At 60.3% G+C, this 49,363-nt stretch carries 42 protein-coding genes; 15 read left to right on the top strand and 27 right to left on the bottom strand.

What is annotated here, in order from left to right:
- Nucleotides 1–65: 65 nt before the first annotated feature.
- From galE to GPL81_RS25975, 16 genes are all read right to left on the bottom strand, one after another.
- Nucleotides 66–1,121, bottom strand: a complete 1,056-nt coding sequence (galE, locus tag GPL81_RS26055; protein ID WP_160109050.1) for a UDP-glucose 4-epimerase GalE — start codon at nt 1,119–1,121, stop codon at nt 66–68.
- Nucleotides 1,122–1,164: 43 nt separating this feature from the next.
- Entirely contained in the window at nt 1,165–2,583 is a 1,419-nt protein-coding gene (locus GPL81_RS26050; protein WP_160109049.1) for an oligosaccharide flippase family protein, read from the bottom strand.
- A gap of 41 nt (nt 2,584–2,624) precedes the next feature.
- Nucleotides 2,625–3,560 carry a glycosyltransferase family 2 protein gene (locus GPL81_RS26045; RefSeq protein ID WP_160109048.1) on the bottom strand — a complete coding sequence of 312 codons (936 nt, stop codon included), beginning with the start codon at nt 3,558–3,560 and terminating at the stop codon, nt 2,625–2,627.
- A complete protein-coding gene (locus tag GPL81_RS26040) occupies nt 3,554–4,894 on the bottom strand; it encodes an O-antigen ligase family protein (protein WP_160109047.1) in 1,341 nt (446 codons plus the stop codon). Before GPL81_RS26040 ends, GPL81_RS26045 begins: the two co-directional genes overlap by 7 nt.
- Nucleotides 4,891–6,003, bottom strand: coding sequence for a glycosyltransferase (locus tag GPL81_RS26035; protein ID WP_160109046.1), 1,113 nt, complete (start codon nt 6,001–6,003; stop codon nt 4,891–4,893). Before GPL81_RS26035 ends, GPL81_RS26040 begins: the two co-directional genes overlap by 4 nt.
- Nucleotides 6,000–7,808 carry a WecB/TagA/CpsF family glycosyltransferase gene (locus GPL81_RS31580; RefSeq protein WP_246218989.1) on the bottom strand — a complete coding sequence of 603 codons (1,809 nt, stop codon included), beginning with the start codon at nt 7,806–7,808 and terminating at the stop codon, nt 6,000–6,002. Before GPL81_RS31580 ends, GPL81_RS26035 begins: the two co-directional genes overlap by 4 nt.
- A gap of 98 nt (nt 7,809–7,906) precedes the next feature.
- Complete coding sequence (locus tag GPL81_RS26020; protein WP_246218988.1) at nt 7,907–9,298, bottom strand: undecaprenyl-phosphate glucose phosphotransferase; 1,392 nt, start codon at nt 9,296–9,298, stop codon at nt 7,907–7,909.
- A 104-nt stretch (nt 9,299–9,402) separates the two neighbouring features.
- A complete protein-coding gene (locus GPL81_RS26015) occupies nt 9,403–11,721 on the bottom strand; it encodes a GumC family protein (RefSeq protein ID WP_160109045.1) in 2,319 nt (772 codons plus the stop codon).
- Between the two features lie 2 nt (nt 11,722–11,723).
- Nucleotides 11,724–12,257: a polysaccharide biosynthesis/export family protein gene (locus GPL81_RS26010; RefSeq protein ID WP_160109044.1), complete on the bottom strand. Its 534-nt coding sequence runs from the start codon at nt 12,255–12,257 to the stop codon at nt 11,724–11,726.
- An 11-nt stretch (nt 12,258–12,268) separates the two neighbouring features.
- Complete coding sequence (locus GPL81_RS26005; RefSeq protein ID WP_160109043.1) at nt 12,269–13,429, bottom strand: outer membrane beta-barrel protein; 1,161 nt, start codon at nt 13,427–13,429, stop codon at nt 12,269–12,271.
- Between the two features lie 148 nt (nt 13,430–13,577).
- Nucleotides 13,578–14,087 (bottom strand): transcription/translation regulatory transformer protein RfaH, encoded by a 510-nt coding sequence (gene rfaH, locus GPL81_RS26000; protein ID WP_160109042.1) that lies wholly within the window; start codon nt 14,085–14,087, stop codon nt 13,578–13,580.
- Nucleotides 14,088–14,862: 775 nt separating this feature from the next.
- Nucleotides 14,863–17,040, bottom strand: a complete 2,178-nt coding sequence (speF, locus tag GPL81_RS25995; protein WP_160109041.1) for an ornithine decarboxylase SpeF — start codon at nt 17,038–17,040, stop codon at nt 14,863–14,865.
- 137 nt (nt 17,041–17,177) lie between these two features.
- Complete coding sequence (locus GPL81_RS25990; RefSeq protein WP_160109040.1) at nt 17,178–18,527, bottom strand: ATP-binding protein; 1,350 nt, start codon at nt 18,525–18,527, stop codon at nt 17,178–17,180.
- Nucleotides 18,503–19,168 carry a response regulator gene (locus tag GPL81_RS25985; protein WP_160109039.1) on the bottom strand — a complete coding sequence of 222 codons (666 nt, stop codon included), beginning with the start codon at nt 19,166–19,168 and terminating at the stop codon, nt 18,503–18,505. The genes GPL81_RS25990 and GPL81_RS25985 overlap by 25 nt, the downstream gene beginning before the upstream one ends.
- 102 nt (nt 19,169–19,270) lie before the next feature.
- Nucleotides 19,271–19,705, bottom strand: coding sequence for a hypothetical protein (locus tag GPL81_RS25980; RefSeq protein WP_160109038.1), 435 nt, complete (start codon nt 19,703–19,705; stop codon nt 19,271–19,273).
- 32 nt (nt 19,706–19,737) lie between these two features.
- Nucleotides 19,738–20,502, bottom strand: a complete 765-nt coding sequence (locus GPL81_RS25975; protein WP_160109037.1) for a COG4705 family protein — start codon at nt 20,500–20,502, stop codon at nt 19,738–19,740.
- A gap of 359 nt (nt 20,503–20,861) precedes the next feature.
- On the opposite strand from GPL81_RS25975, the gene GPL81_RS25970 reads away from it, so the two are divergent.
- Complete coding sequence (locus GPL81_RS25970) at nt 20,862–21,647, top strand: DeoR/GlpR family DNA-binding transcription regulator (protein WP_160109036.1); 786 nt, start codon at nt 20,862–20,864, stop codon at nt 21,645–21,647.
- A 138-nt stretch (nt 21,648–21,785) separates the two neighbouring features.
- Here the strand turns inward: GPL81_RS25970 and GPL81_RS25965 are convergent, their stop codons facing one another.
- The 7 genes from GPL81_RS25965 to GPL81_RS25935 form a co-directional block, all read right to left on the bottom strand.
- Nucleotides 21,786–23,069: an NAD(P)/FAD-dependent oxidoreductase gene (locus GPL81_RS25965; protein WP_160109035.1), complete on the bottom strand. Its 1,284-nt coding sequence runs from the start codon at nt 23,067–23,069 to the stop codon at nt 21,786–21,788.
- Between the two features lie 154 nt (nt 23,070–23,223).
- Nucleotides 23,224–24,588: a glutamine synthetase family protein gene (locus GPL81_RS25960; RefSeq protein ID WP_160109034.1), complete on the bottom strand. Its 1,365-nt coding sequence runs from the start codon at nt 24,586–24,588 to the stop codon at nt 23,224–23,226.
- Nucleotides 24,589–25,002: 414 nt separating this feature from the next.
- On the bottom strand, nt 25,003–25,464 hold the full coding sequence (gene moaE, locus GPL81_RS25955; protein ID WP_160109033.1) for a molybdopterin synthase catalytic subunit MoaE: 462 nt from the start codon (nt 25,462–25,464) through the stop codon (nt 25,003–25,005).
- Nucleotides 25,465–25,466: 2 nt separating this feature from the next.
- Nucleotides 25,467–25,718 carry a MoaD/ThiS family protein gene (locus GPL81_RS25950; protein ID WP_160109032.1) on the bottom strand — a complete coding sequence of 84 codons (252 nt, stop codon included), beginning with the start codon at nt 25,716–25,718 and terminating at the stop codon, nt 25,467–25,469.
- Complete coding sequence (gene moaC, locus GPL81_RS25945; RefSeq protein ID WP_160109051.1) at nt 25,715–26,200, bottom strand: cyclic pyranopterin monophosphate synthase MoaC; 486 nt, start codon at nt 26,198–26,200, stop codon at nt 25,715–25,717. The genes GPL81_RS25950 and moaC overlap by 4 nt, the downstream gene beginning before the upstream one ends.
- Before the next feature lie 64 nt (nt 26,201–26,264).
- Nucleotides 26,265–27,092 carry a formate dehydrogenase accessory sulfurtransferase FdhD gene (gene fdhD, locus GPL81_RS25940; RefSeq protein ID WP_160109031.1) on the bottom strand — a complete coding sequence of 276 codons (828 nt, stop codon included), beginning with the start codon at nt 27,090–27,092 and terminating at the stop codon, nt 26,265–26,267.
- Between the two features lie 138 nt (nt 27,093–27,230).
- A complete protein-coding gene (locus GPL81_RS25935) occupies nt 27,231–28,121 on the bottom strand; it encodes a LysR family transcriptional regulator (RefSeq protein ID WP_096510785.1) in 891 nt (296 codons plus the stop codon).
- 401 nt (nt 28,122–28,522) lie between these two features.
- On the opposite strand from GPL81_RS25935, the gene moaB reads away from it, so the two are divergent.
- Both moaB and GPL81_RS25925 read left to right on the top strand, forming a co-directional pair.
- Nucleotides 28,523–29,062 (top strand): molybdenum cofactor biosynthesis protein B, encoded by a 540-nt coding sequence (moaB, locus tag GPL81_RS25930; protein ID WP_096510787.1) that lies wholly within the window; start codon nt 28,523–28,525, stop codon nt 29,060–29,062.
- Nucleotides 29,059–30,264 carry a molybdopterin molybdotransferase MoeA gene (locus GPL81_RS25925; protein ID WP_160109030.1) on the top strand — a complete coding sequence of 402 codons (1,206 nt, stop codon included), beginning with the start codon at nt 29,059–29,061 and terminating at the stop codon, nt 30,262–30,264. Before moaB ends, GPL81_RS25925 begins: the two co-directional genes overlap by 4 nt.
- Nucleotides 30,265–30,485: 221 nt before the next feature.
- Here GPL81_RS25925 and GPL81_RS25920 read toward each other — a convergent pair whose 3' ends face one another.
- Together GPL81_RS25920 and moaA are read right to left on the bottom strand one after the other, a co-directional pair.
- Nucleotides 30,486–31,385, bottom strand: coding sequence for a bestrophin family protein (locus GPL81_RS25920; RefSeq protein WP_160109029.1), 900 nt, complete (start codon nt 31,383–31,385; stop codon nt 30,486–30,488).
- Nucleotides 31,386–31,389: 4 nt separating this feature from the next.
- Nucleotides 31,390–32,388 (bottom strand): GTP 3',8-cyclase MoaA, encoded by a 999-nt coding sequence (moaA, locus tag GPL81_RS25915; protein ID WP_160109028.1) that lies wholly within the window; start codon nt 32,386–32,388, stop codon nt 31,390–31,392.
- 435 nt (nt 32,389–32,823) lie between these two features.
- Between moaA and GPL81_RS25910 the strand changes: the two genes are divergently transcribed.
- The 4 genes from GPL81_RS25910 (at nt 32,824) to GPL81_RS25895 (ending at nt 37,883) form a co-directional block, all read left to right on the top strand.
- Nucleotides 32,824–35,148: an FdhF/YdeP family oxidoreductase gene (locus GPL81_RS25910; RefSeq protein ID WP_160109027.1), complete on the top strand. Its 2,325-nt coding sequence runs from the start codon at nt 32,824–32,826 to the stop codon at nt 35,146–35,148.
- Nucleotides 35,149–35,285: 137 nt separating this feature from the next.
- Nucleotides 35,286–36,707 (top strand): cytochrome ubiquinol oxidase subunit I, encoded by a 1,422-nt coding sequence (locus tag GPL81_RS25905; protein WP_160109026.1) that lies wholly within the window; start codon nt 35,286–35,288, stop codon nt 36,705–36,707.
- A gap of 17 nt (nt 36,708–36,724) precedes the next feature.
- Nucleotides 36,725–37,741, top strand: a complete 1,017-nt coding sequence (gene cydB / locus GPL81_RS25900) for a cytochrome d ubiquinol oxidase subunit II (RefSeq protein ID WP_096510799.1) — start codon at nt 36,725–36,727, stop codon at nt 37,739–37,741.
- The gene (locus GPL81_RS25895) at nt 37,728–37,883 is read left to right on the top strand and encodes a DUF2474 domain-containing protein (protein ID WP_160109025.1); all 156 of its coding nucleotides are present in this window, start codon (nt 37,728–37,730) and stop codon (nt 37,881–37,883) included. The genes cydB and GPL81_RS25895 overlap by 14 nt, the downstream gene beginning before the upstream one ends.
- A 130-nt stretch (nt 37,884–38,013) precedes the next feature.
- Here GPL81_RS25895 and GPL81_RS25890 read toward each other — a convergent pair whose 3' ends face one another.
- Nucleotides 38,014–38,865: a CAP domain-containing protein gene (locus GPL81_RS25890; protein WP_160109024.1), complete on the bottom strand. Its 852-nt coding sequence runs from the start codon at nt 38,863–38,865 to the stop codon at nt 38,014–38,016.
- A gap of 141 nt (nt 38,866–39,006) precedes the next feature.
- On the opposite strand from GPL81_RS25890, the gene GPL81_RS25885 reads away from it, so the two are divergent.
- From GPL81_RS25885 to GPL81_RS25850, 8 genes are all read left to right on the top strand, one after another.
- Nucleotides 39,007–39,627, top strand: coding sequence for a cell wall hydrolase (locus GPL81_RS25885; protein WP_160109023.1), 621 nt, complete (start codon nt 39,007–39,009; stop codon nt 39,625–39,627).
- Between the two features lie 174 nt (nt 39,628–39,801).
- On the top strand, nt 39,802–40,737 hold the full coding sequence (locus GPL81_RS25880; protein ID WP_160109022.1) for a GlxA family transcriptional regulator: 936 nt from the start codon (nt 39,802–39,804) through the stop codon (nt 40,735–40,737).
- Nucleotides 40,738–40,905: 168 nt separating this feature from the next.
- On the top strand, nt 40,906–41,880 hold the full coding sequence (locus tag GPL81_RS25875; RefSeq protein WP_160109021.1) for a Nit6803 family nitrilase: 975 nt from the start codon (nt 40,906–40,908) through the stop codon (nt 41,878–41,880).
- Between the two features lie 260 nt (nt 41,881–42,140).
- Nucleotides 42,141–42,482 (top strand): hypothetical protein, encoded by a 342-nt coding sequence (locus GPL81_RS25870; RefSeq protein ID WP_096510811.1) that lies wholly within the window; start codon nt 42,141–42,143, stop codon nt 42,480–42,482.
- A 95-nt stretch (nt 42,483–42,577) separates the two neighbouring features.
- Nucleotides 42,578–43,834, top strand: coding sequence for a TolC family protein (locus GPL81_RS25865; RefSeq protein WP_160109020.1), 1,257 nt, complete (start codon nt 42,578–42,580; stop codon nt 43,832–43,834).
- The gene (locus GPL81_RS25860) at nt 43,831–45,054 is read left to right on the top strand and encodes an efflux RND transporter periplasmic adaptor subunit (RefSeq protein ID WP_160109019.1); all 1,224 of its coding nucleotides are present in this window, start codon (nt 43,831–43,833) and stop codon (nt 45,052–45,054) included. Before GPL81_RS25865 ends, GPL81_RS25860 begins: the two co-directional genes overlap by 4 nt.
- Nucleotides 45,051–48,194 (top strand): efflux RND transporter permease subunit, encoded by a 3,144-nt coding sequence (locus GPL81_RS25855; RefSeq protein WP_160109018.1) that lies wholly within the window; start codon nt 45,051–45,053, stop codon nt 48,192–48,194. The genes GPL81_RS25860 and GPL81_RS25855 overlap by 4 nt, the downstream gene beginning before the upstream one ends.
- 11 nt (nt 48,195–48,205) lie before the next feature.
- Nucleotides 48,206–48,565 carry a copper-binding protein gene (locus GPL81_RS25850; RefSeq protein WP_160109017.1) on the top strand — a complete coding sequence of 120 codons (360 nt, stop codon included), beginning with the start codon at nt 48,206–48,208 and terminating at the stop codon, nt 48,563–48,565.
- A gap of 59 nt (nt 48,566–48,624) precedes the next feature.
- Here the strand turns inward: GPL81_RS25850 and GPL81_RS25845 are convergent, their stop codons facing one another.
- A complete protein-coding gene (locus tag GPL81_RS25845) occupies nt 48,625–49,140 on the bottom strand; it encodes an HvfX family Cu-binding RiPP maturation protein (RefSeq protein WP_096510819.1) in 516 nt (171 codons plus the stop codon).
- Nucleotides 49,141–49,363 lie beyond the last annotated feature (223 nt).

The raw sequence follows: 49,363 nt of genomic DNA, 5'->3' as shown, positions 1-49,363 counted from the left end.
GCCTCGAACATCACGGTTGCCAGAATGACAATGAGTAGACACTCCCTGATCATATGCAGGCTCCCTTACTTCATGGCCACCGTTACCGGCAGCTCGAGCCGGGAATGGTACCCATAGGGGTTGCGTGACTGCCATCGCCAGGTGTCCATGATCATCTGTTCCAGGTTACGTCGTGCGCACCAGCCCAGGTCGCGTCCGGCCTTGCTGGGGTCGGCCCAGCATTGGGCAATGTCACCGGCACGGCGCGGGGCGAAATGGTAGGGGATGTTGATGCCGGTCACGTCTTCGAAACTGTGGATGATCTGCAAGACGCTGTAGCCGGTGCCGGTGCCCAGGTTCCAGATATGGATGCCGGGGCTGTGCTGCAGTATCTGCAATGCCTTCAGGTGACCTTCGGCCACATCGACCACATGGATGTAATCGCGCACGCAGGTGCCGTCGACGGTGGGGTAGTCGTTGCCGTACACGATGAGCTCGGGGAGCCGCCCGATGGCGACCTGGGTCAGACAGGGCAACAGGTTGTTGGGCCGGCCATGGGGGTCTTCGCCGATCAAGCCGCTTTCGTGCGCACCGATCGGGTTGAAATAGCGCAACAGCGCGATGCTCCAGCGCGGGTCGGACTGCGCCAGGTCTTCGAGCAGCTCTTCGATCATCAGCTTGCTTCGGCCATAGGGGTTGACCGGTTTGCCCGTGCCCAGGTCTTCGGCAATCGGTGTGTGCACGGGGTCGCCGTAAACCGTGGCCGAAGAGCTGAACACCAGTTTGAATACGTGCGCCCTGGCCATGGCCTGGCACAGGTTCAGCGTACCGACCACGTTGTTGGCGTAATACTCCAGCGGTTTTTGCAGGCTTTCGGCAACGGATTTCAGGCTGGAGAAATGCACCACGGCATCGATGTCGTAATGATCGAAAATGTCTTCGAGCAAGGCGCTGTCGCGCACATCGCCTTCGATGAAGTCGACATGTCGATGCGACAGTTGCTCAAGACGGGTGATCGACTCCCGACAACTGTTGCAGAGGTTATCGAGCAGCACCACCGGGTGGCCGGCATCAATGAGGGTCAGCGTAGTATGGGAGCCGATGTAACCGGCCCCGCCAGTAACCAGCGTGGTTTTACGCATGATGGGGCGTTCCTGTCACAGTGGGATTTCGGGGGGAATGGGTTCAGCGGGTGGTAAATACCGATTTGAATTCCTGGGGCCAGCGCGGGTGCAACAGGCTGTACACCAGCCCATAGGTCAGCGCACCGATGCCGATGCTGCAGACCAGGTGCACAACCCCCTGCACCTGCAGCCGTGGCGTCAACAACAGTACCGCTGCGGCCATGACTAGCGAGGCGCTGACACTGCGGTAGCTGGAGGCGAAAAACGTATCCCAGCCATAGCCGATGGCGGTATTCAGGCCACGGATCTGCAACGGCGTGACGATCACCATCCGCAGCAGTAGCGCCAGGGCCGCCGCCATGCCTTCGTACAGTGGCCCCAGGCCGTAAACCAGTGCCAACGCCAGCAAGGTGGTGCCCACCTCCGCCTTGAGGGTCAGGTGCGTGCGGTTGACGGCTACCAGCGCGGTGGTGGCATACATGGCGGTATTGCCGATGGCGGCAGTACAGGCCAGTACTTGCAGCAGGGGAATCGCGTCTGCCCATTTGGCACCGAAGATCAGCAGGATGATGTCCGCGGCGGTGACGGCGATACCGATGAAGACCGGGGTGAGCAGGAAGCTGCTGACGGCTGTCGAGTCGCTGATGAAGACGATCAATCGCGAGGGTTCGGCGCTGCGCCTGGCGAATGCCGGCAGTGCGTAGCTCATCAAGCCGTTGTAGAACGCCGAGCGCGGCAAATCGATGATGCGCAGTGCCAGGTTGAACATGCCGACGGCGTGGGTGCCGGCCGTGATGCCGAGCACCACATTGACCCCGCGCTGAAGGGTCTGCGAGCTCAGGGTGTTGATGGCCACCGGCAGGCCGGCCGCCAGCAGTTCACGCAGGAACGGACCGTCAATCACCCATGGGATGCGACGTCGGTCGCCGAGCATCAGCACCACGATGGAAACGAATTCCATGACCAGCGCCTGGGCAATCACCGCCCAGGCGCCCCCTCCCCAGAGCGCCACGGCAATGCCCGCTACGCCGCCGAGCACCTTGCCCAGCAGCGTACGCGAAGCCAGCATGCGGAAATTGCTGCTGCGGCGCATTTGCGCGACATACACCCGCGCCATCATGGTGAACAGGATTTTCACGGAAGCCACCGCCGTCATCCATTGCAGGGCAGCGGAATCGAGCCATAGCACCGCCACGCCTGTGATGATTGCGATGGATACGAGGCTGGTCAGCACCGCCACCCAGAACGCCGTGGCGATGCGTCGGTCATCCAGGCGCTCGAGCCGCACCAGCGGGTCTTCCAGCACGGAGGAATAGAGGATGCCGATCATTTCGACGCTGGCGATGATGACGGTGCCCACCCCCAGTTCTTCCGGCGACAAGAGCCTGGCATAAACGACAAAGGTGAACATCGACAAGAAAATAAGGCCGAATTTCTCGGTGAAGATCCAGCTCAGTGTGACGAGACGTTGATTGGCCATGGGGTAAACCCGGGCAGACGTTCGATAGAGGGGTAATCGCTTCAGGACACCTTGCGCAGCGTCTTGAGCCGCGCATAAAGGTAGCGCAGGGTCGGCTTGCCATTGAAGAAAATCAATGCCTGCCAGGAGTGCCCGAGCATCTGTCGGAACACCTGGATCACCTGCGCATGGTCGCCACGCCGGGAGAAGGCATTGAGGAAGTCGGCATGGTTGGCCAGCACGAAATGGATTCGCTGTTGCCGGGTCATTCTTGCGCCGTAGCGCGCCAGGAACAGCTCGATGAATTTGACTTTGTACGGGTAGTATTTTTGCGGCTGCGCGGTGATGTTGCCGCTGTCGACCCCGCGCCGGTGCAAGGTCTGCGGCACGGTGTGGATTTCCCAGTGCTCGGCAATCCGCGTCCACAGCAGACGGTCTTCGGCAAAGCGCAAGGAAGGATCGAAACCGCCCAGGGCGCAGACCACTTCACGCACCACCAGTACGCCGGAGGTCCCGTTGATGACATTCTCGCGCATGAAATCGGCAAAGTGATGACCGCTTTTGCGCCGTTCCTCCCGCTGCTGTTTGCCGTCGCTGAACACACTCAGCTGGTAGCAATCGATCAATCCGACCGAATGCCCCTGGGCCGTCAACCGCTCATATAGCGCCAGCTGCTTTTCCAGTTTCTGCGGATGCCACTGGTCATCGGCATCGAGGAAGGCAATGAAGGTTTGCCCGGCGGCGAAGATGCCTGCGTTGCGTGCGCAGGCGGGGCCCTGGTTGGTTTGCTGTAACAAGGTCAGGCGAAAAGGTGCGACAAAGTCCCTGACCCGTTGTGCGCCGTCATCGCTGGAGCCGTCGTCGACGACGATCACCTGCTCGGGTTGACGGGTTTGCCGGATCAGGGACGCGAGGGTCTTTTCAATGGTGCTGGCGGCGTTGTACATCGGAATGACCACGCACACCGAAGCCGGTGAGGAAGGCGCGTCTTTCAACATGGGTCTTTCTCCTTGGCGACGACCCTGGCACTGGCCCCGCTGTATACGCTGCGTTGTGCCTTCGGCTGCAACTCTGCGCTCCGTCTGGCAACGCTGCGTCCGGCGTGGTGATGCCGGAAGGACAACGCCAGGATGCAGAACACCAGAAACTCCGCGGAGCGGTAATTGGGGATCACATACGCCACGTAATTGGTGACGATGAACAGACCGATGATCACCAGGGCACTGGCGCGGTACTGGGCCGACTGGCCCGCTGTCACCGCGCGATATTGTTTGACCTGCGCTTCAGCCAGCATCAGGCCCAACGCGGTCAATTGCACCACGCCACCGTTGAGCAGGGTTTCCATGTAGCCGCTGTGGGCGTTGCCGATGTAACCCCAGCGAGTGATGAACGCGTCGGCGTCGGGACTGGACCAGAAGGCGCCGAAGCCGTAGCCCCTGACAAATTCGGCATCGATGAACGGGGCCAGCAGTTCCCAGATCTGCAGGCGGTCGGTCAGTGACGGATCGCGTCCGACCATCTCCAGCAATAGCGTGTAATTGCCGTAGAGAAACAGACAGATCAGCAAGTAAAGAACGGTGGTCGCGAAGAACGCCAGCAGCGAGCGGTTGATACGCAGGCGGATCATCGTCAGAAAGTACCAGTAGCTCGCCGAACCGGCGCAAATCAGCGCCAGCCCCGTCGCGGATTGAGCGAGTCCGATGGCGACGAGCGAGCACAGTGCACTGAATATGGCCCAGGGATTGTGCCGGCGGATCATGGGCAGCAGCAGCACAATGGCGATGGCATTGATTCGCGCCCCGGCATTTTTTTCCGGGAAGATCCCCTTGAACGCGCCGTCGCGAATGCCCCCGGAAATGAAAGCGATATCCGGCAGGACCAGGGCGCAGATCAACCCGATGAGCGCCGCAGCGCCGAGGGTGCAGCCGAGCATGAAGCTGATTTTTTCGAGGCTGTAGTTATAGGCGACGTACCCGCCGAAAAACACCACGCTCATCAAGGCTACAAAGCGTTTGAGGCTGAGCACCGGGTCGTGGGACCAACTGATCGACGCGGCAACGCAGAGCACGAACAGCAGCAAAAAGGCGTTCTGACGGTAAAAGCTTTTGCTGAGGAACACCTTGTGGCGGATGAAAAAAAACAGCGGCACCAGCAGGGTGATCAGGCCGCAGACCTGATTCACGACGTTACCCTCGAGGTCACGCTGGGCATCGTCCAGGCTTGAGGCGTTGCCCAGACTGGAAAAAAAACTGATCACCTGCATGTAAAACAGCACGCCGAACAACGTGAAAATGTCGCGCAGGGTGGTGAGCTGGACTTGCAATGTGTTCATGGCGGTGCACTCCCGAGCAAGGCGTTCAGGTAGGTCTTCACCGCCCGGGCATTCATGAAGCGGGCGGCGGCATCGATACGTGTCTGGCGCCGGGTGTCGCTCGTGGCGCTCAGTTGATCGCTGATCGCCTGCGCCAGGGCCGCGGGGTCATCGACTGCCACCAGCGGCGCGACTGCACCGTCGTCGAGAATGTCCTGCGGGCCATGCGGGCATCGAGTCGCTATCACAGGTGTTCCGGTGGCCAGGGCTTCGACCAGCGCATTCGGGCTGCCTTCGAAACGCGATGACAAGACAAAGCAATCGGCCGCCGCGACTTGCGCCATCGGATCAGGGGTGTAGCCCGGCAAGTCGACCCGATCGGCCACGCCCAGCGCGCGGGCCTGATCGAGCAATTGAGCCCGGAGCGTGCCGTCTCCGAAGATAATCAATCGCACCGTGCGCTGTGGCAGTCGGGCGAATGCATCGATCAGGGTGTCGAAACCTTTCTGGTGGGCCAGGCGCCCCACGGCGACGATCACCGGCATGGTTTTTACCCGCAGCCAGTGATGCTCGGGGGCGGGCAGCAGCCTGTCGCGAAAGTCATTGTCCAGCACCGGGTTGTCGGCAATGGTGACGTCGCGCCGGCGGGCCATGGTGGTCTGCACCAGATCCTCGGCAACCCCCCGTGACACACAGATCACCGGGTTGGGGATGAGCCGGTACAGCAGCGGCGCCACCCAATAGGCCAGCCGTACCCGCAGAGACGGGTTGACGTGTTTGTCGTGGGAGAACGCGTTGCGCTCGCTGACATGCAGGCGGGGAAGGGTCCCGGACAACGCCGCAGCGGCAATCGCCACCACGTTGACATGGGTGAGGGCGGCCAATTGCGCGTCGAAACGATTGCGCCGCAGAAATTGCGCCAGGGCCGGCACAGCTTTCGCGCTGCGACCGCTGTGCAATTCGACCTGCTTGACCCGCGGATCGAGGCCCGCGGCATTTATACCGCCGCCGGTGAGCATCAACAGGGTCACGTCATTGCCTGCATCGACCAGTGCACCGGCGAGGCGCGTCATCATCTTCTCGGCCCCCCCTGCGCCGAGGTCATGCAGAATGATCAGCAGTTTCTTCATTGATTCCATACCTGGTAGTACGCCTCGGCGGCCTGATGACTGCTGTACTGTCGAACCGCCTCCGCCGCGACGCGACCGGCCGGGGCGTCCTGGCCATCCGCCATCAGGCTGTGCAACATGCCTTCTGCCAGGGCCGCCACATCATTGACCTTCACCAGGCGCCCGAGCCGGCCGTGATCGAGCAGCTCCCGGGGACCGCTGCCGCTATCACAGGCCAAGGTCGGCGTACCCAGCGCCAGGGCTTCGATCAGCACCGTTGGCAACCCTTCATGAAAGGAACTCAGGATCAGGAGTCGGGCGTGGCGGATCAGTGGATAGGGATTGCTCAGAAAACCGGTGAAATGCACACGGTCGGCAATGCCCAGGTGTTGTGCCTGTGCGGTCAGGGCGGCACGTTCCGGGCCGTCCCCGGCGATCACCAGATCCGGCAACGGTTGTGCGCCGGACAACGCCAGGGCATAGGCATCGAGCAACAGATGAAAGCCCTTGGGTTGCACCAACCGTCCCATGCCCAGCCAATAGCTGGAGGGCAATCCGTCGGGCAAGGGGGCCTGTGCGGCATTGAGCATGTATTCGGTGATCACAGCATTGGGGCAGTAGCGAATGCGCTGGCGTCCCCAGGGCATCAGGTCGGCGAGGCCCTGGCGCAGGCCATCGGATACCGCGACGACCTTGCCATTGCCGCACAGGTACAAAGCGTAGAGCAGGCGCAGACTGATGGGGCCGGTCTTCTGTTCCGCGCAATCGAGTGCCGCGTGACGGGCATAAATGACGCGGCAAGGGCTATTGAATGTGGCGAACCAGGTGCAGAGGTTGGCTTGTTCCTTGGCGGCAATCAGGTGAGTGATGCCTTCACGGTCAATGATCCGGCGCAACTGGAGGATGGACTTGAGCAGGCCCTTGAAGCCCTTGCCGCCGCCCTGGAATAGCGTCGCGCCTTCCTGCTCCGGTGTATCGCCGTTCATGACAAAAAAACCGACTTGATGCCCCTCCTTGAGAAATTGTTCGGCCAGGCGCTGCTGGACACTCTCGACACCGCCGCCGGGGGTGAAATCCTTGAGGATGAACAGAATCTTCATGCGGGCTTCGCGGCAATCAGGGGGCAGCAGATCGATGGCCACCTTGTGCCGGGCGATCATTGCCCACAGGTGCAGGAAATTGCCCGGATAGTCGATGAGGTAGCGTTTGATGGTGTGCGGCTCGCGATACATGCGGTAGAACGCGCGCAGGTGCAGGCGGTTGATGATGTCGGGGTAGTAGTTATGGGTGGCCGTGGCTTCTTGCCGGATGAAGCCGCCACAGGTGAATGCCACCCCGCCAAAGCCCTGGCTCAGGGCGTCCTCGACGAATTGCTCCTGCAGGCCGGCGCCCAGGCCGGTGATCAGAATGTCCGCGGCGCTGTCACGAATGTCGGCATGAATTCGCTGTGCCTGCGCCGTATCGAAGTAACCGTCGTGAAAACCGGCGATTTGCAAGTGCGGATAACGGACCCTGATCTTGTGCAGGAACAGGTCCAGTTCCACTTGTCGGGCCCCGACAAAATACACGCGACGACCTTGTTGTTCGGCAAGGCGCAGCACCGGGTCGGCGATGGAGGTGAAGTCGAAACTGACCCGTTCCACAGGCCGGCCGGTGATCTTCGACATGAACGCCGACAACAGCATGCCGTCGCAAAAATAGGTGACGTTGCTGCCCTCTGTACGATGGAAGAGGCTGCCGATGGAGGCAAAGTTGATGAAGGAATAAGCCTTGTTGGTCTTGAGCAGACCGGGAGTGAACCGCTCGACTAATTTGAGCCTGATCATTGCCTGACGCCTTCATTATTATTGGGGAGTCTGCCGGGCTACTGAGTAGCAGGTGGAACCACGATGTTTCAGACGGATCGATCCACGTGGACACAACGTCAGTAGATGTCTTTGGAGAACAGGGTGAAGGGCGTCTTGACCAGAATCTTGATGTCCAGCCACAACGACCATTGGTTGATGTAGTTGAGGTCCTGGGCGACGCGCAGCTGCATTTTTTCAACGGTCTCGGTTTCACCCCGATGCCCGGTGATCTGCGCCAGCCCGGTAATGCCGGGTTTGAGCCGATGGCGGGCCATGTAGGCACGCACCTTGCCGGTGTAGTAGACATTGTGTGTGACGGCATGCGGGCGGGGGCCGACCAGGGCCATCTGGCCGAACAGCACGTTGAACAATTGCGGCAATTCGTCGATGGACGTGCGGCGCAGAAAGCGTCCGAGCGGGGTGACGCGGTCATCGTCGCGCGTGGCCTGGCGCACCTGTTGATCGTCGTGCACGCGCATCGAACGAAATTTCCAGACCGTGATGATCTCGGCGTCGTGACCGTGACGGTTTTGCTTGAACAGCACAGGGCCTGGCGAAGTGAGCTTGATGGCGATGGCCACGCCCAGTAGCAGCGGGCTGAGCACTACAATCGAGATAGCCGCCAGGCTGCGTTCGAACAGGTCCTTACAGAGCAGGCTGCCGGGATGCGAACTGATCAGGCTTTCATTGAGGTAGATCGCCGGCATGCGCTCGATTTCGGAGATCGATTGGTTGAGCAACACCATGCTGCCCAGGTCCGGGATCCACACCACGTCGACGTTCATGTCCAGCAGGTCGATGTACAAGGCTTCGATGATCGCGGCCTGCGCCATTGGCAGGACGATGTAGACCCGGCGTATCTCCATCTGCGCGAGGATGTCGCGGATCTCGCTGACGCGACCCAGTAGCGGCAACACGCTGGGTGCGGGACCGTCGACGTCATCGGTGGCGATAAACCCCAGTACCCGCGCGTGCTCCGGCTGAGTGAGTTTACGCGCCAGCTCGGCGGCGGTCGGGCAGGTACCGATGATCACCGATCGGCGTGCGTTGCAGACTTTGCGCATATACCGACGGGCCAACCAGTGCAATGGCAGGAAGCACACGGCCTGGGCCAGAAAACCCGCTATGGCCCAGACGATAATGACCTGGCGCGAGAACCTGACGCTGGTCTGGGTGACGAACGCAATCGCCATCAACACGGCCAGCAGGATCAGCCACGCGGCGAGCAAGTGACCGAGACCGGCCAACAGGCCAAACCGTTTGTGATAGACCTGCATCGTGCTGTAGATCGGTATGGAGCCGAGCACGGTGAGGATCATCAACACGCGGTAGTCGCTGGTCAGGCTGCCGACGCGCCAATGCACGAGCAGCATGAGCAACAGGTTGATCACAAGCATCGCGCACAGCCACTGACCCCAAAAAAGCAGGCCTCGGCGATGCGCCATTTGAGTGGTGATTTGCGGAGTCATGGCCTCAATCTCCAGACATGAGTGATGCACCATCGCCGCTACGGGTGTGGCTGATGCGATCTGACAGAGATGAACAGCAGGCAAACAGGCGTTGCGCCAGGTCGTTACCGGGGCGCGTAGTCGTAGTTGTAGAACGTTTTCGAGTGGCCGTAGCCGTACTTGCGCGCCTTGCGCAGATCGACCTGGTTGAGCACGGCGCCGAACATCGGCACGTGGCTTTGTTGCAGTATGGCGAGGTACTTCTGCACCTGGCCGACGGGGGTGCTGTCGGCCTTGACCACGTAAATCACAGCGTCCGAGTGTTGAGCCAGCAATAACGCATCACTGACCATTTCTGCCGGCGGTGAATCGATGATGATGTGCCGGTAACGTGTCTTGAGCACTTCGAGCATCCGTGCCAGGCGCGGCGAGCTCAGCAAGTCCTGGGGCGGCGGCTGGCGAGATGGATCGATATGCGTCAGTCGCGGTGGCAGGCGCTGTGAGCTGAACAGATCCAGCGAGGGTTGCGAAATATTGCCGGCGGGCAACATGTCGAGATTTCCCACCGTGCGAATGCAGTCTTCGAGGCGTGCCGTACCGGCAATCACGTTGGCCAGGCCGAGGCAGTCCGGTGGGAAATCGAAGTTCAGCGACAGGGTGGGTTGGCGCATGTCCGCATCGATCAGCAGTACGCGCTCCAGCGGCGTGAGCGAGCAGGCGAGGTTGTTGGCGATGGTGCTTTTGCCTTCTTCGGGGACGGTCGAGGTCACCAGTACGACCTGTATTGGGGTTTCGGTTTCACTGCTTTGCAACATCAGCCAGGTGCGTAGGTTACGAATGGTTTCGGAAAAACGCGGGTTGACGTTGTCGTCGAACAGGCGCGCCAGTTGCCGACGGCTTTTCTTCGCCACCAGCGGCACCACGCTGAGCAGCGGAATGTTGAGGGTGCTTTCGATGGTTTCATCGGTTTTGAAGGTGTTGCTCAGCGACTCGAACAAGAAAGCCAATACCACGCCGACCACCCCGGCCAGCAGGGCGACAATCGCCACAATCAGGGTCTTGCGCGGTTTGCTGGCTTCCAGCGGCACGATAGCGGGGTCGACGATGCGCGCCTTGGTCGAGTCCATATCTGCCGTGGCCGCGGTTTCTTTCAGGCGGGTGATAAAGGTTTCATACAGCGCCCGGCTGCTGTCGACTTCACGCTGAAATTCGCGCAACTGGAATTCCTTGCGCGAGATGTCCTGGATCTGCGACTTGTTGGTGTTAAAGGATTTACGCAGCGCATCTTCACTGGCCACCGCCAGTTGATATTGGTGCTCGATACCGGAAATCACTTGCTTGACCTGCAGGCGCAGGCTTTCTGTAGCCGTGCGTAGCTCCGAGCGGGCGGAGATCAGGGACGGGTGTTTCGGACCATAACGCACCGACAGCTCCTCAACCTTGGCTTGCGCCTTGGCCAGCTCGGCCTGGAACTGCTGGACCAGCGGGTTGGCAAGCACCGCGGGGACACTGGACAACTTGTTCAAGTCACCGTTACTCAGCCCCTGCACCTGACGGTACTGGCTTTCGGCTTCCGCCCGGTTACGGCGGGCGTCGATCATCCGGTTGCCGGTCATTTGCAGTTCGTTGGCACTGATGGTGGCAACCCCGTCGACATCCACCAGACCCTGTTGTTCACGGTAGGCCTGCAGTTTGTCCTCGGCCTTGCGCAGGTTGTCGCGCAGCTCTATCAGGCGAGTGTTCATCCAGCTGGTGGTGGTCTGCGAAGATTTCTGGCTGGTATCGGACTGACTGTCGAGAAAGCCCTGGGCCAGGGCGTTTGCGGCGGCTGCGGCCAATTGGGGGTCTGGCAGTTCCACGTCGATCTCGATCAACTGACTCTTGCCGACAAATTTGACGCTGGTATGGCGCATGAGGTCTTGCGTGACCTGATTGAAGATGTCTTCTTCAGTGGGCGTTGTCGTCGCCGGTATCAGGAAATCCAACCCTGGCAGCCACTGGTCGCGATTGAGATCGGCCAGCCACTGCCGAGGGTTGAACAAGGGTTGTGGCTGCTGGCGGGGGTCCGTCACCGGGTTGGTCGTCAGCTTGAGCGTCCTGACCGCCCGCTCGGCCAGGTCCCGCGATTGCAGGAGCGCCAGTTGCGTCTGCAGATAGTCGGGTGTCGGGCTGCCCTTTTCGGTCGTTTGCTGGAAGTTCAGCAAGGGCGGTGTGGGGTCCTTGATCAGCAGGGTGGTGCTGCCGACGTACTGCGGGGTGATGGTCATCACCACCGCGATGGCCAGTGCGACGCTCAGCAGTACCCATAATCCGATGCTCCATTTGGCACGCCAGATCACCCTCCAGAGTTTGAGCAGGTCAATGGTGTCCTTTTCTTCACCGTGTTGCACGGGTGCAGACGCTTGAAGCGGACGTTCGACGTAAGTGCTAGGGCTGTTGTCCATGATTAGAAAAAGCCTTGTGCAATGGAAATGGTGTCACCGGGAGCGATCGCGGTGTTGCGGGTTATGTTCTCGGTCAGCGTCTGGCCGCCGTCGCCGCGCACGATCGTTACACGCTTGATCGACGCTCGTTCGGTCAGGCCGCCTCCCAGGGCGATGGCCTTGTCCAGGGTCAGCCCCGGTACGAACGGATAGCTGCCGGGTTTCTGTACTTCGCCGTTGATGTAAAAGGCGCGGTATTCGATTTGGCTGAGGCTGACTTTGGGATCGACCAGATAACCTTGTTTAAGCCCGTCGACGATGACTTTTTCGACCTGGTTGGGGGTCAGGCCCTTGGCAGAAATTTCCCCCAGGAACGGGTAGGAAAAGGTCCCTGCGTCATTGAGGCGAATCCGTTTGAGACTCAATTCCGGCTCGCCGAAAACGGTAATGCGCAGAACGTCGCCAGCCGCCAGTTTGTATTCGGTGCCGGGTTCGCCGGCGTGGGACACAGGTGTCAGGCAAAACACGAGCAACAGGCCAAAGATGCGTGTGTTCATGGGGAATCTCCTCAGAGACTTACATCGAACCCGATCTGGAATATGTTGCGTTGGTAGCTTTTGTTGTCGGCATCCGAGTTGTCGTCCAGGTAGCGGTAGCCAACTTCAATGTCCAGCCAGCGACGCATTTTGTACGCCAGAGCCAGGTGGTAATCGCGCAGGTCATCAGTACGGCTTTGTCCCTCATAGACTTCGCGACCTGCACCGATTTCGGCGATAGAGGTGATGCGTTCAGTCCAACCGTGACGCCAGCCCACCTGGGTAAAGGTGGTCTTGACGGCGTCGGCACCATCGTCGCCCTCGGCCATGGCCTGACGAGCGAGAAAAGTGAAGGTCGAATAGGTACGCGGCTTCCATTGCAGATCCACTTGCCAGGTTGGGTTATTCAGATCCTTGGAATTGCTGTCATCGAAGTTCTTGTGTTCATAGCCGACACGGAGCTTGCCGGTCGTGCGGGCGGTGAAATCCCATTCGGCGCCGGCGAGCAGGGCATCTGATTTGCTGCTGCGGGGGCTGTTGGCTTGCAAGTAGTCGAAGATCGTATGGTCGTATTCCAGCAGGCCGCGGGTGTTGCTGCCGATGCGGTGGTACCAGGTGGTGGTCAGCGCGGTGGTATCGCGCTCCTTGTCGTCATTGATGCCACCGGAATTGTCATAGCGAAGTTGTGCGTAACCGGCCCCCAGATCTATTTGATTGTCGGCACTTCGAGCGCCGTAGGTATAGAGACTGTTGACCCGACTGTTCTGGATCTTGTCATTGACGCCTGGGACTGCCGTTGAAGTCGTACGCTCGTATTTGTGCCATTCCCCTTCGAGTTTCAGGCGATGGCGGTCGGTAAACTCCATGATGCTGTCCAATTGCACTCGTTGTGCGGTATTCGAGGCGTCCGGCTCATCGTGATAAATGTTTCGGGTTGGCTGCCAGGTCAGCCGGGTCGCACTGTTGCGGTCTTCAGCCTTAAGCTCGAAGGAGGGGGCGATGCGCGTGATCATGGACGACTGGACATTGTGCTCGAGCTCGCGAAAGTTATCGTCGTAGCTTTCTGAAAACAGCAACCTGGGGGTGAAGTCGAAGCCGTAGACATCGATACTTTGCGGGTTGGTGCACCAGACGTATCCAGGGTACAGGCTGGCCATAATAAGCACGAAGGGATGGTGGGGCTTTATGGCCATATCATTGCTCCTGGAAAGTGGGTGTTCAGGCGCAGTTTGCGCTGGGCTGAACACTGTCAGTGCAAGACTGGTATATCAATATAGGCGTGAGTTCTAACCCGTGCGATGTTCTTAGGTCATGTTGTTTCGGCAGTAGGCTTTTCTTGTTTTATTGTGTTTCGAGATCGCTCAGCGGAACGCAAATCGACTGCTCCCGATTCAGGAACTGAAGTAACAACATAACGCGCTCGGCACCCATCATCGACAAAAAGACACCCTCCAGGGGCGCGAGCGGCCCCCGGACTATTTGCAGTGTCTGGCCGGGTTGAAGGTCTGGAGTGTTGGGTGTCGCCGGTGTCAGGCATCGTTCACGCAGATGCTCTATCACATCGTCGGCCACGACAGCCGGGCCGTGATTGAACTCAACAATTCGGCTGACCCCGCGGGTGGAGCGGATCGGCGACCAGTTGTCCTCGTTGCTCAAGTGAACGAAGAGGTAGCCGGGAAAGAGTGATTCGGACACCCTTCGGGGTTTGCCGCGAATCAGGCGTTCGGTGGTGAGCTGCGGACGAAAGATGTCATAGCTTTGTCGCAACAGATTGATTTGTGCCCGGTCGTCCTGACGCGGTTTGCACTGTAGGAGGTACCAACTAGAGGCGTTGGTGCAAGTGGTCAGCATGTCGACAAACTCCGTACTTAGCGAAAATATGAGCGTCGTTGTTCGTTTTGGAATCAGGACGCCTTCATGCTTGCTAGTAGGCAGTGTTGGAGGCTTGGCGCCGGCGTAACTGTTTTTTGTTTTTGTTTTGACGAAAAGGGGTGTGTCAAAAATGAAGAACTTTAAGCTCGGGTCTTTTCGACTGACGAGAACGTCTGTTCAATGAAATTGAGTTGGCACTAAGATAGTTCTAAGAGTCAAAGCTACCGCACGACCCGTGTATCGGGCCTGCAAGTCGATAGTTACTCTAATGTTTCCATGTGATCGGCGAACGCCGACTAGTACTCCGATGTTTGCCTACTTTTGATAGGCCGACTTAGTTATCTGCCAGTCTTGCGAAACTGTCAAATGCTGTCAGGCAAAATGCACGCCTTTTATCCAAAAAAATCAGGGAGTTAACAGCAAGCGATTGTTTTGAGGGGTAATTTTTTTTTCGTCGATTGAATTAAACTTTTTCTGCGGCGTGAAGTCGTGCTGGGGAGATTGAAGAGGGGATGTAAAGTTACCGATACTGTAAATTTATACTCGTGTAAATGACAGGAGAACTCATTAACTACTTGGGCCTGGCATAAAACGAAGACTAATATGTAATTGTGTTGCTCTATTGTTTCAACGATGGAACAGGTCTTGAAGATGGATCCAATACTGGTCCTCTCTGAATATGCTTACGCATCAAGTACAACAGGCTTTCCCCCGGACAGCCCCAAGGCTGCCCGGGTGAAAGACCTGGCCGGGTTCAAGCCTTGATCACATACCCATAAGCGCGAATACGCCCACCGTCCTCCTTCAAGTACACACCTTGCAGTTCCGGGGTAAACCCGGGCAAGGCATTGATGCCTTCTTCCAGCGCCAGGAAGTATTTCAACACCGCGCCACCCCAGATTTCACCCGGCACCACGCAGAGCACGCCAGGCGGGTAGGGCAGTGCACCTTCGGCGGCGATGCGGCCATCTGCGTCGGCCAGTGCAATCAGTTCGACGTTGCCGCGGATGTACTCGATTTGTGCGGCCTGGGGGTCCATGGCTTTTTTCGGGAAATGCTCCTTGCGGAACATCGCCTTCTGCAATTGCTGCACATTGTGCTTGCGGTAGAGGTCGTGCATTTCCTGGCAAAGTCGGCGAATAGTGTAATTGCGATAGCGCTCTTGATGTTGCGCGTAGATGGCCGGCAACACCCGGCTCATCGGTGCGTCGTCACTGACGAAACGCTCGAAACGAGCGATCTGCGAAGCGAGGTGAGTCATCTTCGCCCAGTCTTCCGCCGGGGTGAGCAAGAACAGGATCGAGTTCAGGTCGCACTTTTCCGGCACGATGCCGTTTTCCCGCAGGAAGTTGGCAAGAATCCCGGCGTGAATGCCGAAGTCGGTGTAGCTGCCGTCCACAGGGTCGATACCTGGGGTGGTGAACAGCAACTTGCAGGGGTCGATGAAGTATTGTTTTTCGGCATAACCGCCGAAGGCGTGCCAGCGATCCTTGGGGTGAAACTCGAAGAAGCGCACATCGGCGGCAATTTCTTCGGTCGGGTAGTCCTCCCAGGCGCGGCCTTCGATGGTGCGGGGCACGAACGGACGGATCATGGTGCAGGCTTCAAGGATCAACTTGCGTGCGTCGATGCCGAACTTCACGCAGTCTTCCCACAGGCGCAGGCCACTGCGGCCGGAGTGAATGCGCGCATTGACGTCCAATGAGGCAAAAATCGCATAGAACGGGCTGGTCGAGGCCTGGGCCATGAACGCATTGTTCAAGCGGTGATGGTTGCAATAGCGCGCCTGGCCCTTGATGTGGCGGTCTTTCTTGTGGATCTGCGAGGCCTGGGAAAAGCCCGCCTGCTGTTTGTGCACCGACTGGGTGACAAAGATGCCCGGATCGTTCTCATCCAAATCGAGCAACATGGGCGAGCAATCCCGCATCATCGGGATGAACTGTTCGTAACCGACCCACGCCGAGTCGAACAGGATGTAGTCACACAGTTTGCCGATGCGATCGACCACTTGCCGGGCGTTGTAGACGGTGCCGTCGTAAGTGCCCAGTTGAATAATCGCCAGGCGGAACGGCCGTGGCAGGTTGGCTTTTTCCGGTGCGACTTCACTGACGAGTTCGCGCAGGTAGTCTTCTTCAAAGCAATGGGCGTCGATGCCGCCGATAAAGCCATAGGGATTGCGTGCGGTCTCCAGGTACACCGGCGTGGCGCCGGCCTGGATCAGCGCCCCCTGGTGGTTGGATTTGTGGTTGTTACGGTCGAACAGCACCAGGTCGCCGGGGGTCAGCAGGGCGTTGGTGACGACTTTGTTCGCAGCCGAGGTGCCGTTGAGGACGAAGTAGGTCTTGTCGGCGTTGAACACCTTGGCCGCGTGCATTTGCGCCCTCAGTGCCGGGCCTTCATGGATCAGCAGGTCGCCGAGCTTGACGTCGGCGTTGCACATGTCGGCGCGAAATACGTTTTCACCGAGGAAGTCGAAAAACTGCCGACCCGCCGGGTGCTTGCGGAAAAACTGGCCGCCCTGGTGACCGGGGCAGGCGAATGTGGCGTTGGCCGACTCGGTGTACCGCTTGAGGGTGTCGAAAAACGGCGGCAACAGACTGTCTTCATAGGCTTTGGCCGCTGTTTCCAGTTGATTGCCATGGTATTGGGCATTTTTGCTGGAGGGATCGAAAATTCCGGTCACCTGCAACAGTACGTCTTCCAGATGCTTGTACACGTCGCGGGCGCGGGTGCCGTGGGCGGCGACCAGGAAAATCGGAATATTGAAACCGGTGCGTTGCAGGTCTGCCAAGGCACCGCCCATGACATCATTGACGTCAAACACTGCGGCGGCGACGTCGGTGTAGTCGGTCCGTGTGATGGGGATGACTTCGCGGGTTGTCAGGAAACAGTCGAGTACGGTGTCGCTCGCGGCTATCTTCAATGCTTTCATGCTGGGAAATCTCCAGGCAGACATCCATTTGTCCACCGTTGTTTAAGAGATCATTGTGCTTTGGCGGCGCCTTCAAGCGCCTTGATCCAGAGCAAGCCAACACTGGGTATAGATCAAGTTCGGGAATCGCCAAGGTTTTACCGGCTAACGGTCAGCCACAGGGATACACACAAGCCGCGATGCTCCCGCTCGTCCGTAAACCCCAGGCGCACCCGTGCCCCGGTACGATCCGTGATGGCCTTGACGATCGAAAGCCCCAGCCCCGAGCCGGACACTTGGGTCCCCAGGCTGCGATAAAAGGGATCGAACACGCGCTCCTGTTCTTCACTGGCGATGCCTGGCCCGGAGTCCTTGATCTGCAACAGCGCTGCGCCGTTCTCAAGCGTCACCGACAGGTCCACCCGCCCTCCCTCCGGGGTGTAGCGGATGGCGTTGTCCACCAGGTTTTTGACCAAGGCCAACAAGTCCGCGTCATTGATCATGACCCACACGTCTTCGCCGGCCTCGACGCCGATGTCCAGGTGCTTGACCTCGGCCAGCGGCCACAGATCCTCCAGGACACGTCGATAGACGTCATGGACCGAGACCGCTGTCGGGAGCGCAAGCCCCGAGGCTGATTGCACCCTGGCCAGAGTCAAGAGCTGATCGATCAGGTTCCTGCCACGCTCGATTCCACGCCGCAACTGCAGCAGCCGCTCGCGCGCCGGGGCCGACATGTCGGCGGCGGCCAGGCGCTCGGCTTGCAAAGACAGGGCCGTCAGGGGCGAGCGCAGTTCATGGGCGGCGTCGGCGACGAAACGGCGCTGGGTTTCCATGGACTGTGCCACTCGCTTGAGCAATCGATTGATAGCCACCACAAAGGGGCGGATCTCGACGGGCAGGTGCTGTTCGTCAATCGGGTGCAGTTCCTGCTCGTCGCGCCGGTCGATTTCGGAGGACAGCGTGGCGATGGGGCGGAACAGCTTGCGCACCAGGTCGCCCACCACCAGCAGCAGGACAGGGAGCAAAATCAGGAACGGCAGCACGCTGCGCAGCGCACTGGCGCGGGCATCCGTGTCACGGGCGCCGGTTTCCTGCGCCACGGCGATGCGCTGCCCCTGGCGGGTGGTTTTGACCAATACGCGAAACGCCTCGCCGGCGATGGGCACAGTCGACAAGCCGTCCGCCAGCGTCGTCGGGAAGGGCAATGGCGTGCCGGCGTCGTCGTTGCCGGACGCTTTGCTGCCATCGGCCAGGTACTGAACAATGATCCGGGTTTCGTCATCTTCTTCGACGGGATTTTCCGGATACTTGAGCGTCATTTGTTGCCGATCGAACAATTCGGCCATTTGCCTCAGGGTGTCATCCTGCATTTCGTGGGCCTCATCGAAGGCTGAAACGTAGGCGAAAACCCCTGCCACGAACGCAATGAACAGGATGGCCAGCGACAGGGCCACGGACAGCCTGAGCTGCACCGACTCCCCTAAACGTTTTTTGAAACCATCCATCCCATACCCCTGACGTTTTTGATCACATGGTTGCCCAATTTGCGGCGCAGCGCATGGATCAGGTACTCCACCGCGTTGCTTTCCACTTCATTGCCCCAGCCATAGAGACGGTCTTCAAGTTCACTGCGCGAGAGAATCGCGCCGGGTCGGATCAACAGGGCTTGCAACAGGGCAAATTCGCGGCTGGAAAGCAGGACATCAGGGTGTTGTTCGGTGCTGGCTTCCTTGGATACCAGGTCTAGGGACACGATGCCATTATCGAGCCGCGACGAAGCGTTGCCGTTGTGACGGCGCAGGACGGCCCGCATGCGCGCCAGCAGTTCGGCCATTTCGAAGGGCTTGAGCAGGTAGTCGTCGGCGCCGCCGTCAAGACCACGCAATCGATCATCGAGGTTGTCCCGGGCGGTGATGATGAGCAGGGGCACCGGGTTGTTCTGGCTGCGAACGCTGTTCAGTACCCCGAGCCCATCCTTGCCGGGCAAACCGAGGTCCAGCAGCACCAGGTCATAGTGCTGATTCTCCAGCGCGGCCAGGGCGACGAGGCCGTCTTGCACCCAGTCGGTGGTGTAGCTCGCGTCCTTGAGGGCGCCCTGGATCGCGTCGCCGATCATCGGGTCATCTTCGACCAGCAGTATCCGCATAGCCCGCTCCAGAAAAAAAAGAGGCGCGACGGTAAACACCGTCGCGCCTGTATTGAAACACCTGTTCAGGGAATTGTCCGCCGCTGTATCAGCGTGCGCCGGTCATGCTTTGCTTTTCATCGAATCGAAGGCTTTCATCAATTCATCCATGGCTGCCTTGCAGTCGGCCTGGACCGGGCTGCTTTTACGCAGGGCGGACAGGGCATGGTCGATGGCCTTGTCTACCACATGCCAGTCGGCGGCAGCGCGGGGCTTGATGCCGGCTTCGGCTTCATCCCAGGAGGTTTCCAGGTCCTTGATCCGGGCTTTTGCACCAGGCAAGTCACTTTTGTCGACAAGGCCGGCGACGTCGGCGGCAATGTTGCGGAATGCGGACAGGTCGCCCAGTTTCGAGCCCACGTTAGTTTGGGTGGTCACCGCACCCGTGGCACCGGCAGTGGGTTTGTCGGCGGGTTTCGAACAGCCGGCGGCGATGCTCAGCAGCGCAATGGAGGTGACGATGGCAACGTGGCGGATGGCGTTATGGAAATAGCGCATGGCGATGGATTCCTTGGATGGTTCTTGAAAATTTACGAAGTGACTTGTTTGCGGTTGCCGACGCTCATTTGCGCGACCGCAACCAGAATGACAATGACGGTCAGGAACAGGGCGCTGGTCCAGGTCGCGCCCATGCCGAGCCCGCCGTAGGTTTTGGACTGAGTCAGCAAGTCGCCCAGGGACGCGCCAAAAGGACGGGTCAGGATGTAGGCGATCCAGAAGGTCAGCACGACGTTGCCGCCCAGGCGCCAGGCGACGAGTGTCACGGCGATCAAGGCGCCAAAGATGACCGCGCCGAGGGTGAAGCCCAGGCCCAGTGCTTCGGTGGCAAGGTCGCCCGCCGCCGTGCCCAGGGCAAAAGTGCAGAGCACCGTGGCCCAATAGAAGAGCTCGCGCCGGGGCGTGACGATTTCGCGGATGGAAAGGTTGTGCTCGATCCGGTACCAGACCAGAAAGTTGATCACCAACAGGACCGAAAATACCGCCGTGCTGACGTAGAGGCTGACGTCCAGCATGTCGGTGAGAATATCGGTGATCTGGGTGCCGACGATGCTCACCAGTACCACGGTGAGCCAGTAGATCCAGGGCGTGTAGGCCTTGGTGCGAAGTTGGCAGGCCAGGGCGATGGCCAGCAGCACGGCCATGCCGATGCTGGTCCAGCCGGCGCCCAGGCCAGCGTCCACGGCGAGGAAGTCGGCGCCGGTTTCACCCACCGTGGTGGACATGATCTTGATGACCCAGAAGGACAGCGTCACTTCGGGCACTTTGTTGAGCCAGCCGGCTATGGTCGGGTTCATGTCGAATCTCCTGTGCAGCGCTATAAAGTGCGCAGGAGAAAGGCTACCGACCGAAACTTAGCTGAAACGTAGGAGGGGACGCCGTGCAGTCATGCTGCCGATCAGGCGTGCACCAGCGCGATGGTGAACGAGACCACGATCATGCAGGCAAAGGCGAAGTTGAGATTCATGAAGTTTCCATCCAGAACATGAGTGACGGCGCCATTCTGAACAGGCCGGGAAGAAATAAGAAATTCGCCTTAATGATTTGAAAGATCGAGAGAATTGATACTTGGCGTGGTTGCCAGGGGTTTGTATTTACGCGGCGGTTTGTCTAATCTCGCACAAACACGCAACTGCGCGCACAAACAGGCAAAATCATGCACGACCATTCTCCCGCCGAACTCCCTCACCTGCGCCGACAGAAAATTCTCTTGATCCTCGAGCGCGACGGCAAGGTCATGGCGTCCGAGCTGAGCCAGCATTTCGCAGTCTCCGAAGACACCATTCGCCGCGACCTGTCGGAACTGGCCACGGCCGGCCTGGTGCAGCGGGTGCACGGCGGGGCGCTGCCGCGACCCAAGGACACCGGCAAGGATTACTTCACCCGCATCAGCGAAACCGATGAGGTGAAAACCCGCCTGGCGCAGCTGGCGGCCAATCGGGTCGAAAACGGGCAGATCGTGATGTTCGACTCCGGGACCACGACCTTGCAGATCGCCCGGTCGTTGCCGCCGGACATTTGCATCACGGCGGTCACCGCGTCGCCGATGACGGCGATTACCCTGTCCGAAAACAAAGGCATCAAGGTAATTCTGGCCGGTGGTCAACTCAATCCTGCGACGATGTCGGCCAGTGGCCATGAAACCCTGCGCTTGCTTGCCGGTATCAAGGCCGACCTGTTGTTCACCGGGGTGTGCGCGATTCACCCGCAAGTCGGCATCAGCTCCCTGCACTTTGACGAAGTGCCGGTGAAACAGGCGATGCTCGACAGTGCGTCCCACGTGATTGCGGTCACCACCGCGGACAAGCTGGGGGCAGTGGAGCCGTTCGTGGTCGCGCCGTGTACGCGCTTGCACACGCTGATCACCGAGCGCCATGTGGCGTCGGGCAATGTCGAGGACTACCGCGCTCTGGGGATCGAGGTGGTGCAGGTGGAGGGGTGAGGCAGTTGCGGTCGACCCCAACCCCTTGTGGGAGCGAGCCTGCTCGCGAAAGCGGTGTAGCAGCCGACACATGTATTGAATGTGCCGGCCTCTTCGCGAGCAGGCTCGCTCCTACAGGTTTTGTGCCGATCGCTGATCTCAACGCAACCGCTCAAGCATCTGGTAGTACCACATGCCTGCGGCGAGCATCGGGTTGCCGAGCAGGTCGCCCATGGGCACGCGGATGTGCTGGCACGCGGCGAAGGTGTCGTACTGCTGCAGTTGCCCGGTGATCGCCCGACCCATGATTTCGCCCATGATGTGCGTGGTGGCGATGCCATGGCCGGAGTAGCCCTGGCAATACCAGACGTTGTCCGACAGCTTGCCCAGTTGCGGGATGCGGTTGATGACGATGCCCATCGCGCAACTCCACTGGTAATCGATGGCCACGCCCTTGAGTGCCGGGAACGTCTGCTCGATGCACGGGCGCAGTTCGGCGGCGATGTCGCGTGAATCCTTGCCGCTGTAGTTGGCGCCGCCACCGAACAGCAGGCGACCGTCGGCGGTCAGGCGGTAGTAATCGAGCACGAAGCGGCAGTCATACACGGCCAGGTCTTCGGGGTTAATCTGTTTCGCCAGATCGCCCAGCGGCGCGGTGGTGACGATGCCGCCCATGGCCGGGAAGATCTTGCCCTTGAGCTTTCCCGGTTCCAGCTTGTGATAGACGTCGCCCGCCAGCAGCACCTGATTGGCGTCGATGCGACCATGGGCGGTGCGTACGCCGGGCGTGTCGCCGTGGATGATCTCCAGCACTTCGCTGTTCTCGAAAATCAGCGCACCCAGGCTCTCGGCCGCCCGCGCTTCACCGATGCACAGGTTCAGCGGGTGCAGGTGCATGTTGCGGGTGTTCTTGATCGCGCCGTGGTACAGGTCGCTTTGCAACAGGTCGTGCACCTGGCTGCGGTCGAGCAGGCTGACTTCATCGCCCATGCCACGGCGCACCGCCTCGTCGTAATCCTTGCGCAAACCGTCCATGTGGCCGGGTTTGTATGCCGCGTGCAGGTGACCGTGCTTGAGGTCGCAGGCAATGCCGTATTTTTCCACCCGTTGCTGGATGATCCGGTGCCCGCGCCAGCGCAGGTGCCAGATGAAATCATCGACTTCATCACCGAGGGTGCGGCGCATCTGCTTGCGCATCGCTTCATCGCCCGAGAGGCTGCCGGTGACCTGGCCACCGTTACGCCCGGTGGCGCCCCAACCGATCTTGTGGCTTTCGACGATGGCGACTTTCAGGCCTTTTTCCGCCAGTTCGACGGCCGTGGCGACGCCGGTGAAACCGCCGCCGATGATCACCACATCAACCCGGTGTTGGCCTTGCAGGGTCGGGTAATCGGTGTCCTGGTTGAGGGTGGCGGTGTAGTAGGAATTGGTGCGTTGGGTCATGGTCTTGGTCCGGTAAAAGAAGGCAGAGACGTACCCTGTGGGAGCAAGGCTTGCCCGCGATGGCGGTGTATCAGGCGACATTAATGCTGAATGTCACGCCGTCATCGCGAGCAAGCTTTGCTCCCACAGGTTTTGGGGTGGATGACCGGGCGCGTCACGCCTCAGTCAGATACCAACGCCAATCCTGCTCACCCACTTGCGCCATGAACTGCCGGTACTCGGCACGCTTGACCGCCAGATACACCCCAAGAAATTCCTGCCCCAATGCATCCCGTGCCCACCCCGAATTTTCCAGCGCCGTCAGCGACGTCAGCCAGTCGGTCGGCAGCAGTTGCGTGGCTTGTGCATAGCCGTTGCCTTCAACCGGTTCGCCCGGATCGAGGTTTTCGCTGATGCCGCGATGGATGCCGGCCAGAATCGCGGCCGCCGCCAGATAGGGGTTGGCGTCGGCGCCACAAATGCGGTGTTCGATGTGTCGACTGTTGGCCGGGCCACCGGGAACCCGCAGGCTGACGGTGCGGTTGTCGACGCCCCAGGTCGGCGCCAGCGGCGCATAGCTGTTGGCCTGGAAACGCCGGTAGGAGTTGGCGTTGGGGCAGAACAGCAGCAGCGAATCGAGCAGGGAAGCGAGCATGCCGCCGATGGCCGTGCGCAACAGCGGCGTGCCCGCCGGGTCCTCGGAGGCGAACAGGTTGCGGCCCTCGGCATCGGCAATGCTGACGTGCATGTGCATGCCGGTGCCCGCCAGATGATCGAAGGGTTTGGCCATGAAGGTAGCCTGCATGCCGTGTTTGTGCGCAATGGCTTTCACCAGCCGCTTGTAACGCACGGCCTGATCCATTGCCTGCAAGGCATCGCCGTGTTCCAGGGTGATTTCCACCTGACCCGGGGCGTATTCGGAAATCGCCGTGCGCGCCGGAATGTCGTGGAGTTTGCAGGCCGCATAGAGGTCGGCGAGGAACGGCTCGATCTGCTCCAGTTCGCGCAGGCCATAGACCTGGGTGTGCCTCGGTCGGCCGCCGTCGGCATCCAGCGCCGGTTGCGGGCGGCCGTGATGATCGCGCTTGGCGTCGAGCAAATAGAACTCCAGCTCGCACGCCATCACCGGGTGGTAGCCCTCGGCTTTCAGCCGCTCGATCACCTTGATCAGCAGGTGACGCGGGTCGGCGATGCTGGCGGGCATGCCTTCTTGCGGGTGCATGCTGACCTGCACCGCCGCCGTCGGAATCTGCCGCCAGGGCAAGCGCACCAGGCTGCCTTCCAGCGGGTAGGCGCGGCAGTCGATGTCACCGACATCCCACACCAGCCCGGAGTTTTCGACGTCGTCGCCCTGTACCGTCAGGCCGAGGATGGTGCTGGGCAGCGGACGCCCGCTTTCATACACCGCCAACAGTTCTTCGCGGTGCAACAGCTTGCCGCGCGGCACGCCGTTGGCGTCGAGAATGAACAGCTCGATCATGTCGATATCGGGATTGTTCGCCAGAAAGGTTCGGGCGTCTTCAAGGGCTGCGAATTTCATTGTTCGTCACTCACGTTGGCGCCACGCAGGCGCACGGATTCAGGCCAGGGCACGACGACGGGTACAAGTCCGGTGGGTGCTGGCAGCGATAGCGAAAAAAGGGAGGGCTCTACGCGTTGGGGACGCGATCAGGCGAGCAGGGTGCTATCCGGCGGACGTGCGGAGTGACGCAGTTTTGAGCGGCGCAGGGCCATGGGCAGGTTGACGATGCGTTTCATGGGGCAATGCCGTCCGCGGCCAGCAGCGAGGTGGCCTGAATCGAGACGTGTTGCTCTGACGGCAATTTGCTCATGAATCTTTTCCAGCAAGGAAAACGTCGGTGGCCAATGACAGGCCATCCGGGGGTGACTGGATACTAGGGGTGAACGGGACGCCTGTAAACGTCTGTTTCAACGCCGGGATTCTGGAAATGGGTTATTGCTCCGCCACCCTCCAGCGCTGGACCGCTGATCGGTCGCTGTCACGGGCATCAACCCAATGCGAGCCAGAGAGCCCGTCTTCACGCTTCCAGAACGGCGCGTCGGTTTTCAGAAAGTCCATGATGTACGCGCAAGCGTCGAAAGCTGCATGGCGATGCTGGCTGCTGACGCCAACAAACACGATGGGTTCACTGATCGATAACTGGCCGATCCGGTGCACGATCACGACCTTCTTCAGCGGCCATCGAGCCATGGCATTGTCGATGATCGTTTGCAGCGAGCGCTCGGTCATGCCCGGGTAGTGCTCCAGGAACAAACCGGCGACCTCCAGGCCGTCGTTGATGTCACGCACGTAGCCGACAAAGTTGACCACGGCGCCGATACCCGGGTCGTTCGTGCGCAGGCTGTCGATCAACTGGCCGATGTCGAACGCTTTGTATTGGACGCTAACGCTCATGTTCAGCCCCCGGTGACCGGCGGGAAGAAGGCGATCTCGTCGAAATCTTCGATCACCTGATCGGTCTGACACAGCGCTTGGTTCAACGCGCACATCAGGTTGCTTTCGCCGAGTACTTCGCGCCACGTCTCACCGCGAGCCATCAGCAGTCGGCGTACGTCTTCGATGGTCTTGAGATCGGCGGTCAGGGGCAGTTTTTCACCGCCCAGATCGAGCTGTTCGCGGTAGCGGGCGAAGTAGTTGATCAGGATCATTGGGCATCCTCGTATTTGAAGTGACCCGAGCGGCCACCGTGTTTGCTGAGCAAGCGGACATCGTCGATGACCATGCCGCGATCCACCGCCTTGCACATGTCATAAAGGGTCAGCGCGGCGACGCTGACAGCGGTCAGCGCTTCCAGCTCGACGCCAGTCTGGCCCTCGACGCGGCAGGTGCCGACAATTTTTACGCTGTCCGGCGCGCAGGCCTTGAGTTCGACGTTGATCGAGCTGAGCAGCAAGGTGTGGCACAGCGGGATCAGCTCACTGGTTTTCTTCGCCGCCATGATCCCGGCGATCCGCGCCACGGCGAACACATCGCCTTTGGGATGGCCATCGCTCTGGATCAGCCTCAAGGTTTCGGGGCGCATGCGTACCCAGGCCTGGGCTTGGGCCTCGCGCAGGGTCGAACGCTTGTCGCTGACATCGACCATGTTGGCGCGGCCCTGGCTGTCGAGGTGGGTCAAGCCATTGGGCAAGGAATCTGAAAGGGGTGTCACGGGTCACTCCTGCGCCGGTCAGCGCGATGATCATTGGTCGGCGTCAAGCCGGGCTGTAGAGGCGAGGCGCGTTGCGATGGGGCACGTGGATCAGGTTGAGGCGATGCTTGATCGCCCATTGCACGGTCAGTGCGGTGGGCGCGGACAAGCTGACCAGCGTGCCGAGTTTCGCCCTGACCGCTTTGTGAATCAGTTCCAGGCTGCAGCGACTGGTCACCACCGTGAAACCGCAGCGGCTGTCGATGCCGGCGTGCTGCAGGGCGCCGATCAATTTATCCAGCGCATTGTGGCGACCGATGTCTTCGCGGCAGATCAGCGCTGAACCTTGGCTATCGAAGTACAGCGCGGCATGCAGTGCACCGCTGCTGCGGGCCATCTGCTGCGCCTGTTCAATTCGCTCGCGGATGCCGATGAAATGTTGTGCCGGGGGCAGGGCCACCGGGTCGAGAATGTCCAGTTTCGGCAAGGCCTGCTCCAACGCTTCCACACCGCACAGTCCGCAGCCACTGGTGCCGGCCATTTGCCGGCGATGGTGCTTCAAGGCCCAGAACGCGCGGCTGGAAATCTGCACGTCGGCTTGCACCGCCTGGTCAAAATGGCTCAGGCGCAGGTCGTAGATTTCGCTCTGGTCCTGGACGATGGCGTTGCTGACGCTGAACCCGCGAATGAAGTCTTCGAGGTTGCCGGGCGACACCATCATCACCGCCTGGCTTAAACCGTTGTAAGTGATCGCCAGGGCAATCTCCGCCGCCAGCGCCGTCTGGCCCACTGCCGCGCCGCTATCGTATTCGCGAAAGTTCACATTCAACGGTCTTGGCGCGGGGGCGTTGGTGTCGCTTCGATCAATGCTTTGTTCAACTTGGCACAACATGTAAAGAACCTCGAAGCGCTGAATTGAGTTCAGGCTACGGGTAACTTTTTAGTGCGTCCAATCGCTTGTTCCGATGCGCCGATTGGTGATGTCTATCGTTCCGTTCAACGTTGTATTTTTATTCCGATTAATTAGCGTTCAGTTCTTCGATGGAAATAACAGTCGCGCTTCGGCGAAACACTTCTCGGCAATCGCCGAGCGGGGTTCGGTCTTGCGCATGACCAGCCCCAAGGGGGCGAGCACACTGGCATCCGGCAGGTCGATGAACGCCAGATGTTCGATGGGCTCTTCCAGGCCGCTGTTCAGCGGCATGATCGCGCAGCAAAAACCTTCGTGGATTGCCTGGAGCAATTGGTAAGTCGAGTCGCTTTCCAGGATTGGCTGCGGGTTGAGCCCACGGCTGCGGAAACTCAGGTCAATGGATTTGCGGTAGTGCATGCCGTTGCTGATCATCCCCAACGGCAGTTCGGCAGCGTCTTCCCAGCTCATTTGCGTGCCCTCGAAATGGAAGTGCCGGGTGTCATACAGCAGCCCGACGCGGGTCTCGCCGATCTCGAAAAACTCGAAGTAGTTCGGGTTGACGTGATCGAGGTAGCACACGCCCAGGTCCAGCTGGTTATTGCCCAGGCTTTCGATGATCTGGTCGGAACTCAGGGAAGAGAGGCTGAACTTTAGCTCCGGGAAGCGCTGGGACAGGCCCTTGATGTAGGTGACGGGGTTGAAGCTGCTCAGCGGCACCAGGCCCATGCGCAAGTTACCCACCAATTGACCACGGCACGCGGCGGCTTCGGCGAACAGCCCGTCGTGGGCGGCCAGCAGGGTTTTGGCCCACGCCAACACACGTTCACCGGCTTGGGTGAACCCTTCGAAACGCTGGCCACGGGTAACCAGTTCCAGGTCCAGTTCATCCTCCAGATTGCGCAGGCGCATCGACAGGGTCGGCTGGGTGATGTGGCAGCGCGCGGCGGCCTGGCCGAAGTGGCGGGTCTGCTCCAGGGCGATCAGGAACTTGAGTTGTTTGATGTCCATGACGGCACCTGCTGATGGATAAATGGAGAGGTAAGTATTGACGCGAGGGCGCAAGACACAAGATTTGCACTGATGACGATCTCATTGTCGTTGGCGGGCGTCCAATCACTGCTATTTAAAGGGTTATCGATGGGCTCTATCACAGATCCGACAAACCTGTAGGAGCAGCCGGTCGACGCTCGAATGCTCGCGAAAAACGCAAGTGCGCCGCTGGGCATCTGATTTAACGCGTTATCGTTAGCGACCATCGCGAGCGGGCTCGCTCCTACAAGGGTTTTGTTAATCCCGTTAATAGGTGATAGACAGGCTCGATAGTGCAGTTGGTTAGAGTGATTAGACAGTGCTCGTTTCTGCGCTTTAGTCTCTGGAAGTTATTTAATTGATATCAGCCGGAGAGTCCCATGAGCGTTAAACCGGATGCATTGTTTATACCGTTGAATATTGCCGTGCTGACGGTGAGTGATACCCGTGAATATGCCAATGACACTTCCGGGCAACTGCTCGTCAGTCGCTTGCTGGAAGCCGGTCACACCCTGCGCGAGCGCAACCTGCTCAAGGATGACCTGTACAAGATCCGCGCGCAGGTGGCGACCTGGATTGCCGATGACGGCATTCAAGTGGTGCTGATCACCGGCGGCACCGGCTTCACCGGACGCGACAGTACTCCCGAAGCAGTGGCCTGTTTGCTGGATAAACAGATCGATGGTTTTGGCGAGTTGTTCCGGGCGATCTCCATCCTCGACATCGGTACCTCGACTGTGCAGAGCCGGGCCCTGGCCGGATTGGCCAACGGCACACTGGTCTGCTGCCTGCCCGGATCTACCGGTGCCTGCCGCACCGCGTGGGAAGGCATCCTTGCCGAGCAACTGGACGCCCGCCATCGTCCGTGCAATTTCGTCCCGCACCTGAAACCTGTGCAGGCTTGCGGGCCTCGGGGATGAGCGGCTTGCCGCTGTTGCCGTTGGAAGATGCCATCAGCCGCTTGTTGGCAATGGCTGAAACGCAGCGCTTGCAAGACTGCGAAACGGTGCTGCTCAGTGTCGCCCGGCAACGGGTGTTGGCCAATGACCTGGTGGCGACCCTGGACCTGCCGCCGTGGCCGAACAGCGCCATGGACGGTTATGCGCTCAATCTTGAGGGTTGGGATGGTCAGCCGCTGCCCGTGTCGCAGCAAGTGTTCGCCGGACAAGTTCCCGAAGCACTGACGCCAGGAACGTGCGCACGAATCTTCACCGGCGCTCCCGTACCCAAGGGGGCCAATGCTGTGGAGATGCAGGAAAACACCGAAGTGCAGGACGACGGGCGCATCCGTTTCAAGCAGCCTTTCATCTCTGGCTGCAATATCCGCCCGCAAGGCCAGGAGAACCGCGCCGGGGATGTGTTGCTGCACGCTGGCAAACGCCTGGGGCCATTCGAGTTGGCAGTCGCGGCGGCGCAAGGCTGCACCCATGTGCAGGTGGTGCGTCGGCCACGGGTAGCATTGCTGTCCACTGGCAATGAACTGGTCGAACCGGGCATACCGCTCAGGCCCGGCAGCCTCTACAACAGCAACCGCACTTTGTTGAACCACTGGTTGAGTGCCTTGGGTTGCGAGGTCATTGATGCGGGTGTTCTTCCTGACGATGCACGGCAGACGCGGCTCAGGCTCGACCAATTGCAGCACGGGACGGACCTGATCCTGACCACCGGTGGGGTGTCCGCCGGTGACGCCGATTGCCTCGGCCAGGTGTTGCGCGAATGCGGCCAGCCACTGCTGTGGAAACTCTCGATCAAACCCGGAAAACCCCTCACCGTCGGCCAGTTCGGTAAGGTGCCGGTGATTGGCCTGCCGGGTAATCCGACCTCGGCACTGGTGACCTTTGGCTTGTTGGCCCGGGTTTATCTGTTGCGGATCCAGGGTGTCGAAGACGTCGAGCCCTTGAGCTTTGCCGTCACCGTCGGCTTTGCCTGGCCTAAACCGGGAAGTCGACGGGAATACCTGCGGGCCAAGCTGGAATACGGCCGGGCGGTTCTCTATCCGAACCAGAGCTCAGGCGTATTGCTGGGTGCATCCTGGGCTGATGGGTTGGTGGAGGTGCTTGAAGGCCGCACATTGCAGGCCGGCGAAACGGCTCGGTTTATCCCGTTCAGCGCGTTGTTCTGACACCGTGCAAATCCCCTGTAGGAGCGTGCGATGCGGCGACCNNGCCGCATCGCACGCTCCCACAAGGGTTTGTGTCGTCCACAAACATCGCCATCGGCACAAAAACCTGTGGGAGCGGGCTTGCCCGCGATGAGGCCAGCCCATCCAGCATGGATGTCGACCGACCTGACGCCATCGCGGGTAAACCCGCTCCCACAGGGATTGTGTTGTTCTTGAGAGTGTCAGTTCAGTACGAAATCCACCGGCTCCAGTTGCGGAGGCAGTTCCGTCACGCCCAATGCCTCCAGGACATCGCGCTCGATGTTGCGCACGATAGCGTCCGTGGGCAGGTCGTTTTCGTCGCGGCCGAAGGGGTCTTCGAGTTCATCGGCGATCGCATCGAGACCGAAGAAGGTGTAGCTGACAATCGCGGTGAACACCGGCGTCAGCCAGCCCAGGGGTTCGGCCATGGCGAACGGCAACAGGATGCAGAACAGGTAAATGGTCCGGTGCAGCAACAAGGTGTAAGGGAAGGGTAGCGGGGTATTTTTGATCCGTTCGCAGACTGCCTGGGCATGGGTCAGGCCGGTCAGATGGTTGGCCATGAGCGTGTAGCGCCATTCGCTGATCGTCCCGGACTCGTTGAGTGCCGAGCACTGTTGACCGACCTGCAGCAGCACTTGTCCGCTGATGTCCATTGCGCTGCTTTTGGGTAATGGCTGCAACCAGTCACCGCTGGCAGCCAGTTCGTTTTCCTTGCGCAACCGGGCGTTGAGCGCATGGGCGAAACCGCACAGGTTGCTGAGGATGGCGTGTCGTTCACTCGCGTCCTTGATGACCTGGGTTTCGCGAATCATCGAACGGATCTCGACAATCACATCGCCCCACGCCTTGCGTGCTTCATACCAGCGGTCATAGCAGGCGTTGTTGCGAAAGCTCATGAAGATCGACAACGACAAACCGAGCAAGGTGAACGGCGTGGCGCTGACCTTGGAAAAGTAGCTTGGGTGCAAGGTTTCGATGAGCACGATGGCCGAAGCGAGCAAGGTCACCATCAGGCTGCGCCTGGCAATACGTTTGGCGATCGAGCCCTTGAGCGAAGTCAGCACGCCGATCAGGTTGGGTTTGGGTCTGACGATCATGGTTTCAGCCGCCTGTCATGTTCATGAAGCGAACGACCTGGACATCGTCGTTCACTTGAAAATTATGCCGATAAGGCTTGAGTTTCATCGCCTCGATAATGGCTTGTTCCAGGCGTTCGGGCTGACCGGGATGGCTGCGCAAAACCGCCTTCAGATCAACGGAATGCTCGTTGCCCAGGCACAGCAACAGACGACCTTCCACGGTCAGCCGCACCCGATTGCAGGTGCCGCAAAAGTTGTGACTGTGGGGTGAAATGAACCCCAGGCGTATCTGCGGCGCCTCGGCCAGCCGCCAGTAGCGCGAAGGACCCTGGGTCGACTCGGCGGAATCAATCAAAGTGTAGCGTTCGGCAATTCGCTCACGGACCTGGGCACTGGAATAAAACGACTCCGCGCGGCTGTGTTCATGGATGGTGCCCAAGGGCATTTCTTCGATGAAGGAGATGTCGAGGTTACGGTCGATGGCGAAGCTCACCAGGTCGTTGATCTCGTGATCGTTGCGGCCCTTCATCACCACGCAGTTGAGCTTGGTGTTGCGGAAACCGGCCTGGTTGGCAGCGTCGATGCCTTTGATGACCTGTGCCAGATCACCGGTGCGGGTCAGTTCGCGAAAGCGTTGCGGGTCCAGGCAGTCGAGGCTGATGTTCAGACGCTTGACTCCGGCGTCGAACAGGGGCTGCGCAAGCCTGGCCAGCTGCGAGCCGTTGGTGGTCATGCACAGTTCGCGCAGGCCAGGCAGGGCGGCGATCTTCTCGCACAGTTGCACCACCCCCGGACGGATCAGCGGTTCGCCCCCGGTCAGGCGAATCTTGCGGGTGCCCAGCGCGACGAAGCTTTGCGCCACCTGGTAGATCTCTTCCAGGGTCAGCACCCGTTGGCGTGGCAGAAATTGCATGTCTTCAGCCATGCAATACACGCAACGGAAATCGCAGCGATCGGTGACCGACATCCGCAGGTAGTCCACGCGCCTGGCGAACCCATCGATCAAGACTTGTTCCGACATGACAACCTCGCTTAAGCCTGTGTGGTCCCTTGTAGGAGCGAGCCCTGCTCGCGATGGTCGTTAACGATGACGCGTGCTTACCGGGTACACGCGGCGCTCTTGAGTCCATCGCGAGCAGGGCTCGCTCCTACAGGGATTTCATTGATTATGGGTTTGTTGAGCGCAGGCTAAGTGCAACTTGTGAGGTCGTCCAATCACTATTAATAACCGATTGATCGAGTGCATCTATGATGGATTTAGTTGCTGCCTAAAAAACTGTTTAAGTTTCGTAACTATTTGAATAATAACGATAAAAAACAATGATAAATATCCTCGATCACATGGTCGTAAATAGCGATTAGACAGAATTTAGCCGCCATTCATATGCTTTCTCCGTCAACCGATCAATGACCTGAATCGGGTCCAAGCCTGTGTGCATCGTCACGGAGAAGCAGCATGTCTCAAGTCGACCGTTATAAACCCTACAAAGGTGCCGCCGCTGGTTGGGGCGCGCTGATCGCAGTGACCAAGAACTGGTTGGGCAGTGAAAACGCCCTGAAGAACATCCGTGCGATGCTCAAGACCAACCAGAACGGCGGCTTCGACTGCCCGGGCTGCGCCTGGGGCGAGTCGCCGGAAAACGGTATGGTCAAGTTCTGTGAAAACGGCGCCAAGGCCGTCAACTGGGAAGCCACCGGCCGCTTGGTCAATCCGGCCTTTTTCAATAAATACAGCGTCGCGACCCTGTCGGAACAAAGTGATTACTGGCTGGAGTATCAAGGCCGGCTGACCCATCCCATGCGCTACGACGCCACTACTGACCGTTACGTGGAAACCACCTGGGATGAAGCCTTCGCGTTGATCGCCAGGCATCTCAATGCGCTGGAGTCGCCGAACCAGGCCGAGTTCTACACCTCGGGCCGGGCCAGCAATGAGGCCGCGTTTCTCTACCAGTTGTTCGTTCGGGCCTATGGCACCAACAATTTTCCTGACTGCTCCAACATGTGCCACGAAGCCAGCGCCGTCGCGATGATCGAAAGCCTGGGTGTGGGCAAAGGCACGGTGGTGTTCGATGATCTGGAGCACGCCGACGCGATTTTCGTCATCGGGCAGAACCCTGGCACCAACCATCCACGGATGCTCGAACCGCTGCGCGAAGCGGTCAAGCGCGGGGCGCAGGTGATTTGCATCAACCCGCTCAAAGAGCGTGGACTGGAGCGTTTCCAGCACCCGCAGCACCCCATCGAGATGCTGCTCAACGGTTCCGAGCCCACCAATACCGCCTATTTCCGCCCGGCCCTGGGCGGGGACATGGCAATCATGCGCGGCATGGCCAAGTTCCTTCTGCAGTGGGAGCGCGAAGCCCAGGCCACCGGTGGCGAGCCGGTGTTCGACCATGAGTTCATCGCCGAACACACCTCGGGAATGGATGCCTACCTGGCGCAAGTCGATGCCACCGCCTGGGAGCATATCGAGCAGCAGTCCGGCATGACTCTGGCCGACATCGAACTGGCCGCGCGCATGTACGCCCGGGCCAAGCGCGTGATCATGTGCTGGGCGATGGGCCTGACCCAGCACACACACTCGGTGCCGACGTTGCAGGAAGTCATCAACCTGATGCTGCTGCGCGGCAATGTCGGTCGTCCCGGTGCCGGCCTGTCACCGGTGCGTGGTCACAGCAACGTGCAAGGCGACCGGACCATGGGCATCAACGAGCTGGCGCCCACCGAGTTGCTCGATGCCCTTGAAAAACGCTTCTCCTTCAAGCCCCCACGGGAACATGGCCACAACACGGTGATGGCGATTTCGGCGATGGAGCAGGGGCGTGCGAAGGTGTTCATCGGTCTGGGTGGCAACTTCGCCCAGGCCACCCCTGACACCCCGCGCACCCACGCTGCACTGCGCAACTGCGAGCTGACCGTGCACATCGCCACCAAGCTCAATCGCAGCCACCTGGTGACCGGCCGCGAAGCGCTGATCCTGCCGTGCCTGGGCCGTACCGACATCGACATGCAGGCCGAAGGTCCGCAGGGCGTCACCGTGGAAGACACGTTCAGCATGATCCACATCTCCCATGGTCAGTTGAAACCCAAATCGAAGCACCTGCGTTCCGAGCCGGCGATCATCGCCGGCATCGCCGCCGCGACCTTGGGCAATCACCCGATCGATTGGAACTGGGCCATCGGCGACTACGGGCGTATCCGCAACCTGATTGCCGACACCATTCCCGGCTTCGAAGACTTCAACCGGAAGTTGCTGCACCCGGGCGGTTTCCACATGGGCAACAACGCGGCGGACCGCATCTGGAAAACCGCGAGCGGCAAGGCGCAATTCACCCCGAGTGTGTTGCCCGAGCACCTGATCAGCGAAGGCGTGCGCAACCTGGCGGTCAAGCCCCATCTGATCTTGCAGACCATGCGCTCCCACGATCAGTACAACACCACGCTGTACGGTCTGGACGATCGTTATCGCGGGGTCTACGGCATGCGCGATGTGGTGTTCGCCAACGAGCAGGACATCCGCCGGCTCGGTTTCGAACCGGGGCAAAAAGTTGATCTGGTGGCGTTGTGGGACGACGACCGCGAGCGTCGGGTCAGCGGTTTCACCCTGATCGCCTACGACATTCCGGCCGGGCAGGCCGCCGCGTACTACCCGGAGACCAATCCGCTGGTGCCGCTGGAAAGTTACGGTGATCGCACCTACACACCGACCTCCAAGTTTGTCGCCATCCGGCTAGAGCAAGCGAAAACAAGCAGCCTGATTTCGACCTCGGCTGCGTAGCGCCGGTCCCCCAAGACTTTGTAGGAGCGAGCCTGCTCGCGATGACGTCGGCACATTCAACATCAATGGCGCCTGATGCCCCGCAATCGCGAGCAGGCTCGCTCCTACAGTTTAAGATCCGCGATGAGGATTCCGACATGTTTAACCTGCAGGCATTGGACCTGGCGCGGATGCAATTCGCGTTCACGGTTTCGTTCCACATTATTTTTCCCGCCATCACCATCGGGCTGGCCAGTTTCCTGGCGGTGCTTGAAGGACTCTGGCTGAAAACCCGCAACGACACCTACCGTGATCTCTACCATTTCTGGTCGAAGATTTTCGCCGTCAACTTCGGCATGGGTGTGGTTTCAGGGCTGGTCATGGCCTACGAATTCGGCACCAACTGGAGCCGTTTTTCCGACTTCGCCGGCAGCATCACCGGACCGTTGCTGACCTATGAAGTGCTCACCGCGTTCTTCCTCGAAGCCGGATTCCTCGGGGTCATGCTGTTTGGCTGGAACCGGGTAGGGCGCGGGCTGCATTTTTTCTCGACGGTCATGGTCGCCATCGGCACCTTGATTTCGACCTTCTGGATTCTGGCCTCCAACAGCTGGATGCAAACGCCCCAGGGCTTCGAGATCGTCGATGGCCGGGTCATGCCGCTGGATTGGCTGGCGATCGTGTTCAACCCCTCGTTCCCGTACCGCCTGGCACACATGGCGATTGCCGCGTTCGTGGCCACCGCGTTTTTTGTCGGCTCGTCAGCGGCCTGGCATCTGCTGCGCGGCAACGACACCCGGCAAGTACGCAAGATGCTGTCGATGGCGTTGTGGATGGCCTTGATCGTCTGCCCGATCCAGGCGGTGGTCGGCGACGCTCATGGCCTGAATACCCTGGAGCACCAACCGGCGAAGATCGCCGCCATCGAAGGGCACTGGGAAAACCACGGCAACGAAGCGACACCGCTGGTGCTGTTCGGTATTCCCGACATGCAGGCCGAGAAAACCAAATATGCCATCGAGATTCCGTACCTGGGCAGCCTGATCCTGACCCACAGCCTCGATAAACAAATCCCGGCGCTCAAAAGCTTCCCGAAAGAAGACCGGCCCAACGCGACCATCATCTTCTGGAGCTTCCGGGTCATGGCGGGGCTGGGCATGTTGATGGTGCTGGCCGGCGTGCTGGGCCTGGCCTTGCGTCGCAGCGGCGCGATCTACCGCAACCGTTGGTTCCTGCGCCTGATGTTGTGGATGGGGCCCAGCGGCCTGATCGCGATGCTGGCCGGCTGGATCACCACCGAAGTCGGGCGTCAGCCGTGGGTGGTGTATGGCCTGCAACGCACCGTGAATGCCGCGTCCAACCACAGCGTCACGCAACTGAGCATCTCGTTGGCGCTGTTCGTGGTGATCTATTTCTCGGTGTTCACGCTGGGTATCGGCTACATGATGAAACTGGTCGCTAAAGGCCCGAAACCCCATCACGAGCATTCGCCGACGGTTCATTCCGATCAGGTGATTACGCCGCGCCGGCCCCTGTCGGCGGACGCCGAAATCCTCAACGCCGACGCCAGCGTTAATTGAACAAGGGGAATTGAGACATGGGTATTCAAGGTATCGATTTATCGCTGATCTGGGGCGTGATCATCGCCTTCGGCGTGATGATGTACGTGATCATGGACGGCTTCGATCTGGGGCTGGGCATCCTGTTTCCATTGATCCCGGATGCCAGGGAACGTGATGTGATGATGAACACCGTGGCACCGGTCTGGGACGGCAACGAGACCTGGCTGGTGCTGGGTGGCGCGGCGCTGTATGGCGCGTTTCCGCTGGCTTATTCGGTGATTCTCGAAGCGTTGTACCTGCCGTTGATCCTGATGTTGTGCGGCCTGATTTTCCGTGGCGTGGCCTTCGAGTTTCGCTTCAAGGCCAGCCCGGAAAAACGCCACATCTGGGACATGGCGTTCATCGGCGGCTCGCTGCTGGCGACGTTCTCCCAGGGTGTGGTGATCGGCACTTACATTGCCGGCATTCCGGTGATCGACCGGCAGTTCGCCGGTGGTTCGCTGGACTGGCTGGCGCCGTTTCCATTGTTCTGCGGTGTCGGGCTGATCGTCGCCTACGCGTTGTTGGGCAGTACCTGGTTGCTGGTCAAGACCGAAGGCATGCTGGAATCGCGGATGCGCCTGTTCACCCGTCCCCTGGCCTGGCTGTTGCTGGCGGTGATCGGCGTGATCTGCGTCTGGACACCCATCCTGCACCCGGAAATCGCCACGCGTTGGTTCGGCCATGCGCACCTGGCGGTGTTCGGCACATTGGCGCTGCTGGCCTTGCTGGCGCTGTTCGGCTTGCTCAAGACCCTGCGTCAACGCCACACCCATTGGCCGTTCGCCTTCACCTTGATGCTGGTATTTCTGGGCTACATCGGCCTGGCCTTCAGCCTCTGGCCAAACATCGTACCGCCGTCCGTCAGCCTGTGGGCCGCGGCATCGCCGGCGACCAGCCAGTTGTTCATCCTGATCGGCGCGCTGTTCATCCTGCCGATCATCCTGATGTACACGGTCTGGAGCTACTACGTATTCCGCGGCAAAGTGAGGATTGGCGATGGCTACCATTGATACGCGGCAACCGGCACCCGGGCGTTGGTACAAGCGCCTTGGGTGGCTGGTGGTGATCTGGTTGGGCAGTGTGGTTGCGTTGGGTGTGGTGGCGGGTGCATTGCGGATGCTGATGCATGCGGCGGGGATGAGCAGCCACTGACAGAGCCGCCCCTGTAAGAGCGAGCTTGCTCGCGAAAAACGTCTGGACAACGCGATCATCCCGGGGGCACGCGTTATCGTTGACGTCCATCGCGAGCAAGCTCGCTCCTACAGGGGGCACCGGTATTGGGCTATTGCGCCCCAAACATCACCGTCCAGTAAATCCCCGCATCGCTCTTCGGATCCACCGCATACGCCGCACCCATATCACGGAACTGCGGGTTCATCAGGTTCGCGCAGTGGCCGGGGCTGGTCAGCCAGCCGTCGACCACCTTGCGCACGCTGTCCTGCCCGGCGGCGATGATTTCGCCGATCTGCTGGAAGTCGTAGCCGGCCAGTTCCGCCCGGTCACCCGGCGTGCGGCCGTCGCGGTCCTTATGATCGAAGTAGTTGTTGTTGGCCATGCTGCGCGACTGGGTTTCGGCGGCGGTGGCCAGGGTGGCGTTCCAGGTCAGTGGCGTGGTGGCGGCGAAGGATTGTGCGCCGCATTGGCGTGGTCGGCTGCGGGCGACGTTGAGTTCGATCAGCAGCTTCTGACCCTCAGTCTGCCAATCACCCAAGCGCGCGCTCAACAGGGGGCGGGCGACCACGATGCGCCATTCGCGGTCCTGGCGGCTGACGCCGATATCGACGAATTGCGGGTCCAGCACGATCTGGCAAAAACTTTCCTGGATTGCCTTCATCGCCGACGGCGCATCACGGGGGCCGGACAGGCTGATCGCCTGCACGTTTTTCATCGGGTAACCGGCGGTGGCCATGGCCTGTTGCAGATTGCCGATGCTGGGGGCCGTCAGCACCAGTCGCGGATCGGCGGCCAGTGGTGGCAGTTCCGATGAGACCTGACCGCCACACCGCTGCAACTGGCTGCGGTAGAGGTTGATCGATTCGATCAGTTGCGATTCGTCGCTTGCCATGGCGTTGGCAGCGAACAGTAAACCGAGTGATAAACCGGCAAAGCGCATGGCGGACGGTGTGAAGCGCATGGAGATCCCCTTTGGCTGACTGCGCCCATGATGCTAGAAGTTGTTCTTGTTAAGGCAGCGGATTTTCCAGAATTTCGGGACGCGTGTGCAATCATTTCACTACTACACTAAAGCGATCACTCCACCTGAGTCATTCCGACCATGCGCCTCGACTGGATAGCTGTCTGTCTTGCATTGTCAATGCTAGCCGCTCCGACATTCGCTGCGGATCAGGAGCAAAAACAAAAAGTGGCCGAAGACAAGGCCCAGGTGCTGGAGAAAAAGGCGGCGGAAGACAGCAGCCCCGCGCCGGCGCCCAAATCCGAAGCCATTACCCAGTCCGAAGTCCAGGCCGTCGACCCCGCCGGCACCGCGCCGATGGACGACGCCATCACTTGCCTGGCCCGCTCGATCTACTGGGAGGCCAAGGGCAAGGACTCCGCCGACATGGAGGCCGTGGCCAATGTGGTGATGAACCGCCTCGGCCACGAGGGATTCCCGGATACCGTGTGCCGTGTGGTCAAGCAGGGCTCGGAAACCAAGAGTTGCCAGTTTTCCTGGTGGTGTGACGGCAAATCCGACTCGGTGCAGGAGGAGGTGCCTTATGCAATGGCCAAGGAAATCGCGCGCAAGGCGCTGAACAAGCAACTGCCGGATCGCACCGGGGGAGCACTGTATTTCCATGACCGCACGGTGAAGCCGGAGTGGGCCAAGGAGTACGTCAAAACTGCGGAAATCGGTTTGTTCAAGTTTTACAAACCCCAAGGCGGGGATGCCAAGTAGCTAGAACTTCGCATCGATGTCAAACGCAGAATGTGTGAACGAAACCAGCCCACTGTGGGAGCTGGCTTGCCAGCGATGACGATTTGGCAGTCAACGTTGAACTCTATGACCTGACGCCACGCCTGACCTAATATTTGGTTATGCCATTTTTACGGTCATTTCAGGTCACTCTCCATGCACCCCATCGGCCTCATCGTTTACCCCGGTTTCCAGGTCCTCGGCCTGGCCATGTGCGCCACCTTCGAGCTGGCCAACAGCGCCGCCGATGAGCCGGTGTACAGTCTCCATCTGCTTTCCGAAACCGGAGGCCTGGTGGCGACCTCCGCCGGATTCGCCGTAGAAACCACGGCATTCGATTCGCGCCCGTTCGACACGCTGTTGGTGATGGGCGATAACGTCATCCGCCCGGTGTCAGCGGGTCTGGTGGCGTTTTTGCGTCGAGCCGGCCAGAGCACACGACGCCTGGGCTCGATCTGCACCGGCGCCATCGCCCTGGCCGAGGCGGGATTGCTCGATGGCCGAAGGGCGACCACTCACTGGTGCCATGCCGCTTCGCTGCAACGGACCTACCCGAAGGTCAAGGTCGAGGAGGACCGCATCTTCATCAACGATGGCCACATTTGGACTGCCGCCGGCATGAGTGCCTGCGTCGATCTGGCGCTGGCCCTGGTGGAAATGGATCTGGGCGCCGACGTCGCGCGGCGGGTGGCGCGGCAACTGGTGGTGTACCACCGCCGGGCCGGCGGGCAGTCGCAGTTTTCGGTGATGCTGGAACTGCAACCCAAGACCGACCGCGTCCAGGCCGCGTTGACCTATGCCAGGCAAAACCTCAAGTCCGCGCTGTCGGTGGAGGAGTTGGCCAATGCCGCCAACCTTAGCCCTCGCCAATTCAGCCGGGTGTTTCATGCCGAAACCGGTCAATCGCCAGCCAAGGCCATCGAACGCCTGCGGGTGGAGTCTGCCCGGCTGATGATGGAAACCGGTCGGCATTCCATAGACGTAGTGGCGACGGACAGCGGTTTTGGTGATCGCGAACGCATGCGCCGGGCGTTTATCCGGGCGTTCGGCCAACCTCCGCAAGTGATTCAGCGCGCCAATCGAGACGGATAACACGATCTGTAGGAGCAAAGCTTGCTCGCGATGGCGGCATTGAAGACGCTATCGCCGGTAAGTCATGCCGCAATGTCCTAAAAGGTGGTATATACGACATTTGAGCCTTAATATTATTATCGTAATCTTGATCTCACCAAAGCCCACTCCTTGAATGAGATCGCCATCATGACCCTCGTTAAAGCCGCCGCCGTCCAGATCAGCCCCGTGCTCTATAGCCGTGAAGGCACCGTGAACAAAGTCGTGGAGAAGATCCTCGAACTCGGGGAACAGGGCGTGCAGTTCGCCGTGTTCCCGGAAACCATCGTCCCGTACTACCCGTATTTCTCCTTCGTCCAGGCACCGTTCGAAATGGCGGCGGAGCATCTCAAACTGCTGGAGCAGGCCGTCACCGTGCCGTCGGCCGCCACCGACGCCATCGGTGCCGCCGCCCGGGAGGCCGGCATGGTGGTGTCCATCGGCGTCAATGAACGCGATGGCGGCACGCTGTACAACACGCAGCTGCTGTTCGACGCCGATGGCACCCTGATTCAGCGTCGCCGCAAGATCACCCCGACCTATCACGAGCGCATGATCTGGGGCATGGGCGACGGCTCGGGCCTGCGCGCCGTCGACAGTGCGGTAGGGCGCATCGGTCAGCTGGCGTGCTGGGAGCATTACAACCCGCTGGCCCGTTACGCCTTGATGGCCGATGGCGAACAGATCCACGCCGCGATGTACCCCGGTTCGTTCGCCGGCCCGCTGTTCGCCTCGCAGATGGAAGTCAATATCCGCCAGCATGCGCTGGAAGCGGCCTGCTTCGTGGTCAACTCCACCGCGTGGCTCAACCCCGAACAACAGGCGCAGATCATGGCCGACACCGGTTGCCCGATCGGCCCGATCTCCGGCGGCTGCTACACCGCGATCATCGGCCCCGACGGCGTGGTGCTCGGCGCGTTGACCGAAGGCGAGGGCGAGGTGATCGTCGACCTCGACATGGGGCTGATCGACAAGCGCAAACGCATGATGGACTCGAGCGGCCACTACAGCCGCCCGGAACTGCTGAGCCTGTTGATCGACCGTACGCCACATTCCCATGTGCACGAGCGCAGTGCGCATTCGAAGCTGGGTGAAGTGGCGGTTATGGAAGAAGTCAGGGCGTAATGCCGTTCGCTTAATGAAGTCGAGCAGGAAACCTGTGGCGAGGGGATTTATCCCCGTTCGACTGCGGCAGTCGTAAATCCGAACAAGCTCGTCTTTCTAAACGGACGCAGGGGGCCGCTTCGCGACCCAACGGGGATGAATCCCCTCGCCACAGGTTTCTTGTTCGCTTGAAGGTTGTCTTGAGTGCCGATGCGGTGTCGGGTCCTGTTTTGCACAATCGCAATTGTAGGAAACATTACTCGCAGCTAGACTCCTGCTCCATGAAACGTTATCTGCGGTTTTGCCTCGTCTTCCTGATCAGCCTCGCGCTTCCCTTCAGCGCGATGGCGGGCGTTCAGGCACCCGCAGATCCTTGCCCGATGAAAACCATGGGCATGTCGATGATGGGCGATATGGGCATGGACTGCTGCCAGGACATGAGCACAGCGCCAGACCACGGCAAGCCCTGCAAGCCCGGTCAGGAATGCAAGACCGGCGGCATGTTGCAGGTCTCCATCGTCAAACCTCCCGTCACCCTGTTCAGTCCTGTCGTCAGTGCATTGTTCGTCGACGTGCTGCCCGTCCCGACCCCGTCCGGGGTATGGCGACCCCCCCGCGCCTGATTCCTGTTCCACATTGAGCTCCGTTGCGCCTGCGCGCAATGGCGTTGCTGTGCGCTTTTAAAAGCGCGCAGTGGATCACTACAGGAATTTCTTCCATGAACTCCACGTGCTTTCGCACGGGGTGGCCGCTGGCGGCTGCCCTGGTGGCAAGCGTACTGGCCTTGCCGTGCGTTGCTGCCCCGTTGACCCTTGATGAAGCCTTGCGCCTGGCGGATGACAATGCACCGTCGTTGATTGCCCAGGCGAACAAACTCCAGGCGGCCAGGAGCGCCGCGATCCCGGCGGGTGAATTGCCCGACCCCAAGCTCTTGTTGGGCGTACAGAACTTTCCGGTGGGCGGTCCCGATCGTGGGACCCTCGATCACGATTTCATGACCATGCAGATGGTCGGCGTCATGCAGGAAATGTCCAACGGCGACAAACGCCAGGCGCGAACCGCCGTGGCCGATGCCGCCGTCGAGGTGGCCGCCGCCCAAGGTCGTATCGAGCGATTGAATGTGCGGCAATCCACGGCGCTGGCCTGGATTGCCAGCTATGCGGTGGCACTCAAGCAGGCGCTGTTCCAGGAGTTTTACCGCGAGAACAGATTGCTGGCCGAGACCGTTCGCGCACAGATCGCCAGCGGTCGCGCCCAGCCCGCCGACGCCGTCACACCGAAGCAGGAAGTGGCGCAACTGGACGAGCAGCAAGACCAATTGATCCAGCAACGCGCCCAGGCCCGTGCGGCACTCAAGCGCTGGATCGGCCCGGCCGCCAATGCACAACCCGACGGCAATTGGCCGCAATGGCCCATCGACAGGCCGGGTTACCTCCACTCGCTCGAGCATCATCCGCAGCTGGCGGCGATTGCACCCATGACCCGTGAAGCCCAGGCCAGAATCCGTGAAGCCGAGGCTGATAAAAAATCCGACTGGAGTTGGGAGCTCGATTACCAGAAGCGCGGGCGTGAATTTGGCGACATGGTCAGCGTGCAGTTCACCTTCGACCTGCCATTGTTCCCCGAGACCCGGCAAAACCCGAAGATCGCCGCCAGGCGTGCCGAGCTGAATCAACTGGAGGCCGAACGCGACGCACTGGTGCGTGAACACACCGAGCAACTGGAAGCGCAATTGGCCGACTACCAGCGCCTGGACCGTGCGGCGCGCCGCACTCAAGAGAGTCTCTTGCCGCTCGCCAGGGAAAAAACCGAGTTGACCCTGGCCAGTTACCGCGCGGGCAAAAGTGATTTGTCGGCAGTCGTCGCCGCCAGGCGCGAATGGATCGAAGTGCGTTTGAAACAGATCGACATTGACGAACAGAAAGCGTTGACCAGCGCCCGGCTGTATTTCGCTTACGGGGAGGCTGGCCAATGAACGTTGTTCAACGTGTGTTATCGGTCGCTTGCCTGATCGGGCTGGGCGGTCTCGGCGGCTATTGGCTGGCTCGCAGCCCGCTACCCGTCGATCAAGGCAGTCAGCCAAAGGATGAGCGCAAGGTTCTGTACTGGTACGACCCGATGGTCCCGCAGCAGAAGTTCGACAAACCCGGCAAGTCGCCTTTCATGGAGATGGAACTGGTGCCGCGTTATGCCGACGGAGCGGCAGAACCCGCGACGGTTCAGATCGATCCGGGTATGACGCAGAACATCGGCTTGAGGGTGGCAACGGTCACGCGCGGCCCCTGGGTCTCGAGCCTCGACGCGGTGGGCGTGCTGGCTTTCAACGAACGGGATGTGGCGCAGATACAGGCTCGAACGGCCGGTTTCGTCGAGCGGGTCTATTCCCGTGCACCGGATGATGTACTGAAGGCTGGTGCACCCCTGGCGGACATTCTGGTACCCGAATGGGCGGCGGCCCAGGAAGAGTTTCTGGCCCTCAAACGCATGGGCGATGCCGGATTGCTGGCGGCAGCGCGCCAACGCCTGCGATTGACGGGGATGCCCCAGGACTTGATCGCCCAGGTTGAACGCAGTGGCAAGGTGCAGCTCACACAGACCCTCACCACACCGATTGCCGGCGCCTTGCAAACCTTGAATGTGCGGGCGGGCATGACCCTGGCCGCCGGTGAGACCCTGGCCCGGATCAATGGGCTGGCCAGCGTCTGGCTGGTGGTGGCGGTGCCGGAAGCGGTCGCCGGGTCGATCCGGCTCGGGCAAACCGTCGAGGCCAGGCTGGCGACGGTGCCGGACGCCGTTCTGCAAGGCACGATCAGTGCGATCCTGCCGCAGACCAATGCCGACAGCCGAACGGTCAGTGTGCGGGTTGAACTGCCCAATCCCGATGGGCGCCTGCGTCCCGGCCTTACGGCACAGGTGCGGCTGAACAGCGGTGCGGGACAAAACGTGCTGCAGGTGCCGAGTGAAGCCTTGATCCGCACCGGCAAGCGCGTACTGGTGATGGTGGCCGAAGGAGGCGGGCGCTACCGCCCGGTCGAGGTGCAGGCCGGGGCGGAAAACGCCGGGCAGACCGTAGTCCTCAAGGGGTTGCAGGAGGGCCAGCAAGTGGTCACGTCGGGGCAGTTTCTGCTCGATTCCGAAGCCAGTCTCAAAGGTATCGTGGCCCAGCCCGCGGAAACTGCCGGAGGCCAGCCATGATTGCCGCATTGATTCGCTGGTCCGTGGGTAATCGCTTTCTGGTGCTGCTGGCGACGTTGTTCGTCACGGCCTGGGGTATCTGGTCGGTCCAGGGGACGCCGGTCGATGCGCTGCCGGACCTGTCCGACGTGCAAGTGATCATCCGCACGCCTTATGCCGGCCAGGCACCGCAGATTGTCGAAAACCAGGTGACCTACCCCTTGGCGACCACCCTGTTGTCGGTGCCCGGTGCGAAAACCGTGCGTGGCTACTCCTTCTTCGGTGACAGCTTTGTGTACGTACTGTTCGAGGACGGCACCGATCTGTATTGGGCGCGTTCGCGGGTGCTGGAATACCTGAGTCAGGTTCAAAGTCGCTTGCCGGCCAGTGCCAAACCGGCATTGGGGCCCGATGCCACTGGCGTCGGCTGGATTTTCCAGTACGCGCTGGTGGATCGCAGTGGCCAGCATGACCTGGCGCAACTGCGTGCCTTGCAGGACTGGTTCCTCAAATTCGAATTCAAGACACTGCCCAACGTGGCGGAAGTGGCCACGGTCGGGGGAATGGTCAAGCAGTATCAGGTTCAACCGGATCCGCTGAAACTGGCCAGTCTGGGTATCACCCAGGCACAGGTCATTGACGCGATTGGCAAGGCCAATCAGGAAGCCGGTGGCGCCGTGCTGGAAATGGCCGAAACCGAGTTCATTGTGCGGGCTTCCGGCTACTTGAAGAACCTTGATGACTTGCGCGCCATCCCGCTCAAGCTGGGCGTCGGCGGCGTGCCCGTCACCCTCGGCGACGTGGCGACGATTCAACAGGGACCGGAGATGCGCCGCGGTCTCGCTGAACTTGACGGCGAAGGCGAGGCCGTGGGCGGCGTGGTGATCCTGCGCAGCGGCAAGAATGCCCGGGAAACCATCGCCGCGGTGAAAGCCCGACTCGATGAACTCAAAAGCAGCCTGCCGGCCGGCGTGGAGATTGTCACCACTTACGATCGCGGCAAATTGATCGATCGTGCGGTGGAAAACCTCAGCCACAAATTGATCGAAGAGTTCATTGTGGTCGCGCTGGTCTGCGGGATATTCCTCTGGCACCTGCGTTCGGCGCTGGTGGCGATCATCTCGCTGCCGGTCGGGGTCCTGATCGCCTTTATCGTCATGCGTCATCAAGGGATCAACGCCAATATCATGTCCTTGGGCGGGATCGCGATTGCGATCGGCGCGATGGTCGATGCCGCCGTGGTGATGATCGAAAACGCGCACAAGAAAATCGAGGCCTGGCACGCCGCGCATCCCGGGGAAGTGCTCAAAGGTGAAAAGCACTGGCAAGTCATGATCGACGCGGCGGTGGAGGTGGGGCCGGCGCTGTTCTTCTGTCTGTTGATCATTACGCTGTCGTTCATTCCGGTGTTTACCCTCGAGGCGCAGGAAGGTCGGTTGTTCGGTCCCCTGGCCTTCACCAAAACCTATGCCATGGCCGCTGCGGCCGGATTGTCGGTGACGCTGGTGCCGGTGCTGATGGGCTACTGGATTCGCGGCAGGATTCCCGATGAACGACAGAACCCGTTGAACCGCGGGTTGATCCGGCTCTATCAACCGGTGCTGGACGCCGTGTTGCGGCGGCCGAAAATCACCCTGTTGGCAGCACTGCTGGTGTTTGCCAGCGCGTGGTGGCCGATGTCGCGGTTGGGGGGTGAGTTTCTACCACCACTGGACGAAGGCGATTTGCTCTACATGCCCTCGGCATTGCCGGGGTTGTCGGCGCAGAAAGCGGCGCAGTTGCTGCAGCAGACCGATCGCCTGATCAAAACGGTGCCGGAAGTCGAACACGTTTTCGGCAAGGCCGGCCGTGCCGAAACCGCGACCGACCCGGCACCGCTGGAGATGTTTGAAACCACCCTCCAGTTCAAGCCCCGTGAGCAATGGCGCCCAGGCATGACCCCGGAAAAACTCGTGGAAGAACTGGACCGGGTGGTCCGGATACCGGGGTTGACCAACATCTGGATTCCGCCGATCCGCAACCGCATCGACATGCTCGCCACGGGCATCAAAAGTCCGATCGGGGTGAAGGTGGCCGGGAACGATCTGGCGCAGATCGATGCCGTCACCCAGGGCATTGAGCACGCGGCCAAAGGTGTAGCCGGTGTCAGCTCGGCGCTGGCCGAACGCTTGACCGGAGGGCGCTACATCGATGTGGACATCGACCGTCAGGCGGCGGCCCGCTACGGGCTCAATATCGCAGATGTGCAGTCGATCGTGGCCGGCGCCATCGGCGGGGAAAACGTCGGGGAAACCATCGAGGGCCGGGCACGGTTCCCGATCAATGTGCGTTATCCGCGAGAGTGGCGCGATTCCCTTGGCGCTTTGGAGCAGTTGCCGATCTACACACCGCTGGGAAGTCAGATCACGCTCGGCACGGTGGCGAAGGTCAAGGTCACCGAGGGGCCACCGATGCTCAAAAGCGAAAATGCGCGGCCGTCCGGATGGGTGTACATCGACGTTCGGGGACGGGACATCGCATCGGTGGTGGCCGATTTGCGCCGAGTGGTCAGCGAACAGGTCAAACTGCAGCCCGGCATGAGCCTGAGCTACTCCGGCCAGTTCGAGTTTCTGGAACGGGCCAATGCGCGCCTCAAGCAGGTGGTGCCTGCCACGTTGCTGATCATCTTTGTCCTGCTCTATCTGACATTCGCCCGGTTTGACGAAGCCTTGTTGATCATGGCGACGCTGCCTTTGGCCCTCGTCGGTGGCGTGTGGCTCCTCTATTGGCTGGGCTACAACCTGTCAGTCGCCACGGGCGTCGGGTTCATCGCGTTGGCGGGTGTGTCCGCCGAGTTTGGCGTGATCATGCTGCTGTATCTGAAAAACGCCTGGGCCGAGCGAATCGATGCGGGTGATTGCACCGAGTACGGCTTGATGGCGGCAATTCGCGAAGGCGCCGTGCAACGCGTCCGCCCCAAAGCCATGACGGTCGCCGTGATCATTGCCGGCCTGTTGCCGATCCTGCTGGGCAGCGGCACCGGCAGCGAAGTCATGAGCCGTATCGCTGCGCCCATGGTCGGCGGCATGATCACCGCGCCGCTGCTCTCGCTGTTTGTCATTCCGGCGGCGTATCGCCTGATGCGCCGTCGCCCGTTATCCCAACCCACCTCATGTCCATAAGGAAACATCCAATGAAACTGACTCGAATCGCGGTAACAGGCACGCTGGTGGCACTGTCATTTTTTGCCCGTGCAGAAGAAATGCCCGGTATGAAGATGGGTGCCGACGCCATGGAGGGCACGCCCATGAAGCAGCCGGCAGCCTCGCCCGTAGCCAGTGCCTCGGGAGCGATCAAGGCGATCGACAGTGCCCGGCACAAGGTCATCATCGCCCATGGGGCGGTGCCTGCACTGCAATGGCCACCGATGACGATGGGGTTCCAGGCGACGGAGGCGCAATTGGCAACGGTAAAAGTGGGGGATCAAGTGAACTTCAAGTTTCAACAGGAGGGCGCGGCGGCAACGATCGTATCGATTGATGTAGCGAAATAAAAAAAAGGCGGTGCGAATCGGATTCGCACCGCCTTTGTTCTGTTCTGTCAGGCCGGCATTCAGGCGTGACTGCGACGCCAGAAGAACCGCGCCAGCAATGCATCGAGGCTGAATTTTCCAGGACCCGAGAGCACCAGAGGCACCAGAGCCGCGAGGTAGATCAGCGGCAGTTTGAAGTTTCCGTAGCCTTTATTGGTGATGGAGTACCCCTGGGCCAGTTCGCTCAAGCTCGACCAGTCGGCGGGCCAATGCACGGCGGCGGTCGCGACAACGGTGACGACGATCAGGCTGATCGCCGAAAACCGCGTGGCCAGCCCCACCAGCAGGGCGAGGGCGCAGATCAATTCCACCCACATCGACAGCTCCCAGTTCAGCGTGGCCGGAAGGTGGTCGAACGGAAACGGGAAGCGGTTCTGGATGTCGGCAAACCAGTTCTCGCCATTGAATTTTTCCAGGCCCGATTCGAAGAACTCCCAGGCGAGGAATACCCGCAGCGTCAGCGGCGCGATCCAGCTACCGGCACGGTCAAGGTTCAGGTGCAGGCCTTTGACGGCCGATGAAATCAAAGTGCTCATGGACAGGGTCTCCTTCAAGTCAGGGATGTCGGGCAACGGTGGGCCCGCTTAGCGCAAGGATCGGCTTGGCCAATCGACAGGTGAATTTCATCAGGCGGGTGTATCTGCGATGTGTCCCTTGCGCGGGGCTTTGAAGGTTTGTTGTGTCAGAGGCGGGGCTGTACACACTTTGATACGTAACCGATCCCCAATACACCGCCCACTCCCACAGTGATTTGGGTGG

The sequence above is a fragment of the Pseudomonas izuensis genome (assembly GCF_009861505.1).
GTDB classification, from domain to species: domain Bacteria; phylum Pseudomonadota; class Gammaproteobacteria; order Pseudomonadales; family Pseudomonadaceae; genus Aquipseudomonas; species Aquipseudomonas izuensis.
The sequence above is the reverse complement of the archived record's forward strand: the minus strand, read 5'-3'. Positions and strand labels throughout refer to the sequence as shown.

Excerpts from the sequence above, each read along its gene's own strand:
- galE (WP_160109050.1), bottom strand. The coding sequence starts at position 1,121 with ATGCGTAAAACCACGCTGGTTACTGGCGGGGCCGGTTACATCGGCTCC.
- GPL81_RS26050 (WP_160109049.1), bottom strand. The coding sequence starts at position 2,583 with ATGGCCAATCAACGTCTCGTCACACTGAGCTGGATCTTCACCGAGAAA.
- GPL81_RS26045 (WP_160109048.1), bottom strand. The coding sequence starts at position 3,560 with ATGTTGAAAGACGCGCCTTCCTCACCGGCTTCGGTGTGCGTGGTCATT.
- GPL81_RS26040 (WP_160109047.1), bottom strand. The coding sequence starts at position 4,894 with ATGAACACATTGCAAGTCCAGCTCACCACCCTGCGCGACATTTTCACG.
- GPL81_RS26035 (WP_160109046.1), bottom strand. The coding sequence starts at position 6,003 with ATGAAGAAACTGCTGATCATTCTGCATGACCTCGGCGCAGGGGGGGCC.
- GPL81_RS31580 (WP_246218989.1), bottom strand. The coding sequence starts at position 7,808 with ATGATCAGGCTCAAATTAGTCGAGCGGTTCACTCCCGGTCTGCTCAAG.
- GPL81_RS26020 (WP_246218988.1), bottom strand. The coding sequence starts at position 9,298 with ATGACTCCGCAAATCACCACTCAAATGGCGCATCGCCGAGGCCTGCTT.
- GPL81_RS26015 (WP_160109045.1), bottom strand. The coding sequence starts at position 11,721 with ATGGACAACAGCCCTAGCACTTACGTCGAACGTCCGCTTCAAGCGTCT.
- GPL81_RS26010 (WP_160109044.1), bottom strand. The coding sequence starts at position 12,257 with ATGAACACACGCATCTTTGGCCTGTTGCTCGTGTTTTGCCTGACACCT.
- GPL81_RS26005 (WP_160109043.1), bottom strand. The coding sequence starts at position 13,429 with ATGGCCATAAAGCCCCACCATCCCTTCGTGCTTATTATGGCCAGCCTG.
- rfaH (WP_160109042.1), bottom strand. The coding sequence starts at position 14,087 with ATGCTGACCACTTGCACCAACGCCTCTAGTTGGTACCTCCTACAGTGC.
- speF (WP_160109041.1), bottom strand. The coding sequence starts at position 17,040 with ATGAAAGCATTGAAGATAGCCGCGAGCGACACCGTACTCGACTGTTTC.
- GPL81_RS25990 (WP_160109040.1), bottom strand. The coding sequence starts at position 18,527 with ATGGATGGTTTCAAAAAACGTTTAGGGGAGTCGGTGCAGCTCAGGCTG.
- GPL81_RS25985 (WP_160109039.1), bottom strand. The coding sequence starts at position 19,168 with ATGCGGATACTGCTGGTCGAAGATGACCCGATGATCGGCGACGCGATC.
- GPL81_RS25980 (WP_160109038.1), bottom strand. The coding sequence starts at position 19,705 with ATGCGCTATTTCCATAACGCCATCCGCCACGTTGCCATCGTCACCTCC.
- GPL81_RS25975 (WP_160109037.1), bottom strand. The coding sequence starts at position 20,502 with ATGAACCCGACCATAGCCGGCTGGCTCAACAAAGTGCCCGAAGTGACG.
- GPL81_RS25970 (WP_160109036.1), top strand. The coding sequence starts at position 20,862 with ATGCACGACCATTCTCCCGCCGAACTCCCTCACCTGCGCCGACAGAAA.
- GPL81_RS25965 (WP_160109035.1), bottom strand. The coding sequence starts at position 23,069 with ATGACCCAACGCACCAATTCCTACTACACCGCCACCCTCAACCAGGAC.
- GPL81_RS25960 (WP_160109034.1), bottom strand. The coding sequence starts at position 24,588 with ATGAAATTCGCAGCCCTTGAAGACGCCCGAACCTTTCTGGCGAACAAT.
- moaE (WP_160109033.1), bottom strand. The coding sequence starts at position 25,464 with ATGAGCGTTAGCGTCCAATACAAAGCGTTCGACATCGGCCAGTTGATC.
- GPL81_RS25950 (WP_160109032.1), bottom strand. The coding sequence starts at position 25,718 with ATGATCCTGATCAACTACTTCGCCCGCTACCGCGAACAGCTCGATCTG.
- fdhD (WP_160109031.1), bottom strand. The coding sequence starts at position 27,092 with ATGTTGTGCCAAGTTGAACAAAGCATTGATCGAAGCGACACCAACGCC.
- GPL81_RS25935 (WP_096510785.1), bottom strand. The coding sequence starts at position 28,121 with ATGGACATCAAACAACTCAAGTTCCTGATCGCCCTGGAGCAGACCCGC.
- moaB (WP_096510787.1), top strand. The coding sequence starts at position 28,523 with ATGAGCGTTAAACCGGATGCATTGTTTATACCGTTGAATATTGCCGTG.
- GPL81_RS25925 (WP_160109030.1), top strand. The coding sequence starts at position 29,059 with ATGAGCGGCTTGCCGCTGTTGCCGTTGGAAGATGCCATCAGCCGCTTG.
- GPL81_RS25920 (WP_160109029.1), bottom strand. The coding sequence starts at position 31,385 with ATGATCGTCAGACCCAAACCCAACCTGATCGGCGTGCTGACTTCGCTC.
- moaA (WP_160109028.1), bottom strand. The coding sequence starts at position 32,388 with ATGTCGGAACAAGTCTTGATCGATGGGTTCGCCAGGCGCGTGGACTAC.
- GPL81_RS25910 (WP_160109027.1), top strand. The coding sequence starts at position 32,824 with ATGTCTCAAGTCGACCGTTATAAACCCTACAAAGGTGCCGCCGCTGGT.
- GPL81_RS25905 (WP_160109026.1), top strand. The coding sequence starts at position 35,286 with ATGTTTAACCTGCAGGCATTGGACCTGGCGCGGATGCAATTCGCGTTC.
- cydB (WP_096510799.1), top strand. The coding sequence starts at position 36,725 with ATGGGTATTCAAGGTATCGATTTATCGCTGATCTGGGGCGTGATCATC.
- GPL81_RS25895 (WP_160109025.1), top strand. The coding sequence starts at position 37,728 with ATGGCTACCATTGATACGCGGCAACCGGCACCCGGGCGTTGGTACAAG.
- GPL81_RS25890 (WP_160109024.1), bottom strand. The coding sequence starts at position 38,865 with ATGCGCTTCACACCGTCCGCCATGCGCTTTGCCGGTTTATCACTCGGT.
- GPL81_RS25885 (WP_160109023.1), top strand. The coding sequence starts at position 39,007 with ATGCGCCTCGACTGGATAGCTGTCTGTCTTGCATTGTCAATGCTAGCC.
- GPL81_RS25880 (WP_160109022.1), top strand. The coding sequence starts at position 39,802 with ATGCACCCCATCGGCCTCATCGTTTACCCCGGTTTCCAGGTCCTCGGC.
- GPL81_RS25875 (WP_160109021.1), top strand. The coding sequence starts at position 40,906 with ATGACCCTCGTTAAAGCCGCCGCCGTCCAGATCAGCCCCGTGCTCTAT.
- GPL81_RS25870 (WP_096510811.1), top strand. The coding sequence starts at position 42,141 with ATGAAACGTTATCTGCGGTTTTGCCTCGTCTTCCTGATCAGCCTCGCG.
- GPL81_RS25865 (WP_160109020.1), top strand. The coding sequence starts at position 42,578 with ATGAACTCCACGTGCTTTCGCACGGGGTGGCCGCTGGCGGCTGCCCTG.
- GPL81_RS25860 (WP_160109019.1), top strand. The coding sequence starts at position 43,831 with ATGAACGTTGTTCAACGTGTGTTATCGGTCGCTTGCCTGATCGGGCTG.
- GPL81_RS25855 (WP_160109018.1), top strand. The coding sequence starts at position 45,051 with ATGATTGCCGCATTGATTCGCTGGTCCGTGGGTAATCGCTTTCTGGTG.
- GPL81_RS25850 (WP_160109017.1), top strand. The coding sequence starts at position 48,206 with ATGAAACTGACTCGAATCGCGGTAACAGGCACGCTGGTGGCACTGTCA.
- GPL81_RS25845 (WP_096510819.1), bottom strand. The coding sequence starts at position 49,140 with ATGAGCACTTTGATTTCATCGGCCGTCAAAGGCCTGCACCTGAACCTT.